The following is a 56,761-nucleotide window of genomic DNA, read 5'->3' as shown; positions in this document are numbered from 1 at the left end:
TGGCCGGTCAGGGTGGCGATCGCACGGAGATCGTCCAGGCTGGACACCCCGCCCGAGGCGATCACCGGGGCGTCGGTGCGGTCCGCTACCGCCGCCAGCAGTTCCAGATTGGGGCCCGTGAGGGTGCCGTCCTTGGTGACGTCGGTGACGACGTACCGCGAACACCCTTCGCGATCAAGGCGATCCAGGACCTCCCACAGGTCACCACCGTCGGTTTCCCAGCCACGGCCCCGCAGTCGCCAGCTGTCGTTCTCGAACTGCACGTCCAGCCCGACTGCTACCCGGTCGCCGTATTCGGCGATGGCGCGGCGGCACCACTCGGGACTTTCCAGCGCCGCGGTGCCGATGTTCACCCGGGCGCAGCCGCTGTCCATGGCGGCCTTCAACGACTCGTCATCGCGGATGCCGCCGGACAGTTCGACTTTCACGTCGAGCTTGCCGACCAGATCGGCCAGCAGATCACGGTTGCTGCCGCGTCCGAAGGCGGCGTCCAGGTCCACCAGGTGGATCCACTCGGCGCCGTCACGCTGCCAGGTCTGCGCGGCCTCCAGCGCCGAACCGTAGTCGGTCTCGCTGCCTGCCTTGCCCTGCACGAGACGCACCGCTTTGCCGTCCACCACGTCGACAGCCGGCAACAGAATCAAACTCACAGTCCCTCAACCCAATTCGCGAGCAGCGTCGCACCGGCGTCACCGCTCTTCTCCGGATGAAATTGCGTGGCCGACAACGCGCCGTCTTCGACGGCGGCGATGAACGGCACGTGATGCGTCGCCCAGGTGACCAGTGCGTCCGGATTACCGGACCACTCCTGGGCGGCGTACGAATGCACGAAATAAAAGCGCGTGGCGGCGTCGAGCCCCTTGAACAGGGTGCTGCCGGGAGCGGCGTCGACGACATTCCAACCCATGTGCGGAATCACCGGGGCGTCCAGTCGGGTCACCGAACCGGGCCACTGCCCGCAACCGGTGGACTCCGTTCCGAACTCCACTCCGCGGGCGAACAGGATCTGCATGCCGACGCAGACACCCAGCACCGGACGGCCGTGCTGCAAGCGGTCGGCAATGATCTTCTCGCCTCCGATCGCCCGGAGCCCGGTCATGCAGGCCTCGAACGCACCGACACCCGGCACCACCAGGCCGTCGGCTGCCGCGGCAGCACCCGGATCGGCCGTCACTTCGACGTCGGCACCGACCCGCTCCAGCGCGCGCTGAGCCGAGCGCAGATTGCCCGATCCGTAATCGAGAACGATGACTTTCTTGGTCACAGAGTGCCTTTGGTCGACGGAACGCCGGTGACCCGGGCGTCGTACTCGACGGCCTGTCGCAACGCGCGGGCCACCGCCTTGTACTGCGCCTCGGTGATGTGGTGCGGGTCACGACCGTAGAGCGTGCGCACGTGCAATGCGATACGGGCATTGAACGCCAGCGATTCGAACACGTGCCGGTTGATCACGGTGTGGTACGGCGCCTGCGATCCGGCGATGGTGAACTCCACCATGAACTCCGGCTCCCCCGTGTGCACGAAGTACGGCCGGCCGGACACGTCGACCGCGGCGTGCGCGAGGGTCTCGTCCATCGGGATGAACGCGTCGCCGAACCGGCGGATGCCCTTCTTGTCACCGAGGGCCTGGCCGAGCGCCTGGCCCAGCACGATCGCGGTGTCCTCGATCGTGTGGTGCCCCTCGATCTCGATGTCGCCCTTGGCGTGCACCGTGAGGTCGAAGCTGGCGTGGGTGCCCAGCGCGGTCAGCATGTGGTCGAAGAACGGGACACCGGTGTCGATGTCGACGACACCGGTGCCGTCGAGGTCGATCTCGACGACGATGTCGGATTCCCTGGTCTTGCGTTCGACTTTCGCGCGACGGGTCACGATGCTCCTACCGGGCTGTTGGCTGGCTGAAGTTCGGTGGCGGACAGATCGGCGCTGGCGGCCAGGAACGCGTCGTTCTCCTCGGCCAGACCGATCGTGGTGCGCAGGAAGCCGGGGATACCGACGTCGCGGATGAGGATTCCCTTGTCCAGGTAGCGCTGCCAGCTGGCCGGGGCGTCGCGGAACGGACCGAACAACACGAAGTTCGCGTCGCTGGGGATCACGCGGTACCCGAGGCGGGTCAGCTCAGCGCTCACCCGGTCACGTTCGGCGGCCAAGGTCGCGACACTGGCCAGGGTGTCGTCGGCGTGCCTCAGTGCCGCACACGCGGCGGCCTGGGTGAGCACGGACAGGTGATATGGCAGACGCACCAACAGCAGCGCATCGATCACCGCGGGTGCGGCGGCCAGATATCCGAGCCGACCGCCGGCGAAGGCGAACGCCTTGCTCATCGTGCGGGTGACGATCAGCTTGGCCGGGAACTCGTCGATCAGGGTGACCGCGCTGGGCTGCGACGAGAACTCGCCGTAGGCCTCGTCGACGATCAAGATGCCCCCCGGCATCGCCTGCAGCAGACGGCGCAGGTCCGCGATCGAAACACTTTGGCCCGACGGGTTGTTGGGGCTCGCCACGAACACCACGTCGGGTGAGCGCTCTTTTATGGCGGCAACGGCTGCGTCTACGTCGAGTCCGAAGTCTGCGGCGCGGGCAGCCTGCAGCCAGTCGGTCTGGGTGCCGTCCGAGATGATCGGGTGCATCGAATACGACGGCACGAACCCGATCGCGGTGCGGCCCGGCCCGCCGAAGGCCTGCAGCAGCTGCTGCAGGATCTCGTTGGAACCGTTTGCCGCCCAGAGGTTGTCGACGGTGAGGTGCACACCGGTGGCCGCGGTGAGGTAAGCCGCCAGGTCGGTCCGCAACGCCACCGCGTCACGGTCGGGATAGCGGTGCAGTTCGGCGGCGGCTGCGCGGGCCGATGCGGCGACGTCGTCGATCAGGGCCTGAGTCGGCGGATGCGGGTTCTCGTTGGTGTTGAGCCGCACCGGAACCACCAATTGCGGCGCTCCGTAAGGCGACTTCCCGCGCAGGTTTTCGCGCAGCGGCAGATCGGCCAGCGTCACGTCCTGTGCGCTCATCTGCGCCCTCGGTTCTTCGCGCAAGCGCTCATCACCGTTCGAACCTCCGTCGTACCGCCTCGCCGTGCGAGGGCAGGTTTTCCGCCTTGGACAACGTGATCACATGTCCGGAAACGTCTTTGAGGGCGGCCTCGTCGTACTCGACGACGTGGATGCCGCGCAGGAACGTCTGCACGGACAGGCCGCTGGAGTGCCGGGCACAACCCGCGGTCGGCAGCACGTGGTTGGAGCCGGCGCAGTAGTCACCCAGGCTGACCGGCGACCAGGCGCCGACGAAAATGGCTCCCGCGGAACGAATCCGGCCGGCCACGGCGGATGCGTCCTCGGTCTGGATCTCCAGGTGCTCGGCCGCGTAGGCGTTCACCACCCGCACCCCTGCCTCGATATCGTCGACGAGCACGATCGCGGACTGCTTGCCCGAGAGCGCCACTCGAACGCGGTCGACGTGCACGGTGGTTGCCAGCTGGCGGGTGAGCTCGCGATCGGTGGCCTCGGCCAGCGCCTCACTGTCGGTGACCAGCACGCTGGCCGCCATCTCGTCGTGCTCGGCCTGGCTGATCAGATCCGCGGCGACGTGTACCGGATCGGCCGTGTCGTCGGCAAGGATCGCGATCTCGGTCGGGCCCGCCTCGGCGTCGATGCCCACCTGCGAGCGGCAGATCCGCTTGGCGGCGGTCACGTAGATGTTTCCGGGGCCGGTGATCATGTCGACCGGGGCCAGCTCGGCACCGTCGGTGTCGGTGCCGCCGTAGGCCAGCAGCGCCACCGCCTGCGCACCACCGACCGCCCACACCTCGTCGACGCCCAGCAGTGCCGCGGCGGCCAGGATGGTCGGGTGCGGCAGGCCGTCGAATTCCGCCTGGGGCGGGCTGGCGATCACCAGCGAATCGACGCCGGCGGTCTGCGCGGGCACCACGTTCATCACGACGCTCGACGGGTACACGGCGTTGCCGCCGGGCACGTACAGCCCGACGCGCTCGACCGGCACCCAGCGTTCGGTGACGGTGGCACCGGGCGCCAGCGTGGTGGTGGTGTCAGTGCGGCGCTGGTCGGCGTGCACCGCGCGCGCCCGGTCGATCGCGACCTGCAGCGCGGCGCGTACGTCGGGGTCGAGGTCGGCCAGGGCGTCGGTGAGCCGGGCCGCGGGGACCCGCACGGTGTCGGGGCGGATGCCGTCGAAGGTATGGCCGTAATCCAGGGCGGCCGTGGCGCCGTGCTCGGCGACCGCCTCCACGATCGGGCGGACCTTGGGCACCACTGCGTCCACATCGACTCCGCCGCGGGGCAGCGCGGATCGCAACTGCGCGGCGTTCAGCACGCGGTTACGCAGGTCGATACGGGACATCTGAAACTCGGCCATCGGTTCAATTGTCCCTGATCAGTCCAGTTGATAAAAATCCGTCGTCCACTGCCGCCGGCACGACCCGCCGTAGGGTAGTTCCAGACTGCCGAATGGAGCCCTAGATGTCCGCGAAAGACCACCCGAACAACGCCCCCGGCGTACCGATGCTTATGCCACCTGCGCTGGAGCGGTTCCAGATCAAATACATCAACCCGCTGGTGAAACCCTTTTCCAGGCGCTTGCCTGGCTTCACCGTGATCAAGCATCGGGGTCGCACCTCCGGTACGCCGTACGAGACGATCGTCACCAGCTACCGCAAGGGCAATGTCTTCGCGGTGACGCTCATGCACGGCAAGACCAACTGGGTGAAGAACGTGATCGCGGCCGGCGGGGCCGACGTGCACCTGTTCCGCGGCGACATCAAGATCACCAACCCGCGCGTCCTGCCGGCGGGCACCGACGATCCGACCCTCCCCCGGATCCCCCGCAGCGCGGCCCGCCGGATGGGCGTCTTCGTCGCAGATATCGTTTGACACGGTCGCCAGACTGCATACATGACCTGGCAGATCTGGCTCGCGTTTCTCGGCGCGTCGATCGCCATCAGCGTGTCCCCCGGAGCCGGGGCGATCCAGTCGATGGCGACCGGCCTGACCCATGGCGTACGGCGCGGGTCGTGGAGCGTGCTCGGACTCCAGATCGGTCTGCTCCTGCAACTGGTGTTGGTCGCCGTCGGCTTGGGCGCCCTCGTCGCCAAGTCGATGTTGGCCTTCCACATCGTGAAGTGGATCGGTGTGGCCTATCTGATCTACCTGGCGATCCAGCAATGGCGTAGCGCCTCGCAGGACCTTCGCGACCGGATGGGCAGCACCGGCGAGCGCGGCCGGCCGGCCTTGGTGATGCGCGGATTCCTGGTGAACACCACCAACCCGAAGGGCTTGGTGTTCCTGGTCGCGGTACTGCCGCAGTTCGTGGTGCCGACGGCGCCGTTGCTGCCGCAGTACCTGGCGATCGGGGCGACCATGGTCGCCGTCGACGTGGTCGTGATGAGCCTCTACACCGGTCTGGCAGCCCGGCTGCTCACCTGGCTGCAGACACCGCGGCAGCAGACCATCCTCGGCCGGGTGTTCTCCGGGCTGTTCGCCACGGCCGCCGTGGTGCTCTCGCTGGTGCGCCGCGGCGCGGCGGCCTAGGAGCCCTCTGTCGAGCACCAAACCGAGGATTTCAGCCACATACTGACCGGAATCCTCGGTTGAGTGCTCGAAGCCTGCCGTGATCACCGACCGGCAGGCTCCGCAATCGCGGCTAGCCAGTCGACGTGTTCTCCATCGCGCTCTTGATGATCGGCGCGGCCTGCTCCATCGCGGCCCGCAAGGGACCGGCGGCGTCGTCTGGCAGGACATCACGCGACCACAGGAACCGGCAACGGTGCGGGCCGTCGGCCACCACCTGCATCACCGCATTGTCGTGTTCGGGGCGCGCGGCGTCTCCGATCAGTGAGTAGGCGATTCGGTGAATCGGCTCGTCGCGGCTGACCAGGCGCTCGCGGGCAACGAATCCGTCCGCGAACGTCACGACGCGAACATCGCCGTCAGCCTCAGAAGACGCTACGAAGCCCGGTGCCATGCGTACCGGGCCCTCCGCCCAGTCGCCGATCACCTGCCAGACCCGCGAACTGTCAGCTTCAACGTCGAACTCAATGTGGATTGATGCCATGGCACCAGTCTGGTAGGGCGCTGACCCGGTGTCTTGAACATTCTTGCGGGCTGTCGGTGCCGTCCGCGGCTGTCGGTCCCGATCGCTAACGTGCAGAAGGTGTTGACCGCCCAGACGCTGATTTCCCGGCCGGATTTCAGCATCGCCACCTGGAGCTGCACCGGCGAGCACGCTGACTGGTCCGAGCCCGAACGCCCGGTCGACGGGCGGTTCGTTCTGGTGCGCTCGGGGCGCTTTCACCGTCGTGGATCGGGCGGCGCGGTGGAACACGATGCGACGCTCGGCTACCTCGGTACACCCGGGGAGCCCGAACATTTCGCCCATCCGCACGGCGGCGATGCCTGTACGTCGTTGCAGCTCAACGCCGAAAACTGGTGGCAACTCGCCGGGGAGCCGGAACGGACCGGCCCTGCCGCCGTGTACGTGGACGCCCGGCTTGAACTGGCGCACAGGCGGCTTCTGGCCGCCGGTCGCGCTGATCCCGACTATCAGCTCGCCGAGGGGCTGGTGCAGCTGGTCGGTGCGGCGCTGCGTTCGGCGGCGCAACGGCCGATACCGGCCGGATCACCGGCTCGGCTCTCCGAGCGGCGGTTGGTGGCACAGGCCCGCGAGGCGATCAGGCAGGCCGATGACGCTGCCGTGGGCCTGTTCCCCCTGGCGGCCGCTCTCGGCGTTTCCCCGTACCGGCTGAGCCGCTCGTTCAGCAATGAACTCGGGGTGTCGGTGACGCGGTATCGCAACCGGATCCGGGTCGAACGGGCGCTCGACCACCTGCACCGCGGCGAATCCACGATGGCCGACGTCGCAGCCACGCTGGGCTTCGCCGACCAGGCTCACTTCTGCCGCACGGTGCGCGCGCACACCGGGTGGACGCCCACCGCGACCCGACGCGAATTACGCCGAGCCGCTGCGGATTAGGTGTCCAGGCCGATATCGAGCACCCGTACCGAATGGGTGAGGGCGCCGATCGCGAGGTAGTCAACACCGGTTCCGGCGTAATCGGCGGCGCTGTCCAGCGTCAGGCCGCCCGAGGATTCCAGCAGCGTCTTGGGCGAACGCGTGTCCCGGCGCTGAACCGCGATCTGGGTCTGCCAGACCGGGAAGTTGTCCAGCAGCACCAGTTCCACATCGGCCGAGAGCACATCGTCGAGTTGTTCGAGCGAATCCACCTCGACCTCGCACGGCAGATCCGGCGCCTCGGCCCGGACGGCCTTGAGCGCGGCCAGCACCGACCCGGCCGCCGCAACGTGGTTGTCCTTGATCAGCGCGGCGTCGCCCAGTCCCATCCGGTGGTTGACGCCGCCGCCGACGCGTACCGCGTACTTCTGCAGCGCACGCAGGCCCGGCAGCGTCTTGCGGGTGTCGCGGATCTTGGCGTTGGTGCCGGCCACCGCGTCAACCCAGGCCGCGGTCGCGGTGGCGATCCCCGACAGGTGGCACATCAGGTTCAGCAGCGTGCGCTCGGCGGTGAGCAGCCCGCGGGTCGACGCCTCGACCGTGAGGATCGTCGAACGGGCGTCCAGCCGAGCGCCGTCCTCGACGCGGTCGATCACGCGGTAGCCGTCAGCGCCGAGCACCTCGTCGAGCACCAGCAGCGCGATGTCCACACCCGCGGCCACGCCCGGCTCCCGGTTGACCACCGAGGCGGTGGTCATGGCATCGGCACCCACGGTGGCCAGCGTCGTGATATCTGGTCCGTAGCGCAGGTCTTCTTCGAGCGCCCGCGTGATCGTGGCCCGAGCCTCGGCCAGCTCGATATCCGAAAGTGCCATCAGCACACCACCGTTGCGGTGTCGAGGGCGGGACGGCCGGCTACGGCGCGAATCGTCACGGAATGCTCCTGAGCGGGGTCGGTTTCGGGGTAATCGCCGCGATGGTGGCAGCCACGGCTTTCGGTACGGGCCAGGGCGGCCACGGCAATTGCGCGTGCCGTCGCGGTGAGGGCAGCGTCCTCGAAGCTCTGGCGGTTGGCGGGCTGCACCGAGCGCGCATCGGCAAGAACGGCATCGAGCTGACGTAGGCCTCCGGCGTTGCGGACCACAGAGGCATGTTCAGACATGGCGTGCTGCAAGGCATCTCGGTCAACCGAGTCATAAGGCCGGTCCTGCGGTGCCTGTGCACGCACCGAACCTGCTGCGCCGGCGTGCTCGGCGGCGAGCCGGCCGGCCCGGCCGCCGACGACGAGTCCTTCCAGGAGGCTGTTGGAGGCCAACCGGTTGGCTCCGTGCATCCCCGTGCGGGCCACTTCCCCCGCGGCGAAGAGCCCGGGCAGTTCGGTGCGTCCATGCACGTCGGTGACCACGCCGCCGCAGCTGTAGTGCGCGCCCGGAACCACCGGGATGGGTTGGTGGGTCGGATCGACACCGGCCGCCGCACACGCCGCCGCCACCGTGGGAAACCGGTCGGCGAACTGGGCGATACCCCGGGCATCGAGGTACACGCACGGGTCGCCGGTGGCGCTCAGCCGGGCGTTGATGGCTGCAGCGACCACGTCCCGCGGAGCCAGATCCCCCATCGGGTGCACCCCGTCGGTCACCGAGTTACCTTGCGAGTCAAGCAGTATGGCGCCTTCACCGCGCAGCGCCTCGGTGATGAGAGGGCGCCGCCCACCGCTGTTCTCGACATACAACATGGTCGGGTGGAACTGAACGAACTCGATGTCGCGGACCGGAACACCGGCCCACATCGCGAGGGCGATGCCGTCACCCGTGGAGCCACTGGGGTTGGTGGTGGCCGCGTACACGTGACCGAGGCCTCCGGTGGCCAGGATGACCGACGGCGCGTGGATGATCCCCAGACCGTCCTCGTTGCGCACCAGCACCCCGGTCACCGTGGCGTCGTCGCGCAGGACCTGCAGCGCCACATGGTCACGGCGGATGTCGAGGTTGGCCGCCGCAGAGTCGAGAGCCCGCTGCACTTCGGCCCCGGTGGCATCGCCGCCGGCGTGGATGATCCGGCGCCGGGTGTGTCCGCCCTCGCGGGTCAGTGCCCAACGCTCGGGAGCGGTCTCGTCGAACTGTGCGCCGTCGGCCACCAGATCAGCCACCGCATCATAGCCGGCCGCGACGATGGAGCGCACGGCATCCGGGTCACACAGGCCGCCCCCGGCGGCGACCGTGTCGGCGACGTGCGCCTCGACGGAGTCGTCAGTGTCGGGCAGCACCACGGCGATCCCGCCCTGGGCGTAGAACGTCGCGGTCTCGCGGGCCTTGCTGAGCACCACCACCCGGCGGCCGCGGCGATGCGCGGCCAGGGCCGCCACCAGGCCCGCGACCCCGGTGCCGACGACGACGACGTCAGCGCGCTGTTGCCACAGCGTTGAACTGCCGCAGGCGAAGCGGCTCGATCCCCGGGCACTGCCCGTCGGGGTCATTCGCCGCCGCCGGGCTGGCCAATCGCAATCATGCGCTGCACGCTGGCACGACCCAGGCGAGCGGTTTCGGGATCGACGTGCACCTCGTCGGCGCCTTCGACCAGGCTCCGCAGCAGCGCGGCCGGGGTGATCATCTTCATGTAGGTGCACGAGGCGCGGTCGTTGACCGCCAGGAACTCGACTTCGGGTGCAGCCCTGCGCAACTGGTGCAGCATGCCGACCTCGGTCGCGACGAGAACCTGCCGCGCCCGAGTCTCCCGAGCGGCGTCGAGCATGCCGCCGGTGGACAGGATCTTCACCCGCTCCTCCGGGACCGCGCCCTCACCGGCGAGGTAGAGCGCCGAGGTGGCACATCCGCATTCGGGGTGCACGAAGAGTTCGGCGTCGGGGTGCGACCGGGCCTGGTCGGCCAACTCGTCGCCGTTGATCCCGGCGTGCACGTGGCATTCTCCGGCCCAGACGTGCAAGTTCTTGCGGCCGGTGACGCGCCGCACGTGTGCGCCCAGGAACTGATCCGGGCAGAACAGCACCTCGCGGTCCTCGGGGATCGAGGCCACCACCTCGACGGCGTTCGACGAGGTGCAGCAGATGTCGGTGAGTGCCTTCACCGCGGCGGTGGTGTTGACGTAGGAGACGACGACCGCGCCGGGGTGCTCGTCCTTCCAGGCCTGCAGTTCGTCGGCGGTGATCGAATCGGCCAGCGAACAACCGGCCCGCTGATCCGGAATCAGCACGGTCTTGTCCGGGCTGAGGATCTTGGCCGTCTCGGCCATGAAGTGCACGCCACAGAACACGATCGTGTCCTCGGGGGCCTCGGCGGCGATACGCGAGAGCGCCAGAGAATCACCGACGTGGTCGGCGACGTCCTGGATGGCCGGCAACTGGTAGTTGTGCGCCAACAGCGTCGCACCGCGCAGCTCGACCAAACGGCGGATCTCAGCGGCCCATTTCTCGTCGCCGTCTACGCCGGAATAGCCACCGGGGCCATCGACGATCTGATCTGCCAAGCCCCCCGCAAGGGTGCCATTGAGAGCGGTCACGCCGACCTCCTCCACTGAGTCAGGTTTTCGACTTATAATCGAAAACATGCCACATATTAGCACCGCGCACGAAGTGCTTGCCGCCGTGTTCCAGGTTCGCGGCCTCGACACCAGGCAGCCCACCCTCAACGTGCTGCTGTGGCAACGCGCGCTGGATCCGGAGCGGGGCAAATGGTCTCTGCCGGGCGGGCGACTGGAGGACGACGAGGATCTGACCAGCTCAGTACGGCGACAGCTGGCCGAGAAGGTGGACCTGCGCGAGATCGCCCACCTCGAACAATTGGCGGTCTTCTCCGATCCCGCCCGAGTGCCCGGGATACGGACGATCGCGTCCACATTCCTGGGCCTGGTGCCCTCCTCGTCCACCCCGACCCTGCCGCCGGACACCCGCTGGCATCCGGTCAGCGATCTGCCCCCGATGGCGTTCGACCACGCGCCGATGGTCGAACACGCACGCACCCGACTCGTGGCCAAGATGTCGTACACCAACATCGGATTTGCCTTGGCGCCAAAAGAATTCGCCCTCTCCACGTTGCGTGACATCTACAGCGCGGCGCTCGACCATCAGGTCGATGCCACCAACCTGCAACGGGTTCTGGAACGTCGCAAAGTGATCACCCCGACCGGCACCACCGCGCGATCCGGCCGCAGCGGCGGGCGCCCGGCAGCGCTGTACCGGTTCACCGAATCCAGGTATCGCGTCACCGACGCATTCGCCGCACTGCGCCCGCCCGGGTGAGTCGACTGGATTCTTAGACCCTTCTTAAGCAAGAATGCCCGGATGGACTTGGGCAGTGCGGCCAGCGTCTCCGGAGCCGAATGGATCGGTCGGGCACCTCACGAGGTGCTCGACCGGGCGGCGCGACCCCAGCTCCCCCACGACGATGCGTTCTACGTCCCGCCTGCGGGTTTCCAGCACGCCGAGCCTGGCACCGTCCTACGCAGCCGCGATGTCGAACTGGCGTTTCTTGGCCTGATTCCGCAGCGCCTGCAGGCCACGCAGCTGCTGTACCGCTCCACTGACCGCAACGGCGTACCCGAAGCCGCCGCCACCACCGTCATCGTCCCGGTCGACGCGGCACCGGACTGCCCGGTCGTGTCGTACCAGTGCGCGATCGACGCCATCTCGGCCCGGTGCTTCCCGTCCTACGCCCTGCGCCACCACGCCAAAGCCACCGGCTCCCTGGCCCAACTGGAATTCCTGCTGATCTCGGCCGCCCTGGCCGAGGGCTGGGCGGTCTCGGTTCCCGACCATGAGGGTGTCAACGGCATGTGGGGCGCGCCCTACGAGCCGGGCTACCGGGTGCTCGACGGCCTGCGTGCGGCAATCAACACCGAACACCTGTCGCTGTCACCGTCGGCGCGCATCGGTCTGTGGGGATACTCGGGCGGCGGCCTGGCCAGCGCCTGGGCCGCCGAGATGGCCGGCAGCTACGCACCTGAGCTCAACATCGTCGGCGCCGTCCTCGGATCGCCCGTCGGCAATCTCGGAAACACCTTCCGCCGGCTCAACGGCACCGTGTTCTCGGGCCTGCCGGCCCTTGTGGTGGCCGCCCTCTCCGACATCTATCCCAGTCTCAACCGAGTCATCGCCGAGCACGCCACGACCGAGGGACGCAAAATCCTGGACCGGTTGCACCGCATGACCACCGTGGAAGCCATGGTGCAGATGTTCCGGACCGACATGGCCGACCTGGTCGACATGCCACTGGAGGAAATCCTCGACGGACCCGAAGTCAGTGAGGTGTTCGAGGACACCAAACTCGGTGTGGCCGTGCCGGTTCCGCCCGTCCTGATCGTGCAGGCCGTGCACGACGAGATCATCTCGGTCGGCGACATCGACGAACTCGCCGACACCTATCTGGCCGGCGGCGCCGACGTGACCTACCACCGCGACATGTTCAGCGAACACCTGCTGTTGCACCCATTCTCGGCGCCGATGGCGCTGCGCTGGCTGAGCGACCGGTTCGCCGATCGCCCGCTGACCGCAAACCTGGTGCGGTCCAAGTGGCCGACGCTGCTAAATCCGATCACTTACATGGGCATGGCACGGCTGGCCCGAATCGCCACCAAAGTCGCCTTGGGGCGCACGGTCCGACGACGCCCACTCTGACCTGCCTGGCGCCGGCAGAAATCGGGGTAGATGCGGTATGTCCGTCAGCCCCGACGGTGGCCCTATGCGGCGGCGTCCATCGTCTTCGTCATGGCTATATGTATGCGGCAACCCCAAGGGCGGCCCGCGCACTGCACCGGGGTGAAACACGCGAATTTTCTATCGACGAAGCCCTACACCGGACCCGGGGCATGGGTGTTCTTCGTCGGATACGGGACGTCGTTGGCCACCCTGATTCTGGTCGCCATGCTCACCAACCGCAGGTACTACCGCCGCTACCTATATCTGGCCGACTCTCCGCAGCAGTCCGGGAATCGAATCAAGACCCCGGCGGACTGACCACCGGCGGGATCACCGGATAGGTCGGCGTCTGAACCGGGGGCCAGGCGCCCAGGTCATCGCGCACCGTCGAGACCGCGATCAGCGCGTAGACCATCGCTGCCATGGCAGCCGGGAACAGAATCGTCCCCGCGATCTGCAGCGGCGTATGCCCGAAAAACACCGACGCGGCTTCCACCACGTAGTGGACACGGTGTTCCGGGGTGACCGGTGCGCCCGCGATATCGAGCGAACCGAACCTCCAGTGTGCAAGTGCCGCACCGACTCCCGCCGCCACCGCCGTCGCCACCGCACAACCGGTGACCAATGCAGCCACCATCACCGGCCCGCGATGCGCGGTCCACTGCCACACTGCCACCGCGGCCACGACCGCCATGACGACGAGCAAACCGACGAACATGAACGCCGACGTGAAGAAATGGTCAGACTCACCGCCCAGATAGGCGTGCACCCGGTCGCCGCTACGGGTCAGAGCCACCACGCCGTGCACGCCGGGGGCCACGAAGGCCCACAGGGCACCGAGGACGGCACCAACCACGGCCAGTGCACCAATGACGCTCAGCACCGCCCGCTCCCGCGAAACTCGCGGTGCGCCGGGGATATTGGCGGGCGCCAGGCCGACAGACAGCATCTGCTCTTCGCCCGAGAGGCTCATCGGTGCCTTCTGCTCTTCGCCCGAGAGGCTCATCGCCGCGTATCCAGGTCCGTCGAGTCCACCTGCCCATGCCTCGAGCACTTGGCCCACCACCCGGTCGGCCGCACTTGCACGATCATCCGGCGGCCGCACTCGGCGCAGAACCGGGGTGGTTCCAGGCCGAGTTGAGCCGCGGTGGGAAGCACAGTTCCCTCCGCCGCGTCAGCCTGGACCCCGGTGTAGACGTTGTATAGGCCGGCGCCGACGGGCGCGGGCAAATCGTGAACCATCACCACCAGTTCTACAGGCTGGCGTTCAGTGCCTTGATCGGCATCTGCAAATCATCGAGCAATTCCAGGTCCGACTCGGCCGGGCGACCCAGCGTGGTCAGGTAGTTGCCGACGATGACGGCGTTGATGCCGCCCAGGATGCCCTGCTTGGCGCCGAGGTCGCCGAGAGTGATCTCGCGGCCACCGGCGAAGCGCAGCATGGTGCGCGGCAGCGCCAACCGGAACGCGGCCACGGCCTTCAGCGCCTCAGAGGCCGGCAGCACCTCGAGATCACCGAACGGTGTGCCCGGGCGCGGATTGAGGAAGTTCAGCGGCACCTCGTGCGGGTTCAGCTCGGCCAGGTTGGCGGCGAACTCCGCACGCTGCTCCAGCGTCTCCCCCATGCCCAGGATGCCGCCGCAGCAGACCTCCATACCGGCCTCACGCACCATCTCCAGCGTGCCCCAGCGCTCTTCCCACGAGTGGGTGGTGACCACATTCGGGAAGAACGACTGCGCGGTCTCCAGGTTGTGGTTGTAGCGGTGCACGCCCATGTCCTTGAGGCGGTCCACCTGCTCCTGGGTCAGCATGCCCAGCGAGCAGGCGATCTGAATGTCGACCTCGTTGCGGATCGCCTCGATACCTGCGGCCACCTGGGCCAGCAGCCGCTCGTCGGGGCCACGCACCGCGGCCACGATGCAGAACTCGGTGGCGCCGGTCTTGGCAGTCTGCTTGGCGGCCTCGACCAGGCTCGGGATGTCGAGCCAGGCGCTGCGCACCGGGGAGGCAAACAGACCCGACTGCGAGCAGAAGTGGCAGTCCTCCGGGCAGCCGCCGGTCTTGAGGCTGATGATGCCCTCGACCTCGACCTCGGGGCCACACCACTTCATCCGGACCTCGTGGGCCAGGGCCAGCAGCTCCTCGAGCTTGTCGTCGGGCAGCTGCAGCACCTGCAGCGTCTGATCCCGGTCGAGGCCGACGCCACGCTCCAGAACCTGCTCGCGAGCTACGCCCAGTACATCTACGGCTGCCTGCGTCACCGAAAAGTCCTCCTGTGGATCGTCTGCCGGCCGGGCCGACGGTTGAACACGTCGGCCGAGCCGATACTTGAACACCGTTCAGGCTAGGGTAACGGTGTGCAACTCCACAAACCCGACGTGGTGGATGCGGCGACGGCCATCCTGGACAACTACGGCATCGCCGACCTGACGATGCGGCGTCTGGCCCGTGAGCTCAGCGTCAGCCCGGGCGCCCTGTACTGGCACTTCGCCAACAAACAGGAACTGCTCGGCGCCGTTGCCGACCGCATTCTGCAACCCGTCCGCACCGAGGGCGCCGCAACAGCGTGGCCGAGCCGAATCCACCAGACCTGCGTGGCGTTGCGTGACGCACTGCTGTCGCACACCGATGGGGCCGAGCTGGTCTCATCCAGTTTTGCCGCCGGGAAGTCCCAGACTGTCGGCGCAATCGTGGGGCAGCTCGCCGATGCCGCGAAGCAGGCCGGCGTGATGTCGCCGGATGACGAGCTGGCCGCCCGCACCGTGCTCTATTACGTGCTGGGCTTCACCGCCGACGAGCAGTCCCGACTGCAGTGGGACGCCGCGGGTGCGCTGGCCGATGAGCAGTCGGTGCTCGACCGCGATACGTCACGCCAGTTCGCGTTCGGCCTGCAGTTGCTGGTCGACGGTCTGGCCGTGCGGGGCGCCAGCACCCTCGGCTCCGGACGCGACATCCCGCAACGCAGCCAGGGCTGATCGCCGGCCGATCAGCCGATCGGGTGTTCGAGGCGCTTGTCGCCGTCCCAATGCCGTAACCCCGTCACCTGGCCGACGATCTCGGCGGGACGTCCGGCGATCCGCACGGCTGTGGCCAACCTCGCCGGAGCCACCCGCCGGGCCAGCGTGACATGCGGGGTCCAGTTCCCCGGTTCAGCGTGTGGCATCGGGGCCGGGTCCATGAACGGCAGGCACAGTCGGTACGTATCAGCCTGGATGCCGAGCAGTTCATCGGTCGGCACCAGCAGCCGCGCCAGCACTCCGGCCGAACGCCCGAAGATCAGGGTCGCACCGAGCCGGCACGGCAGCGGGAATCGGTCCACGAGTTCGGTCAGCACCGCATCGGCCTCGGCGTCGATGCGCTGGGCGACAGTCAGGGTCGCATGCGGCCGGCTGGCCGGCGCCTGGCTGGGAATGTCCTTGTCGCGCAGCGTATCCCAGATTCCGCGGACCGCGGCCTCGATGTCCGGATCGAAGACCAGTTCGACGGAGTGCACCACGTCAGATCAGACCGATCAGCCAGTCCCGGTCGAACGCGTCGGCGCACAGTGCCTCGAACTCCGCGGCACTCGCGCCGCCGGCCCCCGCGGGCAGCACCGCACGTACGGGCGCCAGCTGCGCCAGGGCCTCCCGGTTGCCCGACTCTGTGACGCCGGGATGCTCCGGCCATGCTCCGATCACCAGCCCGGCACATGGAATCCCCTGCCCAGCAAGCGATTCCAACGTCAGTGCGGTGTGGTTGAGTGTGCCCAGTCCGGGCGACACCACCACCAGGACAGCGGCGGACAGATCGGCGGCCAGATCACGCACCGTGACGCCGTCGGCACCCAATTCGACGAGGAGGCCACCGGCACCCTCGACCAGGGTCAGCCCGCCGGCGATCTCGGCGGCACGCACCGCGTCCACCAACTCCGCGCGGGTCGGCAACGCACACCCGGCCCGGTCCGCGGCCGCGACCGGCGCCAGCGGCTCCGGATAACGCCATCCCCCATGCAAGTTGTCCACCCCGGACAGCCGCTGCACCTCACCGAGGTCGTTGTCGCCGTCGACGGTTCCGGTCTGCACCGGCTTGCAGACCGCGACGTCGAGGCCGGTCAGGCGTGCCGCGCACGCCAGCGCGGCGGTCGTCACTGTCTTGCCGACGCCGGTGTCGGTACCGGTGACGACCAGCGTGCTCACAACCGGGCCTTCGACAGCACCTCGGTCAACACCTGACGGGCCAGGTCCATCTCGTCGGCGGTCAGCGAGGCCCTCGCAGTCAATCGCAGCCGTGAGGTTCCCTCGGGCACCGTCGGCGGCCGGAAGCACCCCACCCGCACGCCGCGGTCCAGACAGGCCGCGGCCGCGGCCACCGCCACCTCGGGCTCACCGAGGATCACCGAGACGACCGCCGAGTCCGGCACCGCGGTGTCCCCGGAAATCCGGGCGAGTTCGGCGGCATGATCCAACACAGCTTGCGCGCGCTGCGGTTCGGCGATCAGCACCCGCAGGGCTGCCCACGCCGCACCGACGGCCGCCGGCGCCAGGCCGGTGTCGAAGATGAACGGGCGGGCCGCATCGATCAGGTGGGCGCGCACCGCTTCCGGACCGAGCACCACGCCGCCCTGGCTGCCCAGCGCCTTCGACAGCGTCGTCGTCATCACCACATCGGGCGCCCCGGCCAGCCCCTCCTCATACAGAAGGCCCTGCCCACCCGGACCGCGCACACCGAGCCCGTGTGCCTCATCGACGAGCAACAGTGCGCCGTGGCGGCGGCAGACCGCGTGCAGCTCGCGCAGGGGTGCCAGCACGCCGTCGGCGCTGAACACCGATTCGGTCAGCACTACCGCGCGGTCCTCGGTGCGCGCCGACAGTGCGGCATCCACCGCGTCGACGTCACGGTGTGGAGTGACGGTCACCCGGGCACGCGACAACCGGCAGGCGTCGACGAGCGACGCGTGCGTCAGCGCGTCGGAGACCAGCAGCGAGCCGGGACCGGACAACGCGACGACGGCGCCCAGGTTGGCGGTGTAACCCGAGGAGAAGACCAACGCCGACTCGGCGCCGACGAACGTCGCCAGGGCGGTCTCGAACCCTTCGTGCAACTCGGTGTTACCAGTGACCAAGCGTGATCCACCGGCACCTGCGCCCCAGGTCCGCAGCGCCTCGATGCCACCATCGAGGACCTCCGGGTGCTGCGACAGCCCCAGGTAGTCGTTGGAGGCCAGGTCCAGCTCGGTGGCTACCGCGGGACGCGTGCGCAACTCGCGGCGCAGGCCGGCTTGTCGACGTTGCTGCTCGACGCCGGCCAGCCAGGCCAGCGGTGAAAGATCGGTTCGCGTCACGCGGTGCTCCTCGGTGCCGACAAGTTGAACACGTCGGCGGTGCCGACAATTGAACACCGTTCAGGTTAGTGCACGAGCCACGCCGACCATGCCTGCGGTGATCAGTTCCACCTCCGCCGTCGTGCAGATGAAGGGCGGCATGGCATAGATCAACTTGCCGAACGGGCGCAGCCAGACGCCGTGGCGCAACGCCGCCAAGGTGGCCACCCGCATGTCCACCGGCTCGCGCATCTCGATCACACCGATGGCACCGAGCACCCGGACGTCAGCCACTCCCGGCAATGCGCGGGCCGGCTCGAGACCTTCCCGCAGCCCCGCCTCGATCTCGGCCACCCGGGCCGGCCAGTCACCGCTGACCAGCAGTTCCACCGCAGCGACACCGACCGCGCAGGCCAACGCGTTGGCCATGAACGTCGGCCCGTGCATGAGGGCTCCGGGCTCCCCCGCGCTGATCGTCCGCGCGACCTCCCGCGTGCACAGCGTGGCGGCCAGGGTGATGTAGCCGCCGGTCAGCGCCTTGCCGACGCACATGATGTCGGGACTGACCCCAGCGTGCTCGGCGGCGAACAACTTGCCGGTGCGGCCGAATCCGGTGGCGATCTCGTCAAAGATCAGCAACACATCGTGGCGATCGCAGATCGCACGCAGATCTGACAGGTAACGCGGGTCGTGAAAGCGCATACCCCCGGCGCCCTGCACGACGGGTTCCACGATCACGGCGGCGAGCTCGTCGGCATGGTCGGCCAACTGCCGCTCGAACGCTTCGCTGTAGGCCGGTTGATAGTCGGCGGGCACAGGCGGCGCGAACTCCTGCGCCACCAGCACGTCCGTCCAGAGGGAGTGCATGCCGCCGTCGGGATCGCACACGCTCATCGGGGTGAACGTGTCGCCGTGATAACCGCCACGCCAGGTCATCAGCCGGTGCTTGGCGCCCCTGCCCCGGCTGCGCCAGTACTGCAGCGCCATCTTCACCGCCACCTCGACGGACACCGACCCGGAATCGCTGAAGAACACCGTCTCCAGGCCCTCGGGGGTCAGTTCGACCAGCAGTTGGGCCAGCCGTGCGGCCGGTTCATGGGTCAGACCGCCGAACATGACGTGGTTCATGGTCGCGAGCTGGTCGGTGATCGCACGGTCCAGCACTGGGTGCCCGTGTCCGTGCACGGCAGTCCACCAGGACGCCATCGCATCGATCACCTCGATCGGTGCGCCGTCGGTAGGGTCGATCACAGTCAGCCACGCGCCTTTGGCACCCACCGCCACCACGGGCGGAAGTGTGTCGGAACCCATGGCACTGTAGGGGTGCCAGATGTGGTCCGCGTCGATGGCATTGATCTGCGCTGGAGTCAGCTCAGCCACAGTCGGGCAGCCTAGCTCTTTGCTCACCGAACGTGACGCACGCATCCGAAATATGAGCGGCAGGCCGATGTTAGGTAAATTGGCCTCGACCATGAAAACCCTTGATGCCCCCCGGACGGAGCCCGGCGCCGATTCCGGTTCCGTTCCGCGCGCCGCCATGGGTACCCGAGCATCGGGTTTTTACCGCCATGATCTGGATGGACTGCGCGGCGTCGCGATCGCCCTCGTGGCGATGTTCCACATCTGGTTCGGCAAGGTTTCCGGTGGTGTCGACGTTTTCCTGGCGCTGTCGGGATTCTTCTTCGGCGGCAAGATCCTGCGGATCGCACTCAACCCGGAGGCGCCGCTGTGGCCGCTTCCCGAAGTGGTCCGGTTGATTCGGCGATTGCTACCCGCACTGGTCGTGGTGCTTGCCGCAGCCGCGCTGATGACAATCCTCGTGCAGCCCGAGACCCGCTGGGAAACGTTTGCTGACCAAAGTCTGGCGAGCCTGGGCTACTACCAGAACTGGGAGCTGGCCAACACTGCCGCGAACTACCTTCGCGCTGGTGAGGCGGTCAGCCCGCTGCAGCACATCTGGTCGATGTCGGTCCAGGGGCAGTTCTATCTGGCATTCCTGTTGTTGGTCTTCGGGTTCGCTTTCCTCGGCCGTCGGCTGTTCGGCCGGCACCTGCGCACCGCGTTCATCGTTTTACTGAGCGCGCTCACCATCGCGTCCTTCGTGTACGCGATCATCGCGCACAACACGGACCAGGCCACCGCCTACTACAACAGCTTTGCGCGCGGCTGGGAGCTGCTGATCGGCGCACTGGCCGGGGCCTTGGTCCCTGCGGTGCGCTGGCCGATGTGGCTGCGCACCGTCCTGGCCACCGTCTCGCTGGCCGCGATCCTGACCTGTGGCTGGTGGATCGACGGTGTCAAGGAGTTTCCCGGGCCGTGGACGCTGGTTCCGGTCGGCGCCACCGTCATCTTCATCCTGACCGCCGCCAACCGGGTCGACGATCCGAACGCGGGCCAGCGGTTGCCCGCACCCAACCGGATGCTGGCGACAAAGCCGTTCGTGTCGCTGGGCTCGATGGCCTACTCGCTCTACCTGTGGCACTGGCCGTTGCTGATCTTCTGGCTGTCCTACTCGGGCCACGCCCACGCCAACTTCCTCGAGGGCACGGTCGTGCTGCTGGTTTCGGGTGTTCTGGCCTGGCTCACCACGCGCTACATCGAAGAGCCGCTGCGCTCACAGAAGGCCAAGGCCGCCCCCGCCGCCGCGCCTGCCGTTCCGTTACGGGTCCGTCTGCGCCGACCGACGATCGTCCTCGGCTCCATCGTCGGCCTTCTCGGTGTCGCGCTGACGGCCACCTCCTTCACCTGGCGTGAGCATGTCACCGTGCAGCGCGCCAATGGCAAGGAGCTGTCGGGGCTGTCGGCCCGCGACTATCCGGGAGCGCGCGCACTGGTCGATCACGCGCGGGTGCCCAAGCTGCCGATGCGCCCCACCGTGCTCGAGGCCAAGGACGATCTGCCCGCGTCGACCACCGACGGCTGTATCAGCGATTTCGGCAACACCGACGTCATCAACTGCACGTACGGCGACAAGGACGCGACGCGCACCGTCGCAGTAGCGGGCGGGTCGCACGCCGAGCACTGGATCACCGCGCTGGACCTACTGGGCCGCCGGCACAACTTCAAAGTGGTCACGTACCTCAAAATGGGTTGTCCTCTGACCACGGAGGAGACGCCACTGGTGATGGGCGACAATCGCGCATACCCGAAATGTCATGAGTGGAACGAAAAGGTGATGGCCCAGCTCATCACCGATCGCCCCGATTATGTGTTCACCACCTCGACCCGGCCGTGGAACATCAAAGACGGCGACGTCATGCCCGGCACATACATCGGCATCTGGGAAACCCTCTCCCAGAACAACATTCCGATCCTCGCGATGCGCGACACGCCGTGGCTCACCCGAAATGGCCAGCCGTACTTCCCGTATGACTGTCTGGCCAACGGCGGCGATTCCATCTCGTGCGGCATCGAGCGGTCCAAGGTACTCTCCGACCACAACCCCACGCTGGATTTCGTCGGAAGGTTTCCTCTGCTCAAGCCACTCGACATGAGCGATGCGGTGTGCCGTAAGGACTATTGCCGAGCGGTCGAGGGAAATGTGTTGCTGTATCACGACTCCCATCACATCTCCACGACATACATGCGCACGATGACAGGTGAACTGGGCCGCCAGATGGCAGCTGCCACCGGTTGGTGGTGAAGCCATGCCGCCGCCGTCCGCAGTGCCGCCGTCCTCCATCCCCACGCCGATGTCGACTGTCTGGCCCGGCGAGCCCTACCCGCTCGGCGCGACCTATGACGGTGCGGGCACCAACTTCTCGTTGTTCTCCGAAGTCGCCGAACGCGTCGAGCTGTGCCTGATCGCCAAGGACGGCACCGAGCACCGGATCAATCTCGAAGAGGTCGACGGCTACGTCTGGCACGCCTACCTGCCGACGGTCACGCCGGGACAGCGGTACGGGTATCGGGTGTACGGCCCCTGGGATCCGGGCAGCGGACATCGATGTGACCCCAGCAAGCTGCTGCTGGACCCCTACGGCAAGTCGTTCCACGGCGACTTCGATTTCAGCCAGGCCCTGTTCTCCTACGACCTCACAGCCGACCCGCCCGGTACCGGAACCCCGCCCCAGGTCGACTCCCTGGGACACACCATGACCAGCGTGGTCATCAACCCGTTCTTCCAATGGGGCTCGGACCGCGCACCCAAGACCCCGTATCACGACACGGTGATCTACGAGGCGCACGTCAAGGGGATGACCGAGACCCACCCGGGGATCCCCGAGGAACTCCGGGGCACGTACGCGGGGCTCAGCCACCCGGTGGTCATCGAATACCTCCAGTCGCTGAACATCACCGCGATCGAACTCATGCCGGTACACCAGTTCATGCACGACCACCGGCTACTGGACCTCGGGCTGCGAAACTACTGGGGCTACAACACTGTCGGCTTCTTCGCCCCACACTTCCAATACGCGGCCACCCGGCACGCCGGCGGTGCAGTGGCCGAGTTCAAGACCATGGTCAAGGCGTTCCACGACGCGGGTATCGAGGTCATCCTGGATGTGGTGTACAACCACACCGCCGAAGGCAATCACCTCGGTCCGACCATCAATTTCCGCGGCATCGACAACGCCGCCTACTACCGGCTGCTCGACGGACAACCCGAGTACTACAAGGATTTCACCGGAACCGGCAACAGCCTCAATGCCCGGCACCCGCACACATTGCAACTGATCATGGACTCGCTGCGCTACTGGGTGCTGGAGATGCACGTGGACGGGTTCCGATTCGACCTCGCCTCCACGCTGGCCCGCGAATTCTATGACGTGGACCGGCTTTCGGCGTTCTTCGATCTGGTCCAGCAGGACCCGGTGGTCAGCCAGGTGAAGCTGATCGCCGAGCCGTGGGACGTCGGCGAGGGCGGCTACCAGGTCGGCAATTTCCCCGGCCTGTGGACCGAGTGGAACGGCAAGTACCGCGATACCGTGCGGGACTACTGGCGCGGCGAGCCCTCGACGCTGGGCGAGTTCGCGTCCCGGCTCACCGGCTCGTCGGACCTCTACGAAGCCACCGGCCGACGGCCCGGAGCCAGCATCAACTTCGTCACCTGCCACGACGGGTTCACCCTCAACGACCTGGTGTCCTACAACGAGAAGCACAACGAGGCCAACGGCGAGGACAACCGCGACGGCGAAAGCCACAACCGGTCGTGGAACTGCGGTGTCGAGGGGCCGACCGACGACCCGGAGATCCTGGCCCTGCGCGCCAAGCAGATGCGCAACATCATGGGGACATTGATGCTGTCCCAGGGCACCCCGATGATCGCCCACGGCGACGAGATCGGTCGGACCCAGTTGGGCAACAACAATGTGTACTGCCAGGACTCCGAGCTTTCCTGGGTGGACTGGTCGTTACTCGAGACCAACGCCGACCATCTGGAGTTCACCCGCAAGGTATTGGCCTTCCGCAAGCGCCATCCGGCATTTCGGCGTCGCCGGTTCTTCGAGGGCAAGCCGATCCGAAGCGGTGACCAGGTCCGCGACATAGCGTGGCTCACCCCGGCGGGTACCGAGATGACCCCGGAAGACTGGGGCACCGGGCTGGGTACCTGTGTCGCGGTGTTCCTCAACGGCGATTCCATCCCGGCCCCCAACGCCCGAGGTGAACGCGTCGTCGACGACACGTTCCTGTTGTGCTTCAACGCAAATGACCACGAGCAGGACTTCGTCACCCCGAACGGCGATTACGCCGCCGAATGGACGGGCGACCTGGATACCGCCAGTCCGACCGGCGATTCCGATCTGGTTGTCGCCGCGGGCGAGAAGATCTCGCTACAGGCCCGCTCGCTGCTCGTGCTGCGCAAGACGGCCTGATATGCCGGGCCCGGTCCTGTCCACGTATCGGCTCCAGATGCGCGGGGACTGTTGCACATTCGATGATGCGGTGAAGCTGCTGGACTATCTCGACCGGCTGGGCGTCTCGCATCTGTATCTGTCGCCGATCCTGACCGCCGCTCACGGATCCACACACGGATACGACGTCACCGATCCCACCACGGTATCGGCCGCTCTCGGCGGCCCGGACGGACTGCGACGGCTGTCCGAGGCCGCCCGTGCCCGCGGCATGGGCCTGATCGTGGACATCGTGCCCAACCACGTCGGCGTGGCCCACCCCGAGCAGAACCATTGGTGGTGGGATCTGCTGCGGTATGGCCGCGGCTCCGCCTATGCCGACTACTTCGACATCGACTGGGATATCGACGGCGGACGAATCGTATTGCCGGTCCTGGGTTCCGACGACGATGTCGCCGACCTTGCGGTCGACGGCGAAGTGCTGCGACTGGGTGATCTCGTGTTCCCGGTGGCGCCGGGAACCGGCGTGGGCACCGGCAGCGAGGTCCACGACCGCCAGCACTACCGGCTGACCGGATGGCGCACCGGGATCTGCGGTTACCGTCGCTTCTTCTCGATCACCTCCCTGGCGGCGTTGCGCCAGGAGGACCGTGCCGTCTTCGACGCGAGCCACGTGGAGATCAAGCGCTGGTTCGACGAGGGCCTGGTGGACGGCCTGCGCATCGACCATCCGGACGGATTATCCGACCCCGCAGGCTATCTGCGGTGGTTGCGCGAACTCACCGGTCCCGAAGCCTGGATCGTGGTCGAGAAGATCCTGGCCGCCGACGAGAGCCTCGATGCGTCACTGCCCGTCGACGGCACCACCGGGTATGACGCGCTGCGCGAGGTCGGTGGACTGTTCATCGCCCCGACCGGGGAGACCGCACTCGCCGCGGTGAGCGGGCGGCCGAACCGCGACGCCGAACGCACGCTCAAGACCGCGGCGGTCACCGACACCCTGGCCAGCGAATTGGGTCGACTGTGCCGAGCGATCACGCCGGTGACCACCCGGCAGGATCCCCAGCTGCGGGCAGCGGTGGCCACCCTGATCAGCAGGATCGGCGTGTACCGCAGTGACTATCCGGCGCTCGGCGCGATCCTTCCGGTCGCGCTGCAGGAGACATCTTGGGCCGCACCGGAACTCACCGATACGCTGTCGACCATCGCGACGGCACTGTCCACCAGCGCCGAGGTGGTGTCCCGGTTCAACCAACTGTGTGGGGCGGCGACGGCCAAGGCCGTCGAAGACTGCCTGTTCTACCGCGACGCCCGACTGGTATTGCTCAACGAGGTCGGCGGTGCACCGGAGTTGTTCGGGGTGTCCACCGCCGAGTTCCACCAGCGGACGACGACGCGGATGCGCGCCTGGCCGAGGACGATGACGACGTTGTCGACCCATGACACCAAACGGGGAGAAGACGTCCGTGCCCGCATCGGGCTGCTGTCCCAGGTGCCGGCGACATGGGCGGATTCGGTCGAGCGGTGGACCGCCGCGTCCACTCCCCCGGACCGGGGCACCGCACTGTTCCTGTGGCAGAACATCTTCGGCGTCTGGCCGGTGGACGGCGTCGTCACCGACGAGTTCCGTGCCCGGTTGCACGCCTACGCCGAGAAGGCGACCCGGGAAGCTGCCACCCGAACCTCCTGGCATGACCCGTGCGTGGACTTCGAGAACGAGGTGCACGGTTGGCTGGACCGGGTACTCGAGGGGCCGGTGGCGGCCGAATTGACGGCGCTGGTGGGTCGACTCGACGCACACGCCCGAAATGACAGGCTGGGCCAGAAACTCATCCAATTGACTGCGCCCGGCATTCCCGACGTCTACCAGGGCACCGAAACGACCGAGGACAGTCTGGTCGATCCGGACAACCGGCGCCCCGTCGACTATGCGGCACTGCACGATGCGTTGGAGCGCGGGGGCGATGACAAGCTGCGGGTGACCACGGCTGCGTTGACCCTGCGCCGGGCGCGGCCCGCGACCTTCCTGGCCGGCGGCTACACGCCGCTGCCTGCCGTCGGTACCGCCGCAGCACACCTGGTGTCGTTTCTGCGCGGTCAGGATGTCGTGGTGGCCGCGTGCCGGTGGACCGTGGGACTGGCCGAAACCGGCTGGGCCGACACGGCATTGCCGTTGCCCGACGGCCGGTGGCTGGATCGGCTCAGTGGCCGGCAGTGGACCGGCCTGGTGCCGCTGACCGACCTGCTCGCCGATTCGCCGGTGGCCTTGCTGGAGAGCACGGATGACTGAATTCACCGTGTGGGCGCCGAAGCCCGACCGCGTGCGGGTCGACGTGGACGGAGCGCTGCACGAGATGACGCGCGCCGCCGACGGCTGGTGGCACGCCGAGGTCAGCTGCCCCGCCGATGCCCGGTACGGGTTCGTTCTCGACGACGATCCGGCGGTACTGCCGGATCCCCGCTCAGCACGTCAACCCGACGGCGTGCATGAACGCTCGCAGCTGTGGCGGCCCGCACCGGACGCCTGGACCGACGCCGGGTGGGCGGGCCGGTCCATCTGCGGCGGGGTGATCTACGAGCTTCACACCGGGACCTTCACTCCCGCAGGCACATTCGATGCAGCCATCGAGAAACTCGATCATCTGGTGGATCTCGGTGTCGATTTCGTGGAGTTGATGCCGGTCAATGCCTTCAACGGCCCCCACGGCTGGGGTTATGACGGGGTGCTCTGGTACGCGGTGCACGAACCCTACGGCGGACCGGACGGCCTCATCCGACTGATCGACGCCAGCCACGCGCGTGGACTCGGCGTGCTGATCGACGCGGTGTTCAACCACCTCGGCCCGTCGGGCAACTACCTGCCGCGGTTCGGTCCGTATCTGTCGGCCGGCCGCAATCCGTGGGGCAGTTCGATCAACCTGTCCGACGCCGACGCCGACGAGGTTCGCACCTACGTCATCGACTGTGCGCTGCGCTGGATGCGCGACTTCCACGCTGACGGTCTGCGTCTGGATGCGGTGCATGCGCTGGTCGACACCACCGCGATCCATATGCTCGAGGAACTGGCGGCCGAGACCGACGCCCTGGCCGAAGAACTCGGCCGTCCTCTCTCGTTGATCGCCGAGAGCGACCTGAACGACCCCCGGCTGATCACCCCGCGCGACCGCGGTGGCTACGGCCTGACCGCACAGTGGGACGACGACGTCCACCATGCGATCCACACCGCGGTATCGGGTGAACGGCAGGGCTACTACGCCGATTTCGGATCGCTGGCCACCTTGGCACAGACGCTCAAGCATGGATACTTCCACGCCGGCACCTATTCATCCTTCCGCCATCGTAGGCACGGTCGCGCGTTGGACACCGCCACCATTCCGGGTACTCGGCTGCTGGCTTACACCCTTACCCACGACCAGGTAGGCAACCGTGCCGTCGGCGACCGGCCATCGCAGCTCCTGACATTCGGCCAGCTGGCCGTCAAGGCCGCGCTTGCGCTCGGATCACCCTATACGGCAATGCTTTTCATGGGCGAGGAGTGGGGATCCTCCTCACCGTTCCAGTTCTTCAGTTCGCATCCCGAGCCGGAACTGGCCCGCGCCACCGCCGAGGGCCGCAAGGCCGAGTTCGCCGAGCACGGCTGGGATGCCGACGAGATCCCGGATCCGCAGGACCCGGAGACATTCCTGCGGTCCAAACTGAACTGGAACGAGGTCTCCGACGGAGATCACGATCGGCTGCACAGGACCTATCGGGAGCTGATCGCGTTGCGGCGCACCGAGCCCGACCTCGCCGATCCGTGGCTGGATCACATGTCGATCGACTTCGACGAGCAGCAGCGTTGGATCGTGCTGCACCGTGGCACCCTGTCGATCGCCTGCAACCTCGGCTCCGACCCGGTTTCCGTGCCGGTGACAGGAGAACTGGTCGCCGCCTGGGAAGGACCCGACATCGGCTCCTTCGCTACGACATTGGCCGCTCACTCGTTCGCAATCCTGCGCACCGAGCGCGTTCAGTAGTCCTTTCGCACGGACGCGCTGTCCGGATCCACCGGGGCGCCACGCGAGTTCGTGGGACGCAATTCCGCGAGTGCGAGACCCCGCTCGTCGACGAGTACCGAGCGAGCCTCGTCAGCCTCGAACGCGTGCCGCTCACCCCACTGGCGCAGCGCCACCACGACGGTGAAGAGGTCACGACCGGCCTGGGTGAGCGTGTACACCTGCCGGCGGCCCGATGCGGCCACCTCCCGATCGAGGATGCCGCGCTCGACGAGCCGGCGCAGCCGGTCGGTGAGGATATTGCGCGCGATCCCGGTGCGCTGCTGAAAGTCGGTGAACGCCCGGGCTCCATCCATGGCGTCGCGGACGATCAGCAGACTCCAGCGATCCCCAACCAGGTCGAGAGTGCGCGCGACAGGGCAGGTGGGATCAGTCCAGGTCACGTCGTCGCTGTGCGGCACCGAGTCGGCCATCACTCCCCCTGAAGAGTTGCTGATTGAAACCATTCTGCCGTAACCTTCGATTAGTTGCAATATGCAACCAATCTGAGGAGTATGCATGGAACTGACTCTCGGCCTGCGAATGTTCTTCGCCACCGTGTGTGCGGTGGCCGTCGCGACGATCTACGCGGCGCAGCCCGTCCTCGCCGGGATCGGCCGCGACCTTGGCGTGCCGGAGGCCGATCTGGGCCGGATCGTCACGTCCGGGCAACTCGGTTATCTGGTCGGGCTGGTGGTTCTCGTCCCATTCGGCGACATCGTCGACCGTCGTCGGCTCATCAGCGGACACCTTCTGCTGGCCGCGATCGGGGTGGCAGTGGCAGCTGCGGCCCCCCAAACCTGGCTGCTGCTGGCCGGTTTGGCGCTCGCCGGACTGTTCGCGGTCGTAGTCCAGACCACCGTCGCCTACGCTGCGGCCCTGTCCGCGGCCGAGGACCGCGGCCGCACCCTCGGCATGGTGACCTCCGGAGTCGTCGTCGGCATCCTCGGTTCACGCGTCGCGGCCGGTGCCCTCGCCGCCGTGTGGGGGTGGCGCAGTGTCTATGTCGGGCTGGCGGTCCTGCTGGTTGTGCTGGCAGGCCTGGTCCCGAAACTCCTGCCGCCCGACCCACGGCGCGAACAGGTCGTTTACCGCGACGTACTGACGTCGTTGGCCCGACTGTTCCGCGAACGCCTTTTCGTCTCGCGCGGGCTGATCGCGTTCTTTCTGTTCGCGTCCTTCGGGACGCTGTGGAGCGGCCTGGCGCTGCCGCTCACCGCGGCTCCGTGGCATCTGAGCACGGCACAGATCGGCCTCTTCGGAATCGCCGGCCTTGCCGGCGCGCTCGGCGCGGCCCGGGCAGGGCGCTGGGCCGACTCCGGACTCGCGAGCGCCGTCACCGGCGGGGCACTCGCACTCCTGGTCGTGTCGTGGCTGGCGATCGGGCACGCATCATGGTCGCTGGTACTGGTCGTGCTGGGGGTGATCACGCTCGATTTCGCCGTGCAAGCGGTGCACGTGAGCAATCAGCACCTGCTCACGACGGCCCACCCGCATCGCACCAGCAGCGTGATCGGGGGGTACATGTTCTTCTATTCACTCGGCTCGGCCCTCGGGGCGACCGCCACGACCGCGGTGTACTCGGTTGCGGGGTGGACCGGCTCCAGCATCCTCGGCGCTGCGTTCGCGGCCGGTGCACTCGTTGTCTGGTCGGTCAGCCGAGCGGCGCACCGAACGCCACGATGACCGCGACCACCATCGACCACAGCGCGTGCGGGGCAAGCGCCATCGTTCCGGACGAGAAGGTCAACACCATCAGTGCCGGATTCGAGGCCACCGGGATCGAAGCCTGAGCCTCAGGTCAGATACCGGTATGTCGGTGACCCCGGCTCCAACAGCTCGACGTGGATGTCGGAATCCTGCATCCGGACCAGCAGACCTTCCAGATCCGTCGCCGCGCTCAACTCGACGCCGCACAAGGCCTCGCCGGTCTCCCGGTTGTTGCGCTTGACGTACTCGAACAGGGTGATGTCATCACCCGGCCCGAGAACCTCATCGAGGAAGCGGCGCAACGCCCCCGGTTCCTGCGGGAAGTCGACCAGGAAGTAGTGCTTGAGACCCAGGTGCACCAGTGACCGTTCGACCACCTCGTTGTAGCGGGAGACGTCGTTGTTGCCACCGGAGATCAGGCAGACCACGGTAGAGCCCGGCTCGATGTCGGCCTCCAGCAATGCGGTCACCGACAGCGCTCCGGCGGGCTCGGCGATGATTCCGTCGTTCTGGTACAGGTCGAGCATCGCGGTACAGACGGCGCCCTCGTCGACCGTGGTGAGGGCGACCATGTCACCGGCGGCGGCCAATGCGGCATAGGGCATCGCTCCGGCCCGTGCCACCGCCGCACCATCGACGAACTGATCAACGTGCTCGAGGGTCACCGGTTCGCCGGCAGCCAGCGCGGCGATCATCGATGCCGCGCCCGCGGGCTCGACACCGAGTACCGACGTGTTCGAGGCACGCTCGGCGAGATATGTGGTGATACCGGCGATGCAGCCGCCGCCACCGACCGGGACGATCACCAGGTCGGGCTCCTGGTCGAGCTGCTCGAGCAGCTCGGCGGCGATGGTGCCCTGGCCGGCCATCGTGCGCACATCGTCATAGGGAGGCACAAGGGTGGCCCCGGTACGCGCGACATCCTCCAGCGCCGCGGCAGCCGCCAGGTCGTACGTCGACCCTCCCGCGATGAGCTCGATGAACTCGCGGCCGTGGTATCGGATCCGGTCCCGCTTCTGCTTGGGGGTCTTGGCCGGTACATAGACGCGACCATGGGTGCGCATCGACCGGCACGCCATCGCGAAGCCCTGGGCGTGGTTACCGGCCGACGAACACACGACGCCGGCGGCCAGCTCCTCGGGCGAGAGCTGGGCCATCAGGTTGAAGGCCCCGCGCACCTTGTAGGAACGCACCGCCTGCAGGTCCTCGCGTTTGAGGTAGACGTTGGCCCCGGTAGCTTCCGAAAGGCGCTCGTTGAACTGCAGCGGACTGCGGGTGACCACCCCGGAAATTCGCTTGGCGGCCTCGTCGATGTCGGCCGCGTTCAGCGGCGCGGCCAGCGGGGACACTCGGGAGCCTTTGCTCAAATCGGCAGTCACCGTTCAATGGTGCCACTGGCCAGCGGTTTCACTGCAGCTGGGTAGGCGCACACGCCGATATCCGGGTGCGCACGCCGCCAAACCACCGAGATTCACGACATATGGTTGAACAGACCCCGAACTGGGAAAACAACCTTCATGCGGCACACTCGGCAGCGAATGCCGTGGGCGGCAGCGCCCACCGCGATAGTGGTCGCGCTGGCCGCGTCTGCCTGTGCGGCGCCCGCCGGCAGCCCTGCCGATGCCAATACCGCGCGGGTCTTCATCGACAACCGCGAGATGCCGACGTCCTACAAGGTGCAGTGCACGCAGGTGTCCTGGTTGTGGACCATCGAAACGCAGCCGCAAACACCCGGGTTCACCGCGATCATCCAGACCGGAGCCACTGTCGAGCCCAAGGTCATGCGACTCCGGGACCTGACCGGCTTCACCGGGAGTGCACTGGCCGAGGCGTCGGACACCCACGCCAGCATCGAGGGCTCCGCATTCCACCTCAGCGGCACAGCACACGGCTCCTTCGCCGACCGCCCGACCAAACCCGCCGAGGTTCAGTACCGGATGGAAGCACACTGCTGAGCAGTCGTAAAACGACACGCCTGATCCAAGGTTTCGGCTAGCCGAAATCATTGTTGCGAGCTATCGTCAACATATGACCACCGCCGGGAACTTTCGTAGCGTCACCTCCCGGGCCGATCACCAGGTCGACATCGCCGGGGTGCCCTGGCCGACCTACAAGCTGATCGCCCTGGCGATCGGCGCCCTGGTGCTGGTGGTCGTCGGCGTGGCCACGATGAGTGCGGCACCCGCCGTACTCTCCGCGGCCGCGGTCACCATCGTGGTGTGGCTGGGGTTGGGGCGCATCTCCCCGTCCGATCAGTGACCCTCCAGCAGTCTCCGCAGGGTCTCTAGATCCGCCGCCACCGCGGCAACATCCGCCTCGAACTGTTCATCAGTCATCCCCGGTCGCTGCCGAATCGTGAACACGACTTCGCACGACGTGCCGTCGACCCCGGCCGGGACGACCCGCATCGGGTTGTAGACGGCCTCACCCGAGGGCAGACGCACCACATGATCGAGCACGCCCAGCGCGTTCGTCGCCGTGAATTCGACGGTGACCTCGCCCATCGGGGAATCCGCCACCCATCCTCGCGGACCGAGGCGCAACCCACCCTCGGCCAGTCCCGCCGCCCACGTGGCCAGCTGCCGCGGATCCGCGGCGTACGAGTACGCCGCGTCGGGAGCGACGTCGATCCAGACGCTCACATGCCTGCTACGCATGGTTCCACCGTAGGCTGCCGCGAGCCCGCCGCGCACCCACGCACCCGGTGCAACCGATGCGCCAACCTGTGATCGCAAGGGCGGTAAACGTTTTCGCCCAACTGTTCAGCCGCACATCGGGTGTACGGTCGGGTTTGTGCATATTGCGACGACGGGCCTCACACCGGTAGAGGAAACCGCTTTCCTGACGCTGTACGCCAGGGCACTCGACAGCCGGTGGACCCGCCCGATCCTCGGCGACACCATGGCCGATGAGTCCGTCGGCCAACTCGATTACGACTTCGCCGGTCTGGGGGTGCAGACCAGCGTGGTGTGTCAGTCGGCGCTACGGGCCAAGATGCTCGACGACCGGGTGCGTGCGTTCGTGACCAGCCATCCCGATGCCGTCGTGGTCGATCTCGGCGGCGGTCTCGACAGCGGAGTGCACCGCGTTTCGCCGCCGGCCACGGTCGACTGGTACAACGTGGACCTGCCGGGGATCAGCCAGCTACGGGACCGTGTGCTGCCGCCTCTCCCCCAGGCACATACGGTCGCCGCATCGTTGGCCGACCGGGACTGGACCGACCCGATTCCCTCCGATCGACCCACCATGTTGGTGGCCGACGGACTGTTCGCGTTCCTCAGCGAACCGGTGATCGCCGGCATCTTCCGGAGAATCACCGAACACTTCGAATCCGGGGAACTCGCGTTCAACGACTACGGCCGGATCGGCTGGATGAGTCGGGCGGCGCTCAAGTTCTTCCCGGCCAAGATGTTCAAAGACGTCGGAAGTCAGTGGGGCTACCCAGGTTTCAAAGATGCCCACCATCCCGAAACCTGGAGCCCGCGAATGCAACTCGTCGAGGAGTCCAGCCTGGCCCACCAACCGGAGGTCGATCGCTTTCCCGGTGCACTGCGGATCGCGACCCGGGCCTCCGGCCTCAGCAAGGCGACAGCCCGCAAGGCGCGCATCCTGCGGTACCGGTTCTGACCGGCCGTCGCCATTACCCGTCAGGTAGTCGACCGAACCGGCACGTGGCGTCATCGTTGACGCATGTCGCTGTCCATCGGCATCATGCTGCCAAGCCGGGAAACCGCGATGACGGGGCGCCATGACGCGCACGGGCTGATCGAATTCGCCCGAATCGCAGAGGAATCGGGATTCGACTCGGCATGGACCGGGGATTCCGTGCTGGCCCGCACCCGGGTTGATCCGCTGACGCTGCTCGCGGCGGTGAGTGCCCGCACCTCTCGCGTCACCCTCGGTACCGCAGCGCTGATCGGTCCGTTGCGCCCGCCGCTGCTGACCTCGGCGCAGGCCGCCACGGTCGACCAACTCTCGGGCGGCCGGCTGATCCTCGGACTGGGTTCCGGATCTCCCCTACCGGAAAGCCGGCGTGAATTCGATGCGCTGGCAATGCCGTTCAGCGATCGGGCGCGCCGCCTGGACGAGGCCGCCGAACTGTGGCGGCAGGCATGGGCCGGCGAGAGCCGATTCAGCGGCCGGTACTGGCAGATCGATGGCCTCGATAGTGCACTTCCGCCCGCGCGCCCGGGCGGCCCGCCCCTGTGGTTGGCCGGCGGCGACTCGGACCGGGTCATCGCCCGGGTCGCCGAAGGCTACGACGGATGGTTGCCCTACCTTCCCGATGCCGGCGCCTACGCGCGGGCCTGGGCGCGAATCAGCGAGCTGACGCCGCGCCCCGTCACGCCCGCGCTGTACGCCACGGTGTGCATCGACGACGACCGCGGGCGCGCCCACGACACGCTCGACACCTACACCCGGACCTACTATCGCCAGCCGCTGGATGTGCTCAGCTCGTTTCAGGCGATCTGCGGTGGATCCGCCCAGGAATGCGCGGCGTGGCTCGCCGGCTATGTCGACGCCGGGGCACGACACCTGGTTCTGCGGATAGGCTCGCTCGATCCGCACCCGCACATGCTTGCCGACCGGCTACTGCCGCTCTTGCGTCAGGCCGGAAGCTGGTGATGAATCCCGCACGTACACAACTCGATTGACGGACACTTGCACCGCATACCCCACTCGATGACAGCCCGAGCCCGGGCCAGCGCCTCCATCTGCGCATCGATCTCGGCGAGTTTGGTCTGCGCCAGTTCACGAGCCACCGGCCGGCCCGGAGTGTCGTCCTTGAGCAGCAGCCCGATCTCGGTCAACGAGAACCCGGCGGTCTTGCACAACCTGATCACTTCCAGCCGCGTCAGGACCGACTCCTGATAGCGGCGCTGCCCGCCCACGCGCTCCGGCGCAGGCAGCAGCCCGACCTGCTCGTAGTAGCGCAGCGCGGTCTGAGCCACCCCGGTCCGCTGCGTGACATCCCCGATGGTCAGGGTCACGCCCATCTGACCTCCTCACTCCAGCTTGACTTAGAGTCAACTCTAAGTCGTTGACTGACTACATGCCGCATACCGACACCACACTCCAAGCTCTCAGCCGCTCCCACTACGCACTGCTGCGCAGCTTCCGCCGCGACGGCACAGCCGTCGACACCCCGATCTGGTTCGTGCTCGACGGCCCAACGGCCTTGTTCCGCACCAAGATCGGCCCGAAAACCCGCAGACTCAGCGCCCGACCCGACGTCGAACTGGTGGTCTGCGACTACAAGGGACGAGTCACCGGGAGCACCTGGCTGAGCGGCCGGGCCACCGTCCTGGGCGACGAGGACGCCCAACGGGCCAACTGCGCCCTGCACCGGCGATACGGATGGCAATGGAACATCGTGCCGCTGCTGAAGATCCCTGGCGTCACCAACGTGCACCGCGACCTGCCGTTGCGGGAGAAGCTACGGAGGGCGCGAGATCGCGCGCTGTGGCCCGACAGCGCGATCGTGAAGATCGACCTGGCTGCTACCCCAGACAACCGGGACCGAGCAACGCCTTGAGATCACCCATCAATGCCGAGGACGGTGTCACCCGCAGCGACTGATCCAGTTCCAGCGTGGTGATCCGCTCACCACTGATCAGCCGCAGATGCACCTGGGAGGTGCCGGGATGATTGGCCAGCACCTGCTTGAGCGCAGTCACCTTGTCGATCGTGCACTGGCGGGTGGGCAGGCTCACCGCCAGCGGCCGGTCGGCCTGGGCGCTGCTGAAGTCAGGCACGACAAGTTCGTGGGCGATCAGCGAGATCCGGTCATCGCGCGCCGCCACTTTCGCCTTGACCAGTACCACCACGTCGTCGGCGATCTCGTGACCGAACAGCGAGTAGGTCTGCGGGAAGAACAGCACCTCGATACCACCGGTGAGGTCTTCCAATTGGGCCGAGGCCCAAGGCAAGCCGTTCTTGTTCACGCGACGGTTGACCGAGGCCAGGATACCGCCGACCACCACCTGCGCATCGTTGGCGACATCGCCGTCGAGAATTGCCGGGATCTGCGTGTCGACCTGATTGGCCAGCAGGTGGGCGACCCCGTTGAGCGGATGGCCGGACACGTACAGCCCCAGCATCTCGCGTTCGAGTGCGAGCTTGTGCTTGTCCTCCCACTCCTCCTCTGGCACCTTGATCGTGAACACCGCGTCCGTGCCGCCGCCGTCATCCGCCCCGCCGAACAGGTCGAACTGGCCCATCGCCTCGGCCTTCTTGGTGCCGAGCACCGAATCGACGGCGTCGGTGTGCACCAGGAACAGCCCCTTGCGGGGGTGGCCGAGCGAATCGAACGCGCCTGCCTTCACCAGCGATTCGGTGACCTTCTTGTTGCAGGCGGCGATGTCGATCTTGTTGAGGTAATCGGAGAAGTCGGTGTACTTGCCCTTCTCGGTGCGGGTACTGATCAGCGACGCAACGACATTCGCGCCGACGTTGCGGATCGCGCCGAGCCCGAACCGGATGTCATTCCCGACCGAGGCGAAGTTCTGCACCGACTCGTTGACGTCGGGCGGCAGGACGGTGATACCGAGCCGCCGGCAGTCGGCGAGGTAGACCGCCGCCTTGTCCTTGTCGTCACCGACCGAGGTCAGCAGACCGGCCATGTACTCGGCGGGATAGTTCGCCTTGAGGTAGGCCGTCCAGTAGGACACCAGGCCGTAGCCGGCCGCGTGGGACTTGTTGAACGCGTACCCGGCGAACGGAAGGATGGTGTCCCACAGGGCTTTCACCGCGGCTTCGGAGAACCCGTTCGCGGTCATGCCTTCCTTGAAGCCCTTGTACTCGGCCTCGAGCACCTCAAGCTTCTTCTTACCCATGGCCTTACGGAGCGCGTCGGCCTTACCCATGGTGTAGGAGGCGACCTTCTGCGCGATGAACATGATCTGCTCTTGGTAGACGATCAGGCCGTAGGTCTCGGCGAGGATCTCTTTGAGCGGTTCCTCGAGCTCGGGGTGGATGGGCTTGATCGCCTGACGGCCGTTCTTGCGATCGGCGTAATCGTTGTGGGCGTTCATGCCCATCGGACCGGGACGGTACAGCGCGAGCACCGCCACGATGTCGTTGAAGCCGGTGGGCTGCATGCGGCGCAGCAGGTCACGCATCGCGCTGCCGTCGAGCTGGAACACGCCCAGCGTGTCGCCGCGGCCGAGGAGCTCGTAGGCGGCCGGATCATCGAAGGGCAGCGTGTCCAGATCCAGGTCGATCCCCCGGTTCGCCTGGATGTTCTCCAGGCAGTCACCGATGATCGTCAGGTTCCGCAGGCCCAGGAAGTCCATCTTCAGCAGGCCGATGGCCTCACACGACGGATAGTCCCAGCCGGTGATGACCGCGCCGTCCTGGGGCCGCCGCCACAGCGGGATCGCGTCGATGAGCGGCTCGGAGCTCATGATCACCGCACAGGCGTGCACACCCGCGTTGCGCACCAGACCTTCGAGGCCACGCGCTGTCTCGAAAATGGTCCGCACATCCGGATCGGTGTCGATCAGGGCGCGGACCTCGGCAGCTTCCTTGTACCGCTCGTGGTTGGGATCGGTGATCCCCGACACCGGGATGTCCTTGGCCATGATGGGCGGCGGCAGCGCCTTGGTGATCCGGTCTGCGATCGCGAAACCCGGCTGGCCGTAATGCACGCGGGCCGAATCCTTCAGCGCCGCTTTGGTTTTGATGGTACCGAAGGTGATGACCTGGGCCACCCGGTCGCTGCCCCACTTGTTGGCCGCGTATCGCAGCATCTCGCCGCGGCGGCGGTCGTCGAAGTCGATGTCGATATCGGGGGCCGACGGACGTTCCGGGTTGAGGAAGCGCTCGAACAGCAGACCGTGCGGGATGGGGTCGATGTTGGTGATGCCCAGCGCGTAGGCCACCAATGATCCGGCGGCCGATCCACGGCCGGGCCCCACCCGGATCCCGACCGACCGGGCGTAGTTGATCAGGTCGGCCACGATCAGGAAGTAGGACGGAAAACCCTTCTCGCAGATGACCTTGATCTCGTAGGCCGCACGGTCGGTGTACTCGGTGGGCACGGCCGCGCCACGAAACCTGCGCTCCTCCAACCCGGCCTGCACCTCGTGAGCCAGCCAGGAACCCTGGTCATGGCCGTCTGGGACCGGGAACACCGGCATGCGGTCGGTGGGCGTCCAGACGTCGGCATAGGACTGCACCCGCTCGCCGATCAGCACCGTGGAATCGCACGCGCCCGGCACCTGGGAGTCCCACAGTGCGCGCATCTCCTCGGCCGATTTGAGGAAGTAGCCGTCGCCGTCGAACTTGAACCGGTTCGGATCCGACAGGGTCTTGCCGGTCTGGATGCACAGCAGGGCCTCGTGATTCTGCGAGGCCTCGCGCGTCACGTAGTGGCAGTCGTTCGTCGCCAGCGGCGGGATGTTGAGCTTCTGCCCGATCTCCAGCAGGCCCTCCCGGACCCGGCGCTCGATGTCGAGGCCGTGGTCCATGAGCTCGAGGAAGAAGTTCTCGGGGCCAAAGATCTCGCGCCATTTGGCGGCCGCCTCCAGGGCCTCCTGGCGGTGGCCGAGCCGCAACCGGGTCTGCACCTCGCCCGACGGGCAACCGGTGGTCGCGATGATGCCCTCGGCGTGTTCGGCGATGATCTCGGCGTCCATGCGCGACCACTTACCGAGCTGACCTTCGAACGAAGCCAACGATGACAGCTTGAACAGGTTGCGCAGACCGGTCGCGGTTTCCGCGACCATCGTCATGTGCGTGTAGGCGCCGCTACCCGAGACGTCGTCGCTCTTCTGGCTCGGGTCACCCCACTGGACGCGCTTGGTCTCGAACCGCGAGGCGGGCGCGATGTACGCCTCGATACCGATGATCGGCTTGATGCCGACCTTGGTCGCCGAGTTATAGAACTCGCTGGCGCCGAACATGTTGCCGTGGTCGGTCATGCCGATCGCCGGCATGCCCAGACGCTGTGCCTCGGCCAGCATCGGAGTGATCTTCGCGGCGCCGTCCAGCATCGAGTACTCGGTGTGGTTGTGCAGGTGTACGAAGGACCCCGAAGATGAACCGCTCATAGGGATGCCAGTCTATGGCGCCCCACCGACACCGCCGCGCGTGTCGCCACGCGTGTCTTTGCCGACGAGTCAGAGATCACGATCGGCGGAAGATAGCAACCCGTTGCCAATCACCAAATGCAGTTGCTTAGCAATCGCAAGGACATCGACAGGCCGGCGCTGCCACCCACTGTAGGCACCCACTCCCCACAACATCGCGTGCAACAGTTCGACCAGACTCGCCTGCTCGGTGTGCGGCGGCAGCTCGCGCCGGTCGACCGCCTCGGTGATCAGTTCGCCGAGGAATCCGTGGGTGGCCGCGACGGTAACGGCGGGTAGATCTGGATGGCGGTACGACTCCAGCCGGGCGTTGACCAGAAACCCCACCACCGCACCGTCCCGATGCCACACCGCCACCACGGCATCGATGTACGCCCGCAGCCGATCCAGTGTTCCATCATGCTGTTTCGCGATGTGAATGCACGACGTGACAACCTCGTGCGCCTGCGCCAGCAGCGCCTGGTAGAGAGCCTCGCGACTGGCGAAATAGTAGTTCAGCGTCGGCCGGCTCAAGCCGCTGCGCTTGGCGATCTCCTGGAAGGTCGTCGCCGCATAACCGCGTTCGTTGATGACTTCGTAAGCCACTTGCATGATGCGCCCGCGGGTTTGCGCGGCATCGGCACCGACCGGGCGGCCCGGCCCTCGACGGCCGCCAAGAGATCTGCCACGCGGAGTCATCGAGCAAACCCTATGGCATTGCCATTTCGGGGTCAAAAGGTCACTCCGCAAATGCGGCCCTTCAGTACGGAATCACCGGAGACTCCGGACGCACTCGTTCAGGTAGGCCCGCAACGCGTCGTCGGTGGTCAATTCGATGGCGCGGCAGTATGCCGCCGCGGCCTCATCGATCCGTCCGGCCTCGGCGAGCAGATGGCCGCGGGTGACCCACATCGGCTGAAACCCCTCAGCCACCGGGTCCGTGATCGCGTCGAGGGCATGCAATCCCGTGTCGGCACCGTCGATTTCGCCGTCCAATGCCGCCAGGGCCACCGCGGCGCCCAGCGACGGCCCCACCCGGATCAGTGCCCGATACAACTTCCGCAGTGCGCGCCGGTCGACGTCGGCGGCGCAGTGCGCCGATTGAATTGCCGCCTCGTATTGAAACCGGCCCGGCCGCCCGAAACTGTGGGCCCGGGCGAGCAACCGTTCCCCCCGCGCGTACAGCTCGTGGTCCCACCGGCCGCGGTCCTGGTCGTCCAGCGCAACGAAGTTGCCGTGCCGGTCGAGGCGCGCCGGACGCCGGGCCTCACACAGGCAGATCAGTGCCGCCAGGCCCAGTACTTCGGGCTCCTCGGGCAGTAACTCGACGAGCACCATGACCAGATGCAGGGCCTCCGACGACAGCGATTCGACGGCCGACCGCTGCGGGACCGACAACCAGTCGATCGAATATGCGCCGTAGACCGCTTCGAGTACCTCAGGCAGTCGTGCGGCAAGGTCGGTGCGCTCGGGCAGCGTGAACGGGATTCCCGTATCCCGAATGCGTTTCTTCGCCCGCACCAGCCGCTGCGCCATGGTCGCCGGGGCGATGGCGAAAGCCGCGGCGATGGCGGCTGCGTCCACGCCCAGCACCGTCTGCAACATCAACGGGGTACGGATGTCGGACGCGATGGCCGGGTGTGCGCACACAAGCATGAGCTCGAGCCGACGGTCGGGAATCGCCGCCGGCTCAGTCTCGTCGTCGGCGATGTCGTGGTCCTCGGTCCACGGCCCGGTCAACCGGTGAGCCGGCGATTTCCACATGTCCCGCAGCCGATTACGCGCGACTGTCAGCAACCACGCTTCCGGGTTGCCCGGCACGCCGTCGGCGGGCCAGCGCTGTAGCGCGCGCTCGACGGCGTCGGCCAACGCATCCTCGGCGGCAGCGATGTCGCGGCATTGCGCGGCCAGCAGCCCAAGCAGCCGGCCGTAGTACTGGCCGACCACTTGCGTGAGCCGCTCCCTGGCCTGCGTACTCAGGGCGTGTACCAGCCCCGGCCCCGGCCGTAGGTCACCGCGACGGGCCTGATCTCGATCGAACCCCAAGCCGCGGCGGGGCATTTCGCCGCCCAGGCCAATGCCGCGTCGAGGTCGGGCACCTCGATGACGAACACACCACCCAACCGCTCCCTGGTGTCAGCGAAGGGTCCGTCCTGGATCTCCGCGGCGCCGGTGCGCGCGGTGTAGGTCGTCGTGGCCGACGCCGATTGGAGCACTTGCGTGCCGACGAGCACACCGGCGGCATCCAGGTCGTCGGCATATCGGGCGAACGCGGCCCGGGCCGGCTCCATGTCCTCCTCGGTCAGGCCCGCCTCCGGTCCCTCCTGGTAGTGCATGAGTAGGCAGTACTGCACGGTGTCCTCCTGGGTTCTCGATTCCAGCCTGTCACCGTGATGACGATTCAGGTTCCACCTGATCGACAATGTCGGCCGTCGAATCGGCCGGTTTCCTCCGCAGTGCACTGAACGTCATGATCACCAGCGCCACCCAGATCAGGGCGAAACCGACCCACCGGCCGGGTGGCATCGGCTCATGGCCGACGAAAACACCCCAGGCCATCTGCAGGCCGGGGTTGAGATAGAAGAGCAGGCCCAGCGTCACCATCGGAAGCCGCTGCGCGGCCGCGGCAAACAGCAGCAACGGCACGGCGGTCACCGGGCCGGCCAGCAACAACAGCACCGCGTGCCAGGGACCGTGGTCGAGGAAGTTCCCCCTGCCGAGTACCTCCAGCGTGATCACGTAGCCGGCGGCGAGCGGAAGGGCCAGCAACGTTTCCACGGCCACGCTCACCCGCGGGTCGGCCTGCACGACTTTCTTGACGAGGCCGTACACCCCGAAGGACAGCGCGAGGATGACCGCGATGTAGGGCGGTGCGCCCAGTTCGACGGTCAAAATCGCCACCGCGATGAGGGCCAGGCCCAACGCGACCGCCTGCCATCGGTTGATCCGTTCGCGGAACACCAGCACACCCAGCAGCACGCTCACCAACGGATTGATGAAATAGCCCAGCGCTGCGTCCACGACATGACCGGTGGTGACGGCATAGATATACGTCCCCCAGTTGACGGCGATGAGGACGGAGGCCACCAGCAATTGCAGCCAGGTCCGCAGCGTCAACCGGCGCAGATCACCGAGTCGGCGGGCCGCCGCCAGCACCAGCAGCAGGAACAGTGCGCTCCACACGATGCGGTGGGCCAACACCTCCGGCGCCCCCGCGGGAAGCAACAACAGGAAGAAACCGGGGCACAATCCCCACCAGATGTAGGCACCTGCGCCGTACAGCACGCCGGAGCGCCCTGCACCGACTTGCTGCGGAGGTGCCTGCACACCCACGGCTAGTGGCGGCGCAGGACGTCGAGGGCGGCCTGCAGGTCGGCCGGGTACGGGCTGGTGATCTCGACGCGCCGGCCGTCAGCCGGATGCGCGAAGGCCAGGGACCGGGCATGCAACCACTGACGTTCCAGCCCAAGCTTTTTCGCCAACGTGGGGTCGGCGCCGTAAGTCATGTCGCCGCAACAGGGGTGATGCAGCGCGGCGAAGTGCACACGAATCTGATGGGTCCGGCCGGTCTCCAGCTCGATGTCGAGCAGGCTGGCGGCCTGGAACGCCTCGACGGTGTCGTAGTGGGTGATGCTGTGCCGGCCACCCTCGACGACCGCGAACTTCCAGTCGTGACCGCGGTGCCGCCCGATCGGCGCGTCGATGGTCCCACTCGACGGATCCGGGTGCCCCTGCACCAGCGCGTGATAACGCTTGTCCACGGTGCGCTGCTTGAACGCCCGCTTGAGCACCGTGTATGCCCGCTCGGACAGCGCCACCACCATGACGCCGGAGGTGCCGACATCGAGTCGGTGCACGATGCCCTGGCGTTCGTGGATCCCCGAGGTGCTGATCCGGAATCCGGCGGCGGCCAAGCCGCCCAACACGGTCGGGCCGTGCCAGCCGACCGTGGCGTGCGCGGCCACTCCCGGCGGCTTGTCCACCGCCACGATGTCATCGTCGGCGTAGAGGATGTCCATGCCCTCGATGTCGACCGGAGTGTTCTCGACGGGGGCGGGCGCTTCCGGCAGCCGGACCTCCAGCCAGGCCCCGGCGACGAGCTTGTCGGACTTCGCGGCCGGGGCGCCGTCGATGTCGACGCCGCCGTCCTCGGCCATGGCCGCCACGGCCGTACGCGACAGCCCGAGCAGCCGGGCCAGCCCGGCGTCGACTCGCATCCCTGCCAGGCCCTCGGGCACCGGCATCGACCGCGTGGTCACTATGACGTCTCGGCCTGGCGACCGACCGGGCTCGACCCGTCGGGGTCGGTCACCGGCTCGGCGTCACCGGTCTTCTCGGCCTCAAGGTCCTTCGCGTCCTTCGCTTGAGCGTCGTCGGCGGGTTCCGGTTCGGCGTCCTCCGGTGCGGGATCGTCCTGACGCCGGCCGACCTCGTCAGTCTCGTCGTCCGACTGGCGCCGGCCGACGGTATCGAAGTCGAAGCCGAACAACGACAACGCCACCAACAGAATGGCGCCGCCCACCACCGCCGGGTCAGCCACATTGAACACCGGCCACCAGCCGACCGAGAAGAAATCCACCACGTGGCCGCGCAGCGGTCCGGGCGCGCGGAAGAAACGGTCGATCAGGTTTCCGGTCGCACCGCCCAGGATCATGCCCAGGCCGATCGCCCACCACGGGGAGACCAGCCGGCGACCCATCCAGACGATGCCGATCACCACGCCGGTGGCGATGAGCGTCAGCACCCAGGTGTACCCGGTTGCCATCGAGAACGCCGCTCCGGAGTTGCGGACCAGGGTCCAGGTCACGGTGTCACCGATGATCGATACCGGCTGGCCGGGTGTCAGCAGGCGCACCGCGAGCACCTTGGTCACCACGTCGATGAACAGCACCACGGCAGCGACGGTGAGCAGCAGGCGCAGCCGCCGCCGAGGCGGCGCAGCGGTTACGGAGGACGATTTCGCGTCCCCGATTTCGTCGGTCACCGGCTCGGCCGGGCCTGACGTTTCATCAGTCACTCTCCTATCATCCCAAACAGTCGATGCGGGACAATCTGCACCGTGATGGAGCCCGTGAACCTGTCCGAGCACCCGCCCAGGCGCATCGTCGTCATCACCACCGGGGGCACCATCTCGACCAGCACCGACGCGACCGGAATCAGACGCCCGACACGCACCGGGGCTGAGCTGACGGCCGGGATGGCCGTGGCGGCGCAGGTCGACATCGTCGACGCGATGGCGACCGACAGCGCTCTGCTGACACCCGCCGACTGGGACCGGATTGCAGACGCGGTCAGCGTCGCCGCGGCCCACGCCGACGGCGTCGTCATCACGCATGGAACCGACACCATGGAGGAGACCGCCCTGTGGCTCGACCTCATCTACGGCGGAAACGTCCCCGTGGTGCTCACCGGGTCGCAACGCAGCGCAGATGATCCCGACAGTGACGGACCGGGCAACCTGCGTGACGCGATCACTGTGGCGGCCGGCCCGCAGGCCCGGGATCTCGGCGTGGCGGTCAGCTTCGCCGGCACGGTGTGGCAACCGCTGGGCCTGCGCAAGCGTCATACCCACGAGTTGGACGCGTTCACCGGAACCCCGCTCGGAACGGTCACCGACTCCGGATGTGCGATCACCACCGCGAAAACGCGTGCTTTTCTCGGTGAACTGGCCGCGGCGTCAGCGCCCCGGGTCGACATCGTCGCCGCCTACCCGGGAGCGGATGCGGCAGCCCTCGACGCCTGCGTCGCCGCCGGAGCGCGGGGCATCGTGGTCGAGGCGGTGGGTTCGGGCAACGCGGGGGCCGCGTTGATCGACGGGGTCCGCAGGCACTGCCTCGACGGGGTGGTGATCGCGATATCGACCCGGGTTCCCGACGGCCCGGTCGCCGCGCAGTACGGCCCCGGACGGCAACTCGTCGATGCCGGCGCAGTGGTGTTGCCCCGGTTGCGCCCACCCCAGGCCCGGGTCCTGTTGATGGCCGCGTTGGCCGCCGCCCGACCGGTTGTCGAGGTCATCCAATCCTGGGGTTGACGCCGCGTGTTCAATAGAGAACGTGCGTTTCCACATTTCGGCGGCGGCTGCCGTCGGCCTACTGGCGCTCAGCCCGCTTCCGGTGGCACCGGCCCTGCCTTCGCCGCCCGGCGTCGAGGAAATCGACAGCTACCCCATCGCGGAGGGCAACTACAGCTCGCCCACCGATTTCTACGGACTGTTCTTCCGAACCCCGGACGGCCGATTCTGCGCGATCCGGCCCAACCGGGGACCGGTCGGCTGCGACGCGGTGCCCGCGGACGCGCCGGCAGGAACCAACCAGACCTTCGTCGAGAGCGGCGCACCCGCCTCGTACCGATATTCCGGAACCGCGTCCTTCACCCGAAATGATGTCGATGTACTTCCCGTGGGCCACCGTCTGGAGAACTGGGGCGCCAGCTGCGGCGTCGGCGAGCAGGGCACGGTGATCTGCAAAACCTCGGGCCGGCATGGCTTTTCGCTGGATCCCGCTTCCGGCGTGCTCTGGTAATCGGTTGCCGCTCAAGTCGTCGGCCTTCGGGGGTTGACGGCGTCGGTTGAATGGAACCCATGCGCCACATCATGGCAATCGCCGCGACCGGCCTGTTGGCGCTCGGCGCGGCGCCGACCGCGGCGGCCGAACCACCGCCGGGCGCCGACGACATCGACGGCTACCCCGTCGCGGACGGGCACTACAGCTCGCCCACCGACTTTTACGGCGTGTTCTTCCGGACCCCCGACGGTCGTCATTGCGGGATCGGCCCAAACGGCGGCCCGGTCGGTTGTGACGCCGTGCCGATGGACGCACCGGCAGGCAGCAACCAGATCCTCGTCAACAGCGGCGGACCCGCCTCCTACCGGCACTCCGACACCGCCTCGTTCACCCGGGACGTCGACGTGCTGCCCGAGGGCCACCGACTGGAGAACTGGGGCGCCAGTTGCGGAGTCGGCTATCAGGGCACGGTGACGTGCAAGACGTACGGGGAGCACGGCTTCATCCTGAGCAGCACCTACGGCGTGCTCTGGTAGTCGGCCAATCCGCTGAGATAGTCACCCCAGTCCAGGCTGGCGACCGGGTCGGCCCTGCGGAAACCCGGCGTGTCGTCGGGGAATGTCCTGGCCGGTCCAGGCCCGCTGGCCCGAGTCTCGAAGCGCACGGTCATCACCCCGTGTCCAGCGCCCTGAACCCAGCCGTGCCCATGGTCGGGGTGGACCACATCGTCGCCGATGCGCCAACCGGTTTGGGTTACCTGGGCCGCCTCCGTGGCCTGGTGGTGGGAGTCTGAGATGTCGTCGAGCTGCTCCAGGTCCGGGAACAACGACTCCTGCCTGCTATCGGATAACCCCGAAAAGCCAACGCCGACAAGGCGAATCGGACCGATCTCAACGGGATCGAGCAGCAACCGGCGGGCAGTACCGATCAGGGTGGCCACCTCGGTGGTGGCGTAAGCGAGTGTGGCCGAACGAGTCAGCGTGCTCATGTCGGACTTCTTCAGCTTGACGGTCACGGTACGGGCGCCGCGGCCGTCCTTCTCCAGGCGCCGGTGCGCGTGTTCGCCGATCGGTCCGATCGCTTCCTGAAGCTGACGCAGTGTGGTGAGGTCCTCGGGGAATGTCGACTCCGCGCTGATCTGCTTGGCCTCGGCCCGCTCGGCCACCGGACGATCGTCGATTCCGCGGGCCAGCCGATGCAGCGCAGTGCCCACCGCGGTGCCGAGCACGCTGGCGGCCTCGGCATCCGACAGTGCGGCCAACGCACCCACCGTCTCGATGCCCAGCCGGTGCAACTTCTCCTCGGCCACCGGGCCTATCCCCCACAACTTGCGCACCGGTAGGCCGTCGAGCAGCCGCGCCTCCTCGTCGCGGCGGACGACCCGGATTCCGTCGGGTTTGGCCAACCCCGAAGCGATCTTGGCGATCTGCTTTCCTGATCCGGCCCCCACGGACGCCACCAGCCCGGTCTGCTCGCGCACCTTGGCCCGCAACTGCTGGCAGAATTCCTCGACATCGGCCGCCGTGGCACCGGCCAGTTCAACAGGTTCGCCGAATGCCTCGTCGAAGGACAACTGCTCGAGCACCGGGACGACGCTGCGCACGGTATCCAGCGCGCGCCGGCTCGCCACGCCGTACACCGCACCGCGGGGCGGCAGCACGACCGCGGGTGCACCGACGAGCCGGCGGGCCTGATGCATCGGCATGGCCGAGCGCGCGCCGTAGCGGCGCGCCTCATAGCTGGCCCCGGCCACCACGCCGCGGCCGCCCAGGCCGCCGACGAGCACGGGCCTGCCGCGCAGGGTGGGACGGGTCAGCTGTTCGACGGATGCGAAGAACGCATCCATGTCGAGGTGCAGAACCCAGCGTCCGCCCGCGCCCGTGACCTCGGCGCCGTTCATAGTTGTGATGCTATGGCGCTAGCCTGACCTGCATGACGCCGGATGACGTACCGATCAGGGACGAGTCGATTCGCCTGGGACAGTTCCTCAAGCTGGCATCCCTGATCGACAGCGGCGCCGACGCCAAGGCCGTCATCGCCGACGGCCTGGTCAGCGTCAACGGCGAGGTCGAGCTCCGGCGCGGCCGCCAGCTACGCCCGGGCGACACCGTGTCACTCGGTGACCGCACGGCCCGGGTGACGGGCGCCTGAACCGCCGGCACCTGATGGGGGCGCATCACGCCTTTGCGATCGCGACCCGCACCCCGTCCCCGATCTCGGCACCGTCGGCGACGGCACCGAACTCGAAACTGGTGGCCAGGATTTCACCGGCGATGAGATCTCGATGCGCGCGGGCCCACGGCTCATACTGAGCCGGAACCGAGATCTGCACCGAGATGCGGTCGGACACCTCAAGGCCGGTCGACTTGCGCAGTTCCTGCAGTTCGCGGATGCGGTCCTTGGCCCAGCCCTCGGCCTCCAGTTCCTCGGTAACCGTGCCGTCGAGCACCACCAGGCCTGCGCCGTCGGGCAGGGCCGTGGTCCACTCCGGGTCGGAGGCAACCAGTTTGGCGGTGTACTCCTCCGGCTGCAGCACCACCGGACCGGCGGTCAGGGTACCGTCGGGATTGACCACACCCTCCCCCGCCTTCACGGCCTTGATCGCGGCCTGCACGTCCTTGCCGATCCGGGGGCCGGCGACGCGGGCGTTGACGGCCAACTCGAACCGACCGTAGGTGTCGATGTCGTCGGTCAGCTCAACCTGCTTGACGTTGAGCTCATCGGCGATGAGATCGGCGAACGGCCCGAGGGCGGCCGGATTTTCCACTGCCACAGTCAGTTTCGGCAGCGGCAGGCGCACCCGCAGCTTCTTGGCCTTGCGCAGCGAGGACCCCACCGAGCACACCTCGCGCACCTGGTCCATCGCGGCCACCAGGTCGGCGTCCTTCGGCAGCACGTCGGCCTCGGGCCAGTCGGTCAGATGCACCGATCGCTCACCGGTCAGACCCTGCCAGATCACCTCGGTGGCCAGCGGCAGCAGCGGTGCCGCCAGTCGGCAGGTCACCTCCAGCACGGTGTGCAGGGTGTCGATGGCCTCGGCGTCCTCTTCCCAGAACCGCGAACGTGACCGGCGCACATACCAGTTCGTCAACGCCTCGGTGAACTGCCGAAGTTCGTCGCAGGCCCCGGAGATATCGCACGTGTCCAGCGAGATGGTCAGATCATCACGCAGTTGGGCCAGCTTGGCCAGGATGTAGCGGTCCAGCACGTTGCTCGAGTCGGTCCGCCAGGTGCCCTTCTTCGGCGCATACAGCGCCAGGAAGCTGTAGGCGTTCCACAACGGCAGCAGCACCTGACGGACGCCCTCGCGGATGCCCTGCTCGGTGACGATCAGGTTGCCGCCCCGCAGGATCGGCGAGGCCATCAGGAACCAGCGCATGGCGTCGGACCCGTCGCGGTCGAACACCTCGCTGACATCCGGGTAGTTGCGCAACGACTTGCTCATCTTCTGACCGTCGTTGCCCAGCACGATCCCGTGCGCCACACAGGTTTTGAAGGCGGGCTTGTCGAACAGCGCGGTCGCCAGCACGTGCATGGTGTAGAACCAGCCGCGGGTCTGGCCGATGTACTCGACGATGAAATCACCGGGGAAGTGCGCATCCGCCCCGTCCGTACCGGTTCCGTCGAACCACTCCTGGTTCTCGAACGGGTAGTGCACCTGTGCGTACGGCATCGATCCGGAGTCGAACCACACGTCGAACACGTCCTCGATGCGGCGCATCGTGGACTTGCCTGTCGGATCGTCCGGGTTGGGCCGGGTCAGCCCGTCGATGAACGGCCGGTGCAGATCGGTCGGCCGGACACCGAAATCGCGCTCGAGCTCGTCGAGGCTGCCGTAAACATCGATCCGCGGATACGCCGGGTCATCAGACTTCCATACCGGAATCGGGCTGCCCCAGTACCGATTTCGCGATACCGACCAGTCGCGTGCATTGGACAGCCACTTACCGAACTGCCCGTCCTTGACGTGCTCGGGATACCAGGTGATCTGCTGGTTGAGCTCGACCATCCGGTCCCGGAAATCGGTGACCTTGATGAACCACGACGACACCGCGCGGTAGATCAACGGGTTACGGCACCGCCAGCAGTGCGGGTAGGAGTGTTCATAGGTCTCGTGGCGCAGCAGCACCGCGCCGTTGGCCGCCGCAGGCCCGTCGCTGTTCTTGAGGTCGCGGATGATCTGCGAATTGGCGTCGAAGACGTGCTGACCCGCGTAATCGGGCACCGATGCGTCGAATCGGCCCTTCGAGTCCACCGGGGTGACCGCGACGATGTCGGCGGTGTCCGCGGTGGCTTTGTCGTCCTCGCCGTAGGCGGGGGCCATGTGCACGATGCCCGTGCCGTCCTCGGTGCTGACGAAGTCAGCGGCCAGCACCTGGAACGAGTTGGGTGCATCCATGAAGTAGGTGAAGGGCGGCAGGTACCGCGTCCCGAGCAGATCCCGCCCGGTGTAGCTGCCGAGAACTTCGGGTTCTTCCCCGAGCTCGCGCGCGTACGCGGCAAGCCGCGCCTGAGCCAGGACGTAGCGCCGCCCGTCGGGGCCCTGCACCAGGACGTAGTCGATGTCGGGGTTGACCGCGACGGCCTGGTTGGACGGCAACGTCCACGGCGTCGTCGTCCAGATCAACAGGTGCGCACCCCGGAGCGGGCCGTCGGTCACGGTGAAGCCCACCGTCACCGCCGGATCCTGGCGGCTCTGGTAGACATCGTCATCCATCCGCAGCTCGTGGTTGGACAACGGCGTCTCGTCGTTCCAGCAGTACGGCAGCACCCGGTTGCCCTCGTAGGCCAGGCCCTTGTCCCACAGCTGCTTGAAGGCCCAGATCACCGACTCCATGAAGGTCGGATCCAGGGTCTTGTAGTCATTGTCGAAGTCCACCCAGCGCGCCTGACGGGTGACGTAGGCACGCCATTCGTCGCTGTACTTCAGCACGGAGGCACGGCAGGCCGCGTTGAACTTCTCGATGCCCATCTCTTCGATCTGGGCCTTGTCCGCGATGCCGAGTTGACGCTGCACCTCGAGCTCGGCGGGCAGCCCGTGGGTATCCCAACCGAACCGGCGTTCCACCTTGTAGCCACGCATGGTGCGGTAGCGCGGCACGATGTCCTTGACGTAGCCGGTGAGCAGGTGGCCGTAGTGCGGCAGACCGTTGGCGAACGGGGGCCCGTCGTAGAAGACGTATTCCTCGGCATCCGCACGGCGCGCGATGCTGGCCCGGAAGGTGTCGTCGGCGGCCCAGTAGTCGAGCACCTCAAGTTCCCGTTCCGGGAAGTTGGGTGCGGCCGGCTTCGGGTACCCGGCCGACGTTGAAGACTCCGATTGGGCAGTCACTGGCGCGTCTCCTGTGCCTACGACGCGGCCAGGCCGCGTCCGGGGCTCCCCACTCGGGGAGCCTGTGTGTCCAGGCACGGGGACGACGTCGCACGGGTGCGCAAGCGCCGCGGTACCACCCCGCTTGCGCGCTGCACTGCAGCGCGCCGCTCAACTTTCGGGCGATCACGGGCCCACCCGTCCGGTTCTACTGGGCTACGCCGAATCCGAACACTCGAATCGGAGCAGCTGTTCTTCCGAAGGCTCCCCGGTGATGGCCGGATCAGCGCCGATCCGCCCAGTCTAATGAGCCCCGCAAATCAATCGGAAATCAGATCTAACCCGAGGTGACCTCGATCAGTGCCAGCGGAAACTGCTCGGCCAACTCATGGACCGTGCACTGGTCGAACCTGCGGCTGTCGAACCGCCAGAGCAGTCGCATGGTGGTCTCGGTGTCGCACTGGACGTGCAGCGCCAACGGGTGTTCGAACTGCCCCGCCCGCCGCCCCTCTCCGTACGCGAAGCTCATGTCCACCCCCGCGTGCTCGCCAGTGTCGACGCCCGGACGTGCGGCTGCGAGCAATTCGGGCCCCGACAACCCCCTCTGGGAGACACATGGCACTCCGACGCGGCGATATCCCGCCCGCTCGGGACCGCTCACGACATCGACGGTCAGTAGTCCGTCCCCGATCGCGCGGGCGACTGTCCGGCCCAGAGCGGCCAGCAGCAATTCCTCGGCGGTGCAGCCCATCGCGGTCCGGGCTCCGTGCAGCTCCGCGGACAATACGTCGTCCAACGAACTGGACACCGTTGCCAGGTCTGAGGCAACCGGTGGCCCGACCGTGCCATAGTCAGCGATCCACGAGCCGGTGCCGGCCGCGTCGGGCAGGACGGAAACAGACATATCTGTAACGTTAGCTAGATAGTCCCAAAAATGGGAGAGCTGTGCCAAAAGTCTGACATTGTTGTCAATAACGTCATTGCTGGCATCGCCGTGGTTCGCTGCGACCAACTGCAGGTTCGGGTCTATTGTGTTCTGATGCCGCGAACCGACGAGAACGGCAGGCAGCTCAAGGCCCTGCTCGACTATCTGCTGGACGGCGAGGTCGACGCCAAGGCCGTGTACAGCGCGCTGGGTGTCTCCAGCAGCACGTACTACCGGCGCGTGAAAGAGGCCGACTATCCCAACGCTGAGGAACTGCGCCAGGTAGCCGACCGCTTCCACCTCAACTATCCCGACCTGCAGATCCGGTTCGGGCTGATGAGTCGCCAGGAAGTGTGGCACTACATGGAGTCGTCGCCGGTGACCGTGGCGCCCGTGGACACCGCCACCCGTGTCCGCCCGGCCGTCCACCGGCCCACGAAACTGTCCTACCTGACCCCACGCGCCGACGCGCCTCCGCTGTAGGCCGCCGGCACGTCAGCTGTCCGCAACACCGTCCGAGGCAAATTGTTATGTCCGTCGCCACACTCATCGCGATCACACTGGCTTGCATCCTGTGGAGCCTGTGGATCAGGCGAGTCACCTGGTCATGCCGATGGGAAGTGGCCGCCACCCTGAACATCGCGCTGCAGGGGGTGGCGGTGCTGCTGATGTCGCCGTGGGCGTCGGAGACCATCGGACAGGTGCTGTATGAGCTGACGGGCAAGTGGAACGTCGAGGACTACATCGGCCATGACGCCTACATCGTCGCGGCGTCGGCCATCGTCTACAACTCCCTGGGCCGCCTCCAGGACGACAACGCCATGCAGCGCTCCTTCAAGCAGTACGTCGAGCGCCCGGCCACCATCTGCATCCCGGTGCTGCTGGCCACCTTCTCGATGGGCAACGGTGCCGCGGTGTACCGGGCCGATTTCTTCCAGGTGCCGACGGATTTCTGGCTGAGCGTCTACTGGATCCTGCTCTGCGGCACGTTGCTCTACCTGCTGGGCTACGGGGCCCGCGCCATGCTGATCCTGCGCAAGGACCCGCGGTCGCGGCGGATCGCCAACATCTACCTGTTCGCCTCGGTCAGCGGGATGCTTGCCTGCGCGACCCGGATCGTCACGTCGCTGGTACCGGCGCTGCAACCCATCGAGAACGGCCGTCTGGTATGGATTTTCGCCTGCGGATGCGGCGCGATCTTCGCACTCGCCTCCGCGCATTCCTGGCGGATCAAGACCCGGTGGCTGTCTCCGAGCAATCGGTGAGGTCGAGGCGCACATCAATTCACTGCCACCACGGCGCCGACGGGTGCCCACCCGCTCGCCCGTAGGATCGTAAAGTGCCGCCGCCCACAGAATCTACGAGCACCGCCGAACACTCCTCGCTGTTCGTCCGGCTCGGCTCGTTGATAGTGCGCTGGCCCTGGCTCATCATCGGAATCTGGTTGGCCATCGCGGCCGCGCTGCCGCTCACGTTCCCGTCGTTGACGCTGATGGTGCAGCAACGCCCGGTCGCGATCCTGCCGTCGCACGCGCCGGTTACTCTCGCGACCCGCGAAATGACCGAGGCGTTTCACGAATCCGGCTCGGAGAACGTCCTACTCGTCGTCTTGACGAACGACAAGGGGCTGGGTCCGGCCGATGAGGCGACTTACCGCACCCTCGTCGACAACCTGCGCAAGAACGACAAAGACGTCGTGATGCTGCAGGACTTCATCAGTGCCCCTCCCCTGCGCGAGGTCATGTCCAGCAAAGACGGCAAGGCCTGGATCCTGCCGGTCGGCATCGCTGGGAACGTCGGTTCACCGCAGTCATATGCGTCCTATACCCGCGTCGCCGATATCGTCAAAGACAGCGTGCATGACGTCTCGCTCACAGCGAGCCTCACCGGACCCGCCGCGACCGTCGCCGATCTCACCGACATCGGCGAACGCGACACGACCGCCATCGAGATCGCCACGATCGGCATGGTGCTGGTGATCCTGCTGATCATCTACCGAAATCCGGTCACGATGCTGCTGCCGTTGCTGACCATCGGGGCATCGCTGGTCACCGCACAGTCGGTGATCGCCGGCCTGGCCTCACTCGGCATGGGGATCTCCAACCAGACCGTCGTGTTCCTGACTGCCATGATGGCCGGAGCCGGGACCGACTACGCGGTCTTCCTGATCAGCCGATATCACGACTATCTGCGTGAGGGGCTGGAATCCGATCGCGCGGTCGTAGAGGCGCTCGGCTCGATCGGCAAGGTCATCGCGGCGTCCGCCGCCACGGTGGCCGTCACCTTCCTCGGGATGACCTTCGCTCAGCTGGGTGTGTTCTCCACGGTGGGCACCGCACTGGCAGTCGCCATCGGCATCGCATTGCTGGCCGCGTTGACGCTGTTGCCTGCCGTGATGGTGTTGGTCGGCCGTCGCGGCTGGATAGCCCCGCGCCGTGATCTCACCACCCGGATCTGGCGGCGATCCGGGATCCGCATCGTGCGCCGGCCGTGGTCTCACCTGGCCGCCAGCCTGGTTGTCCTTGCGGCGCTGGCCAGTTGCGCGACCCTGGTCCAATACAACTACGACGACCGCAAAGCACTGCCGGCGCACGCCGAGAGTTCGATGGGGTATGCGGCGCTGGAGGATCACTTCCCGATCAGCTCGGCCATCCCGCAGTATCTGATCATCCAGTCTCCGAACGAACTGCGCACGCCCCAGGCGCTGGCCGACCTGGAGCAGATGGCCCAACGGGTGAGCCAGCTTCCCGGAATCGCGGTCGTACGCGGAATCACCCGGCCGACCGGAGAATCCCTGCAGCAGGCACGGCTGAGCTATCAGGCCGGTGAGGTCGGAACCAAGCTCAACGACGCGTCCACACAGATCAACGGGCGCGCAAGCGATCTCAACCGGCTCACCGACGGCGCCGATTCCCTGGCCACCAGTCTCCTCGATGTACGCACGCAGGTCACCCGCGGCGTGGCCGGAGCACGTGGCCTGGTCGATGCCCTGGCGACGATGCAACAGCAAGTCGGCGGCAATACGACACTTCAGCAGATCGACAGCGCGGCAAAGCTTGTCAGCAGTATGCGGGCACTCGGCGACTCGCTCGGTTCGAACTTCTCCGATCTGACCAACGGAATGCCGTGGATCGATCCGGTCCTGCGCGGACTGGACACCAGCCCGGTCTGCCTCACCGACCCGGCCTGTCTCGAGGCCCGCGGATCACTGCGACGGCTCGCCGCCGCACGCACTGACGGAACCTTCGATCAGATCGCTGCCCTGGCACGGGATCTGCGAGCCACTGATCCCGTGCAGACCCTCGATGACACGGTCAAGAAGCTCAGCGCCACCGTCGAGACCGCGAGCAAAGCCATGCAATCCATGGGACTGGCCAATCCGGCCCAGGCGCGATCACAGCTGGGCACGCTGCAGAACGGCGCGGATACCCTCGCCGACGCCAGCCGGCAGATCGCAGACGGAGTGTCCCAACTGGTCACCGAGACCAAACGAATGGGATCGGGGCTCGACGAGGCATCGGCTTTCCTGCTCAACATGAAGACCGACGCGGCCAGCCCGCCGATGTCCGGGTTCTACGTGCCCGCCCAGATTCTCACCCAGGACGAATTCCGTAAGGCCGCAGCGACATTCATCTCCCCCGACGGCCATACCGCGCGCTACCTGATCCAGACCGACATCAATCCGTTCGGCACCGAGGCGATGAACCTGGTCAATGCGATCAGTGACACGGCGCGCGGCGCCCTGCCGAACACCGCTCTCGACGGATCCTCGGTATCGATCGCCGGATATCCGGCGATGCTGCGCGATACCCGCGACTTCTACAACCACGACATCCGGCTGATCATCGCGGTCACGATCGCGGTCGTGCTGCTGATCCTGGTTGTCCTGCTGCGGGCCTTTGTAGCTCCGCTGTATCTGATCGCCTCGGTGGTGATCTCGTATCTGTCGGCCTTGGGCATCGGTGTCGTGATGTTCCAGTATGTGCTCGGCCAACAGTTGCATTGGAGCGTGCCCGCACTGACCTTCATCGTGCTGGTCGCCGTTGGCGCCGATTACAACCTGCTGTTGATATCTCGAATACGCGATGAGTCACCGCATGGTGTGCGGTCGGGTGTCATTCGCACAGTCGGGTCCACCGGCGGTGTGATCACCGCGGCCGGTCTGATCTTCGCGGCATCGATGTTCGGGTTGTTGTTCGCCAGCATCAGCACGGTCGTGCAAGCCGGATTCGTGGTGGGTGTGGGGATTCTGTTGGACACGTTCCTGGTGCGCACCTTGACCGTTCCCGCGATCGCCACCCTGATCGGGTCGGCGAACTGGTGGCCGTCGGATTTCGTGACAGGTCAGCTCAACCGGCTCAGAAGCCGGCTGAGGGTGGCCGCCAAGCGAGGAACACAGCCCGGCAGCTGAGCTCCGGGCGGCAAAGGCGAAGTGGTCTAGCCGATCCCCGGGAACAGGTTCTTCACCTGCTGAGCCGCGTTGTCCATATTGGCCTGGTCGGTCGGGCTGAGTTTGACGCCCTGCACAGCCTTGTCGATGTTGGCCTGATCGGTCGGGCTCAACTTGAAGTCCTGCACAGCCTTGTCGACATTCTCCTGGTCGGTCCGGCTCAGCTTGATCGTGGGCTGCGATGCGGGAGTCTGCTGTGGCGGCAGTTCCGACAGGCCCGTGCCGGCCTGCCGCATCCAGTCCTCGACGTTGGCCCGGGCCACGGGATCGATACCGGTTGCCGGGGCACCCGGATAATCGTTACGTGAGTAGCCGGCGTCCACCATCGGCCGCACCACACCGTCGAGCTGATCGACCAGCTCATTGGGAACGCCGAGGTCGCGAAGCGGCCGGGTCAGCGGCAGGAGCTTGGTCGGCAGGAAATAAGCGGTCTGCGTCGCGCCCTTGGAGTTGACCGTGACAAAGACATTCTCCGGCGGTATGTCTGCGCGCGTACTGTAGGAGGTCTCGGTGTGCAGGTACTCCAGGGCGACAAGGGAATTCGCCAGTGCCAGCCAGTTGTCCGGCCGGTCGGGGAAGTCGGCGATGAAATCGTATTGCCCCACCACCAGCGTGGTGTCGTACTGGCTTTCCACGGGACCGCGCACGGTGTAATCGATGAGCGGAATGTAGGTCCCCGGCGTCAGCGACGACAGGACCGAATGGCTGAACGGCGTCACCGCCTGCGGCGGGCCGAACAGCGTGAAGGACACGCCTTCCGGCGCACGCGCACCAGGATCCTGCGAGAGGCGCGCCAACGCCTCGCTGAGCACCAGGGCCCCCTCGGAGTTGCCGACCACCACGGTCTGGCCGGGGGTGCCCGCCAGCGCGGCCTTCAGGTTGCGGGCACCGATGTCCACCGAATCGCCGACGCTCTCGGTCGAGATGTCGTTGCCGGGCCACAATTTGTCCGGCAACCGGCCGTACACCATCCCGGCGGGATACTCGACGATGTGCCGGTTCGCGTTCGGGTAATAGCCGCGGCCCACCCTGTTGGTGATCTGGTCCCACGGAATG

At 67.0% G+C, this 56,761-nt stretch carries 55 protein-coding genes (2 of these 55 cut by a window edge); 24 read left to right on the top strand and 31 right to left on the bottom strand.

Annotated features, from left to right (window positions below; all coding sequences use genetic code 11):
- The 5 genes in view from priA to hisD are tightly spaced (at most 31 nt apart) and all read right to left on the bottom strand, a layout consistent with a single transcriptional unit that may run on beyond the window.
- On the bottom strand, positions 1-650 hold the 5' portion of the coding sequence (priA, locus tag EYZ64_RS15475; RefSeq protein ID WP_135454481.1) for a bifunctional 1-(5-phosphoribosyl)-5-((5-phosphoribosylamino)methylideneamino)imidazole-4-carboxamide isomerase/phosphoribosylanthranilate isomerase PriA. The gene continues 85 nt to the left of window position 1, outside the view; 650 of the gene's 735 nt are visible here — the first part of the coding sequence; its start codon is at positions 648-650; its stop codon lies beyond the left edge, outside the window.
- Positions 647-1,264, bottom strand: a complete 618-nt coding sequence (gene hisH, locus EYZ64_RS15470; RefSeq protein ID WP_135454479.1) for an imidazole glycerol phosphate synthase subunit HisH — start codon at positions 1,262-1,264, stop codon at positions 647-649. Before hisH ends, priA begins: the two co-directional genes overlap by 4 nt.
- Positions 1,261-1,869, bottom strand: coding sequence for an imidazoleglycerol-phosphate dehydratase HisB (hisB, locus tag EYZ64_RS15465; RefSeq protein WP_135454477.1), 609 nt, complete (start codon positions 1,867-1,869; stop codon positions 1,261-1,263). Before hisB ends, hisH begins: the two co-directional genes overlap by 4 nt.
- The gene (locus tag EYZ64_RS15460) at positions 1,866-3,005 is read right to left on the bottom strand and encodes a histidinol-phosphate transaminase (protein ID WP_135454476.1); all 1,140 of its coding nucleotides are present in this window, start codon (positions 3,003-3,005) and stop codon (positions 1,866-1,868) included. The genes hisB and EYZ64_RS15460 overlap by 4 nt, the downstream gene beginning before the upstream one ends.
- A 31-nt stretch (positions 3,006-3,036) precedes the next feature.
- On the bottom strand, positions 3,037-4,365 hold the full coding sequence (gene hisD, locus EYZ64_RS15455) for a histidinol dehydrogenase (RefSeq protein ID WP_167857846.1): 1,329 nt from the start codon (positions 4,363-4,365) through the stop codon (positions 3,037-3,039).
- A 104-nt stretch (positions 4,366-4,469) separates the two neighbouring features.
- Between hisD and EYZ64_RS15450 the strand changes: the two genes are divergently transcribed.
- Together EYZ64_RS15450 and rhtB are read left to right on the top strand one after the other, a co-directional pair.
- Positions 4,470-4,880, top strand: coding sequence for a nitroreductase family deazaflavin-dependent oxidoreductase (locus EYZ64_RS15450; protein ID WP_135454472.1), 411 nt, complete (start codon positions 4,470-4,472; stop codon positions 4,878-4,880).
- A gap of 21 nt (positions 4,881-4,901) precedes the next feature.
- The gene (rhtB, locus tag EYZ64_RS15445; protein ID WP_135454470.1) at positions 4,902-5,537 is read left to right on the top strand and encodes a homoserine/homoserine lactone efflux protein; all 636 of its coding nucleotides are present in this window, start codon (positions 4,902-4,904) and stop codon (positions 5,535-5,537) included.
- 112 nt (positions 5,538-5,649) lie between these two features.
- Here the strand turns inward: rhtB and EYZ64_RS15440 are convergent, their stop codons facing one another.
- Positions 5,650-6,060 (bottom strand): SRPBCC family protein, encoded by a 411-nt coding sequence (locus tag EYZ64_RS15440; protein ID WP_135454468.1) that lies wholly within the window; start codon positions 6,058-6,060, stop codon positions 5,650-5,652.
- Between the two features lie 99 nt (positions 6,061-6,159).
- Between EYZ64_RS15440 and EYZ64_RS15435 the strand changes: the two genes are divergently transcribed.
- Positions 6,160-6,978, top strand: a complete 819-nt coding sequence (locus EYZ64_RS15435; protein ID WP_135454465.1) for a helix-turn-helix domain-containing protein — start codon at positions 6,160-6,162, stop codon at positions 6,976-6,978.
- On the opposite strand, the gene nadC is transcribed toward EYZ64_RS15435, so the two are convergent.
- From nadC to nadA, 3 genes are read right to left on the bottom strand one after another with little or no spacing between them, the layout of a single operon-like run.
- Positions 6,975-7,832, bottom strand: a complete 858-nt coding sequence (gene nadC / locus EYZ64_RS15430; protein WP_135454463.1) for a carboxylating nicotinate-nucleotide diphosphorylase — start codon at positions 7,830-7,832, stop codon at positions 6,975-6,977. The two genes, EYZ64_RS15435 and nadC, sit on opposite strands and share 4 nt — an antisense overlap.
- Positions 7,832-9,433 (bottom strand): L-aspartate oxidase, encoded by a 1,602-nt coding sequence (locus tag EYZ64_RS15425; protein ID WP_135454461.1) that lies wholly within the window; start codon positions 9,431-9,433, stop codon positions 7,832-7,834. The genes nadC and EYZ64_RS15425 overlap by 1 nt, the downstream gene beginning before the upstream one ends.
- Positions 9,430-10,473 carry a quinolinate synthase NadA gene (nadA, locus tag EYZ64_RS15420; protein WP_135454459.1) on the bottom strand — a complete coding sequence of 348 codons (1,044 nt, stop codon included), beginning with the start codon at positions 10,471-10,473 and terminating at the stop codon, positions 9,430-9,432. Before nadA ends, EYZ64_RS15425 begins: the two co-directional genes overlap by 4 nt.
- A 46-nt stretch (positions 10,474-10,519) precedes the next feature.
- Here nadA and EYZ64_RS15415 point away from each other — a divergent pair, with 46 nt between their 5' ends.
- The 3 genes from EYZ64_RS15415 (at position 10,520) to EYZ64_RS15405 (ending at position 12,925) form a co-directional block, all read left to right on the top strand.
- Positions 10,520-11,212 carry an NUDIX hydrolase gene (locus EYZ64_RS15415; protein WP_167857845.1) on the top strand — a complete coding sequence of 231 codons (693 nt, stop codon included), beginning with the start codon at positions 10,520-10,522 and terminating at the stop codon, positions 11,210-11,212.
- A 42-nt stretch (positions 11,213-11,254) separates the two neighbouring features.
- The gene (locus tag EYZ64_RS15410) at positions 11,255-12,586 is read left to right on the top strand and encodes a lipase family protein (protein WP_135454457.1); all 1,332 of its coding nucleotides are present in this window, start codon (positions 11,255-11,257) and stop codon (positions 12,584-12,586) included.
- A 102-nt stretch (positions 12,587-12,688) separates the two neighbouring features.
- Entirely contained in the window at positions 12,689-12,925 is a 237-nt protein-coding gene (locus EYZ64_RS15405; protein WP_135454455.1) for a hypothetical protein, read from the top strand.
- Here EYZ64_RS15405 and EYZ64_RS15400 read toward each other — a convergent pair.
- Genes EYZ64_RS15400 through bioB form a run of 3 tightly spaced genes read right to left on the bottom strand, consistent with a single transcriptional unit; the run spans position 12,906 to position 14,868 of the window.
- A complete protein-coding gene (locus EYZ64_RS15400) occupies positions 12,906-13,556 on the bottom strand; it encodes a DUF2567 domain-containing protein (protein WP_286175289.1) in 651 nt (216 codons plus the stop codon). The two genes, EYZ64_RS15405 and EYZ64_RS15400, sit on opposite strands and share 20 nt — an antisense overlap.
- 53 nt (positions 13,557-13,609) lie before the next feature.
- Positions 13,610-13,849 (bottom strand): biotin synthase auxiliary protein BsaP, encoded by a 240-nt coding sequence (gene bsaP / locus EYZ64_RS15395; protein ID WP_167857844.1) that lies wholly within the window; start codon positions 13,847-13,849, stop codon positions 13,610-13,612.
- 11 nt (positions 13,850-13,860) lie between these two features.
- On the bottom strand, positions 13,861-14,868 hold the full coding sequence (gene bioB / locus EYZ64_RS15390) for a biotin synthase BioB (RefSeq protein WP_135454451.1): 1,008 nt from the start codon (positions 14,866-14,868) through the stop codon (positions 13,861-13,863).
- A gap of 96 nt (positions 14,869-14,964) precedes the next feature.
- On the opposite strand from bioB, the gene EYZ64_RS15385 reads away from it, so the two are divergent.
- On the top strand, positions 14,965-15,582 hold the full coding sequence (locus EYZ64_RS15385; RefSeq protein ID WP_135454449.1) for a TetR family transcriptional regulator: 618 nt from the start codon (positions 14,965-14,967) through the stop codon (positions 15,580-15,582).
- A gap of 11 nt (positions 15,583-15,593) precedes the next feature.
- Here EYZ64_RS15385 and EYZ64_RS15380 read toward each other — a convergent pair whose 3' ends face one another.
- From EYZ64_RS15380 to EYZ64_RS15365, 4 genes are read right to left on the bottom strand one after another with little or no spacing between them, the layout of a single operon-like run.
- Positions 15,594-16,103 (bottom strand): 2'-5' RNA ligase family protein, encoded by a 510-nt coding sequence (locus EYZ64_RS15380; RefSeq protein WP_135454447.1) that lies wholly within the window; start codon positions 16,101-16,103, stop codon positions 15,594-15,596.
- Position 16,104: 1 nt separating this feature from the next.
- Entirely contained in the window at positions 16,105-16,782 is a 678-nt protein-coding gene (bioD, locus tag EYZ64_RS15375) for a dethiobiotin synthase (protein ID WP_135454445.1), read from the bottom strand.
- Entirely contained in the window at positions 16,779-17,927 is a 1,149-nt protein-coding gene (locus EYZ64_RS15370) for an 8-amino-7-oxononanoate synthase (RefSeq protein ID WP_135454443.1), read from the bottom strand. Before EYZ64_RS15370 ends, bioD begins: the two co-directional genes overlap by 4 nt.
- Before the next feature lie 60 nt (positions 17,928-17,987).
- Entirely contained in the window at positions 17,988-19,331 is a 1,344-nt protein-coding gene (locus EYZ64_RS15365) for an adenosylmethionine--8-amino-7-oxononanoate transaminase (RefSeq protein WP_167857843.1), read from the bottom strand.
- Positions 19,332-19,377: 46 nt separating this feature from the next.
- Between EYZ64_RS15365 and sucT the strand changes: the two genes are divergently transcribed.
- The 4 genes from sucT to treZ are packed head-to-tail and all read left to right on the top strand — an operon-like array spanning position 19,378 to position 27,717.
- Positions 19,378-21,549 (top strand): acetyltransferase SucT, encoded by a 2,172-nt coding sequence (gene sucT / locus EYZ64_RS15360; protein ID WP_135454440.1) that lies wholly within the window; start codon positions 19,378-19,380, stop codon positions 21,547-21,549.
- Positions 21,550-21,553: 4 nt separating this feature from the next.
- Entirely contained in the window at positions 21,554-23,722 is a 2,169-nt protein-coding gene (glgX, locus tag EYZ64_RS15355) for a glycogen debranching protein GlgX (RefSeq protein WP_135454438.1), read from the top strand.
- 1 nt (position 23,723) lies between these two features.
- Positions 23,724-25,991, top strand: a complete 2,268-nt coding sequence (gene treY, locus EYZ64_RS15350; protein WP_135454436.1) for a malto-oligosyltrehalose synthase — start codon at positions 23,724-23,726, stop codon at positions 25,989-25,991.
- Positions 25,984-27,717 carry a malto-oligosyltrehalose trehalohydrolase gene (gene treZ, locus EYZ64_RS15345; RefSeq protein WP_135454434.1) on the top strand — a complete coding sequence of 578 codons (1,734 nt, stop codon included), beginning with the start codon at positions 25,984-25,986 and terminating at the stop codon, positions 27,715-27,717. The genes treY and treZ overlap by 8 nt, the downstream gene beginning before the upstream one ends.
- Here the strand turns inward: treZ and EYZ64_RS15340 are convergent.
- Complete coding sequence (locus EYZ64_RS15340; RefSeq protein WP_450069191.1) at positions 27,711-28,202, bottom strand: winged helix-turn-helix transcriptional regulator; 492 nt, start codon at positions 28,200-28,202, stop codon at positions 27,711-27,713. The genes treZ and EYZ64_RS15340 overlap by 7 nt on opposite strands.
- 52 nt (positions 28,203-28,254) lie before the next feature.
- Between EYZ64_RS15340 and EYZ64_RS15335 the strand changes: the two genes are divergently transcribed.
- A complete protein-coding gene (locus tag EYZ64_RS15335; protein WP_135454432.1) occupies positions 28,255-29,421 on the top strand; it encodes an MFS transporter in 1,167 nt (388 codons plus the stop codon).
- 110 nt (positions 29,422-29,531) lie between these two features.
- Here the strand turns inward: EYZ64_RS15335 and ilvA are convergent, their stop codons facing one another.
- A complete protein-coding gene (gene ilvA / locus EYZ64_RS15330) occupies positions 29,532-30,812 on the bottom strand; it encodes a threonine ammonia-lyase IlvA (RefSeq protein WP_502703014.1) in 1,281 nt (426 codons plus the stop codon).
- A 150-nt stretch (positions 30,813-30,962) separates the two neighbouring features.
- Between ilvA and EYZ64_RS15325 the strand changes: the two genes are divergently transcribed.
- Complete coding sequence (locus EYZ64_RS15325) at positions 30,963-31,400, top strand: lipoprotein LpqH (RefSeq protein WP_286174941.1); 438 nt, start codon at positions 30,963-30,965, stop codon at positions 31,398-31,400.
- A 73-nt stretch (positions 31,401-31,473) separates the two neighbouring features.
- Positions 31,474-31,704: a hypothetical protein gene (locus tag EYZ64_RS15320; protein ID WP_135454428.1), complete on the top strand. Its 231-nt coding sequence runs from the start codon at positions 31,474-31,476 to the stop codon at positions 31,702-31,704.
- Here the strand turns inward: EYZ64_RS15320 and EYZ64_RS15315 are convergent.
- Positions 31,698-32,102: an SRPBCC family protein gene (locus EYZ64_RS15315; RefSeq protein ID WP_135454426.1), complete on the bottom strand. Its 405-nt coding sequence runs from the start codon at positions 32,100-32,102 to the stop codon at positions 31,698-31,700. The two genes, EYZ64_RS15320 and EYZ64_RS15315, sit on opposite strands and share 7 nt — an antisense overlap.
- A gap of 136 nt (positions 32,103-32,238) precedes the next feature.
- On the opposite strand from EYZ64_RS15315, the gene EYZ64_RS15310 reads away from it, so the two are divergent.
- Positions 32,239-33,072 (top strand): class I SAM-dependent methyltransferase, encoded by an 834-nt coding sequence (locus EYZ64_RS15310; protein WP_135454424.1) that lies wholly within the window; start codon positions 32,239-32,241, stop codon positions 33,070-33,072.
- A gap of 63 nt (positions 33,073-33,135) precedes the next feature.
- Positions 33,136-34,071, top strand: coding sequence for an LLM class flavin-dependent oxidoreductase (locus EYZ64_RS15305; RefSeq protein WP_135454422.1), 936 nt, complete (start codon positions 33,136-33,138; stop codon positions 34,069-34,071).
- On the opposite strand, the gene EYZ64_RS15300 is transcribed toward EYZ64_RS15305, so the two are convergent.
- Complete coding sequence (locus EYZ64_RS15300) at positions 34,053-34,442, bottom strand: MerR family transcriptional regulator (RefSeq protein WP_135454420.1); 390 nt, start codon at positions 34,440-34,442, stop codon at positions 34,053-34,055. The two genes, EYZ64_RS15305 and EYZ64_RS15300, sit on opposite strands and share 19 nt — an antisense overlap.
- A 56-nt stretch (positions 34,443-34,498) precedes the next feature.
- Between EYZ64_RS15300 and EYZ64_RS15295 the strand changes: the two genes are divergently transcribed.
- Positions 34,499-34,981, top strand: coding sequence for a PPOX class F420-dependent oxidoreductase (locus EYZ64_RS15295; RefSeq protein WP_135460027.1), 483 nt, complete (start codon positions 34,499-34,501; stop codon positions 34,979-34,981).
- Here EYZ64_RS15295 and dnaE read toward each other — a convergent pair.
- The 7 genes from dnaE to lspA form a co-directional block, all read right to left on the bottom strand.
- On the bottom strand, positions 34,947-38,498 hold the full coding sequence (gene dnaE / locus EYZ64_RS15290; protein ID WP_135454418.1) for a DNA polymerase III subunit alpha: 3,552 nt from the start codon (positions 38,496-38,498) through the stop codon (positions 34,947-34,949). The genes EYZ64_RS15295 and dnaE overlap by 35 nt on opposite strands.
- 69 nt (positions 38,499-38,567) lie before the next feature.
- Positions 38,568-39,215 (bottom strand): TetR/AcrR family transcriptional regulator, encoded by a 648-nt coding sequence (locus tag EYZ64_RS15285; protein WP_135454415.1) that lies wholly within the window; start codon positions 39,213-39,215, stop codon positions 38,568-38,570.
- Between the two features lie 72 nt (positions 39,216-39,287).
- Positions 39,288-40,463 (bottom strand): RNA polymerase sigma factor, encoded by a 1,176-nt coding sequence (locus tag EYZ64_RS15280; RefSeq protein ID WP_286174939.1) that lies wholly within the window; start codon positions 40,461-40,463, stop codon positions 39,288-39,290.
- 29 nt (positions 40,464-40,492) lie between these two features.
- On the bottom strand, positions 40,493-40,870 hold the full coding sequence (locus EYZ64_RS15275) for a YciI family protein (RefSeq protein ID WP_135454411.1): 378 nt from the start codon (positions 40,868-40,870) through the stop codon (positions 40,493-40,495).
- Positions 40,871-40,901: 31 nt separating this feature from the next.
- Complete coding sequence (gene rarD / locus EYZ64_RS15270) at positions 40,902-41,801, bottom strand: EamA family transporter RarD (RefSeq protein ID WP_135454409.1); 900 nt, start codon at positions 41,799-41,801, stop codon at positions 40,902-40,904.
- A 50-nt stretch (positions 41,802-41,851) separates the two neighbouring features.
- Entirely contained in the window at positions 41,852-42,775 is a 924-nt protein-coding gene (locus EYZ64_RS15265) for an RluA family pseudouridine synthase (protein WP_077739357.1), read from the bottom strand.
- A complete protein-coding gene (gene lspA, locus EYZ64_RS15260) occupies positions 42,775-43,533 on the bottom strand; it encodes a signal peptidase II (RefSeq protein WP_135454407.1) in 759 nt (252 codons plus the stop codon). Before lspA ends, EYZ64_RS15265 begins: the two co-directional genes overlap by 1 nt.
- Before the next feature lie 45 nt (positions 43,534-43,578).
- On the opposite strand from lspA, the gene EYZ64_RS15255 reads away from it, so the two are divergent.
- Genes EYZ64_RS15255 through EYZ64_RS15245 form a run of 3 tightly spaced genes read left to right on the top strand, consistent with a single transcriptional unit; the run spans position 43,579 to position 45,555 of the window.
- Entirely contained in the window at positions 43,579-44,547 is a 969-nt protein-coding gene (locus tag EYZ64_RS15255) for an asparaginase (RefSeq protein WP_135460026.1), read from the top strand.
- A gap of 13 nt (positions 44,548-44,560) precedes the next feature.
- Positions 44,561-45,037, top strand: a complete 477-nt coding sequence (locus EYZ64_RS15250) for a hypothetical protein (protein ID WP_135460025.1) — start codon at positions 44,561-44,563, stop codon at positions 45,035-45,037.
- 59 nt (positions 45,038-45,096) lie between these two features.
- Positions 45,097-45,555 carry a hypothetical protein gene (locus tag EYZ64_RS15245; RefSeq protein WP_135454405.1) on the top strand — a complete coding sequence of 153 codons (459 nt, stop codon included), beginning with the start codon at positions 45,097-45,099 and terminating at the stop codon, positions 45,553-45,555.
- On the opposite strand, the gene EYZ64_RS15240 is transcribed toward EYZ64_RS15245, so the two are convergent.
- Positions 45,537-46,919: a DNA polymerase IV gene (locus EYZ64_RS15240; RefSeq protein ID WP_135454403.1), complete on the bottom strand. Its 1,383-nt coding sequence runs from the start codon at positions 46,917-46,919 to the stop codon at positions 45,537-45,539. The genes EYZ64_RS15245 and EYZ64_RS15240 overlap by 19 nt on opposite strands.
- 32 nt (positions 46,920-46,951) lie before the next feature.
- Between EYZ64_RS15240 and EYZ64_RS15235 the strand changes: the two genes are divergently transcribed.
- Entirely contained in the window at positions 46,952-47,170 is a 219-nt protein-coding gene (locus EYZ64_RS15235; RefSeq protein WP_135454401.1) for an RNA-binding S4 domain-containing protein, read from the top strand.
- A 25-nt stretch (positions 47,171-47,195) separates the two neighbouring features.
- On the opposite strand, the gene ileS is transcribed toward EYZ64_RS15235, so the two are convergent.
- The gene (ileS, locus tag EYZ64_RS15230; protein WP_135454399.1) at positions 47,196-50,351 is read right to left on the bottom strand and encodes an isoleucine--tRNA ligase; all 3,156 of its coding nucleotides are present in this window, start codon (positions 50,349-50,351) and stop codon (positions 47,196-47,198) included.
- 316 nt (positions 50,352-50,667) lie between these two features.
- On the bottom strand, positions 50,668-51,234 hold the full coding sequence (locus tag EYZ64_RS15225) for a hypothetical protein (RefSeq protein WP_135454397.1): 567 nt from the start codon (positions 51,232-51,234) through the stop codon (positions 50,668-50,670).
- 135 nt (positions 51,235-51,369) lie between these two features.
- Here EYZ64_RS15225 and EYZ64_RS15220 point away from each other — a divergent pair, with 135 nt between their 5' ends.
- The 3 genes from EYZ64_RS15220 (at position 51,370) to EYZ64_RS15210 (ending at position 55,666) form a co-directional block, all read left to right on the top strand.
- Positions 51,370-51,738 (top strand): XRE family transcriptional regulator, encoded by a 369-nt coding sequence (locus EYZ64_RS15220; RefSeq protein WP_135454395.1) that lies wholly within the window; start codon positions 51,370-51,372, stop codon positions 51,736-51,738.
- Positions 51,739-51,785: 47 nt separating this feature from the next.
- Positions 51,786-52,520, top strand: a complete 735-nt coding sequence (locus EYZ64_RS15215) for a hypothetical protein (RefSeq protein WP_135454393.1) — start codon at positions 51,786-51,788, stop codon at positions 52,518-52,520.
- A 119-nt stretch (positions 52,521-52,639) separates the two neighbouring features.
- On the top strand, positions 52,640-55,666 hold the full coding sequence (locus tag EYZ64_RS15210) for an MMPL/RND family transporter (protein ID WP_210115657.1): 3,027 nt from the start codon (positions 52,640-52,642) through the stop codon (positions 55,664-55,666).
- A gap of 26 nt (positions 55,667-55,692) precedes the next feature.
- Here EYZ64_RS15210 and EYZ64_RS15205 read toward each other — a convergent pair whose 3' ends face one another.
- Positions 55,693-56,761 carry the 3' portion of a PE-PPE domain-containing protein gene (locus tag EYZ64_RS15205; RefSeq protein ID WP_167857842.1) on the bottom strand. It continues 122 nt past the right edge of the window, so 1,069 of the gene's 1,191 nt are visible here — the last part of the coding sequence; the start codon falls outside the window, past its right edge; the stop codon is at positions 55,693-55,695.

Origin of the sequence: Mycobacterium sp. DL99, assembly GCF_004762045.1 — a bacterium.
Classification (GTDB): domain Bacteria; phylum Actinomycetota; class Actinomycetes; order Mycobacteriales; family Mycobacteriaceae; genus Mycobacterium.
The sequence above is the reverse complement of the archived record's forward strand: the minus strand, read 5'-3'. Positions and strand labels throughout refer to the sequence as shown.

Bases quoted from the DNA above. Each gene is read 5' to 3' on its own strand.
- EYZ64_RS15460 (WP_135454476.1), bottom strand. From the start codon at position 3,005: ATGAGCGCACAGGACGTGACGCTGGCCGATCTGCCGCTGCGCGAAAAC.
- hisD (WP_167857846.1), bottom strand. From the start codon at position 4,365: ATGGCCGAGTTTCAGATGTCCCGTATCGACCTGCGTAACCGCGTGCTG.
- EYZ64_RS15450 (WP_135454472.1), top strand. From the start codon at position 4,470: ATGTCCGCGAAAGACCACCCGAACAACGCCCCCGGCGTACCGATGCTT.
- rhtB (WP_135454470.1), top strand. From the start codon at position 4,902: ATGACCTGGCAGATCTGGCTCGCGTTTCTCGGCGCGTCGATCGCCATC.
- EYZ64_RS15440 (WP_135454468.1), bottom strand. From the start codon at position 6,060: ATGGCATCAATCCACATTGAGTTCGACGTTGAAGCTGACAGTTCGCGG.
- nadC (WP_135454463.1), bottom strand. From the start codon at position 7,832: ATGGCACTTTCGGATATCGAGCTGGCCGAGGCTCGGGCCACGATCACG.
- EYZ64_RS15425 (WP_135454461.1), bottom strand. From the start codon at position 9,433: ATGACCCCGACGGGCAGTGCCCGGGGATCGAGCCGCTTCGCCTGCGGC.
- EYZ64_RS15415 (WP_167857845.1), top strand. From the start codon at position 10,520: ATGCCACATATTAGCACCGCGCACGAAGTGCTTGCCGCCGTGTTCCAG.
- EYZ64_RS15410 (WP_135454457.1), top strand. From the start codon at position 11,255: ATGGACTTGGGCAGTGCGGCCAGCGTCTCCGGAGCCGAATGGATCGGT.
- EYZ64_RS15405 (WP_135454455.1), top strand. From the start codon at position 12,689: ATGCGGCAACCCCAAGGGCGGCCCGCGCACTGCACCGGGGTGAAACAC.
- EYZ64_RS15400 (WP_286175289.1), bottom strand. From the start codon at position 13,556: ATGCTGTCTGTCGGCCTGGCGCCCGCCAATATCCCCGGCGCACCGCGA.
- bsaP (WP_167857844.1), bottom strand. From the start codon at position 13,849: ATGGTTCACGATTTGCCCGCGCCCGTCGGCGCCGGCCTATACAACGTC.
- EYZ64_RS15365 (WP_167857843.1), bottom strand. From the start codon at position 19,331: ATGCGTGCGTCACGTTCGGTGAGCAAAGAGCTAGGCTGCCCGACTGTG.
- sucT (WP_135454440.1), top strand. From the start codon at position 19,378: ATGAAAACCCTTGATGCCCCCCGGACGGAGCCCGGCGCCGATTCCGGT.
- glgX (WP_135454438.1), top strand. From the start codon at position 21,554: ATGCCGCCGCCGTCCGCAGTGCCGCCGTCCTCCATCCCCACGCCGATG.
- treY (WP_135454436.1), top strand. From the start codon at position 23,724: ATGCCGGGCCCGGTCCTGTCCACGTATCGGCTCCAGATGCGCGGGGAC.
- treZ (WP_135454434.1), top strand. From the start codon at position 25,984: ATGACTGAATTCACCGTGTGGGCGCCGAAGCCCGACCGCGTGCGGGTC.
- EYZ64_RS15340 (WP_450069191.1), bottom strand. From the start codon at position 28,202: ATGGTTTCAATCAGCAACTCTTCAGGGGGAGTGATGGCCGACTCGGTG.
- EYZ64_RS15335 (WP_135454432.1), top strand. From the start codon at position 28,255: ATGGAACTGACTCTCGGCCTGCGAATGTTCTTCGCCACCGTGTGTGCG.
- EYZ64_RS15325 (WP_286174941.1), top strand. From the start codon at position 30,963: ATGCGGCACACTCGGCAGCGAATGCCGTGGGCGGCAGCGCCCACCGCG.
- EYZ64_RS15320 (WP_135454428.1), top strand. From the start codon at position 31,474: ATGACCACCGCCGGGAACTTTCGTAGCGTCACCTCCCGGGCCGATCAC.
- EYZ64_RS15315 (WP_135454426.1), bottom strand. From the start codon at position 32,102: ATGCGTAGCAGGCATGTGAGCGTCTGGATCGACGTCGCTCCCGACGCG.
- EYZ64_RS15305 (WP_135454422.1), top strand. From the start codon at position 33,136: ATGTCGCTGTCCATCGGCATCATGCTGCCAAGCCGGGAAACCGCGATG.
- EYZ64_RS15300 (WP_135454420.1), bottom strand. From the start codon at position 34,442: ATGGGCGTGACCCTGACCATCGGGGATGTCACGCAGCGGACCGGGGTG.
- EYZ64_RS15295 (WP_135460027.1), top strand. From the start codon at position 34,499: ATGCCGCATACCGACACCACACTCCAAGCTCTCAGCCGCTCCCACTAC.
- dnaE (WP_135454418.1), bottom strand. From the start codon at position 38,498: ATGAGCGGTTCATCTTCGGGGTCCTTCGTACACCTGCACAACCACACC.
- EYZ64_RS15285 (WP_135454415.1), bottom strand. From the start codon at position 39,215: ATGACTCCGCGTGGCAGATCTCTTGGCGGCCGTCGAGGGCCGGGCCGC.
- EYZ64_RS15255 (WP_135460026.1), top strand. From the start codon at position 43,579: ATGGAGCCCGTGAACCTGTCCGAGCACCCGCCCAGGCGCATCGTCGTC.
- EYZ64_RS15245 (WP_135454405.1), top strand. From the start codon at position 45,097: ATGCGCCACATCATGGCAATCGCCGCGACCGGCCTGTTGGCGCTCGGC.
- EYZ64_RS15240 (WP_135454403.1), bottom strand. From the start codon at position 46,919: ATGAACGGCGCCGAGGTCACGGGCGCGGGCGGACGCTGGGTTCTGCAC.
- EYZ64_RS15235 (WP_135454401.1), top strand. From the start codon at position 46,952: ATGACGCCGGATGACGTACCGATCAGGGACGAGTCGATTCGCCTGGGA.
- EYZ64_RS15225 (WP_135454397.1), bottom strand. From the start codon at position 51,234: ATGTCTGTTTCCGTCCTGCCCGACGCGGCCGGCACCGGCTCGTGGATC.
- EYZ64_RS15220 (WP_135454395.1), top strand. From the start codon at position 51,370: ATGCCGCGAACCGACGAGAACGGCAGGCAGCTCAAGGCCCTGCTCGAC.
- EYZ64_RS15215 (WP_135454393.1), top strand. From the start codon at position 51,786: ATGTCCGTCGCCACACTCATCGCGATCACACTGGCTTGCATCCTGTGG.